Source organism: Variovorax sp. V213 (assembly GCF_041154455.1).
In the GTDB taxonomy this organism is placed as follows: Bacteria; Pseudomonadota; Gammaproteobacteria; order Burkholderiales; family Burkholderiaceae_C; genus Variovorax.
This window is the reverse complement of sequence record NZ_AP028664.1, coordinates 4,081,607-4,137,651: the sequence shown is the minus strand read 5'-3', so window position 1 is coordinate 4,137,651 and position 56,045 is coordinate 4,081,607. Positions and strand designations below refer to the sequence as shown.

Genomic DNA, 56,045 nt, shown 5'->3' with positions numbered 1-56,045 from the left:
TGCACCGGCGCATCGACCACGAGTTTCACGGCAGGGAAGGTCTGGGTCAGCATGGTTTTGACAGCCTGGCGCTTGGCCTCGAGTGCGTTGCGCTCTTTCCAGGCCCAGGCGTTGAGGCCGATCAGCTGCGTGAGCAACAGGGCGACGACGCCCCAGCGTGCGGCGCGCCACTCGGGTGCGTAGCGCAGCGTCTGGAACACGTATGCGAATTTCTTGCCGGCGCGAGCGCGGCCCGTCACGGCAAGGTCGAACTGCGCGAGCTCCCAGGGCGAGCGCGCAGCCTGGAGCCAGCGCTGCGGCGCCTGCACGATGGGCAGGCGGCGTTCGAGTAGATGCTCGGCGGCTTCGGCGACGGCGGGCTCGGCGGAAATGACGGCGGTGTCGAGCGGCAGGCTGCCGGCGAGCGCCAGACCGGCTCCGGCGAGTGGCAGCGAGACCACGCCGTCGGCATCGCACACGGTGAGCTGCGGCGCCTCTGCGACGCCTGTGATCTGCAGCAGCGGCGGGCCGTCGGCGGGCTGCGGCGCAAATTCGGGAACGATGCGCACGACACGCCGCCCCGTCGATTCGAGGCCCTGCACGAGGCTGCGCAGCCAGATGCGGTTACAGGCCGCCACCCAGACCGGCACGCCGGCCTTGGCCTCGGGTTCGAGTGCGAAGTGCAAGGCTTCGGGCTCGTCGAGCAGTTGCTCTTCGAGCAGGCCGTCGAGCACGGCGCGCAATTTCGAGGTGCTGCCCATGCTGCCCTTGGGCAGGGTGACCCGGTGCCAGGAAAGCGCCGCGGTTGGAATGCCAAGCATGACTTCCGTGCTGGCCGGCAGCAGCGTGAGCAGCGCGCGGCCGTGGCTGCGCAATGCGATGCCGTCGTCGCCTGCCTGGGCCCAGTCGTACTCGCCGGCGGTGTCGGCCGGGGGGAGGGGGGCAATGAGCAGCAGCGGTGTCATTTCTATTTGGGAAAGGGCGGGTGATTGTAGGGTTGCGCCTGCTGGATAAATGCTACTTTATTTGTAGCGTGTGACGTAGATGCGACGCGGGTCGGAGGATTTTTTGGCGCAAAAAATTGGTAAGGCTGTCGCGACTCAGGGTTTAGCCTGAGGGCCAGTCATTCCGGCCCCGCGATTGCGCCAGATCGTCTTCACGGTAGTGCCATCGCGCTGCAGCAGCGAGCGTTCTTCGACCCAGGTGCGGTCAAGCCGTAGCTTGCCGTAGACCTCGAAGAATTGGGTGCTCACGCTGTGCTGGTTGGCGTTGAACTGGGCGCCGCCGTTGGGAAGGGCGGTGTTGGCGTCGGCAATCTGCTTGAAGAACGAACGTGTGCGTTTTTCCACCACCTGGCGCGCATCGCTGATGCTCAGCGACGGCAGGCTGGCGCTGATGGCTTCGGCGCTCGCGGTGTTGATGTTGAGCGGCGTGCGCACCGGAAGAATCGTGACGTAGGGTTCGAGAGCGGCCGCGGTCGATGGCGAAAGGCCGAGCCACACCAGTTGCGAAACCTCCTGAGGCATCAGTGGCGCCGCGCCGGCATCGCCGCCGCCCGCGGCATCGGTTCCGGTGGCGAGCGCGCGCACGAGGGAAGCGGTCATCACGCTGAGCTCCGAAGCGGGGAGGCCAAGGATGTTGAACAGCTTGGTGAAGGTGGCGACGCTCGCCGGCACCGGCTTGTTGCCGTCGACCAGCGACAGCACGTTGAGCTTGGATTGCGCATCGACGATGCGGCCCGAGAGGAATGCGTCGGGCAGCCCTTCGAGGTTGTCGCTGGCCACGTTCTTTTCGGCCGACAAAAAGCTGGCGAGCCTCGCTTCGGCAAGCGGCACGGCCCAGGGTTCAGCCAAGTGATCGGGCCCGCCGGTGAGGGCGTCTTCGCGCAGGATCAGGCGGGACCAGTCGAGCGCGCCGACCAGCACCCACGCCGCCTGCACGCGTCCGCGCTCGGCGGCCTCGACCTCGGACGAGCGCCATTGCTGCCACAGCGCCGCGGCCGAAAAAGTGGCGACCAGCATGACGGTCAGCATGGCCGCGAGCAGCGCGGCGCCCGACTGGCGGCCGGTACTTGCGCGCGGGGGGCTCGCAGAGAAAGGGAGGGGTGTCGTCACGATCGCGGCGCTCCCACCGTGGGCTTGACCCAGTCGCGCGTGATGGCGCCCGCCAGCCCGTCGCCGGGAGACAGGCTCAGCACCAGGCGAACCCCGTCGGGCATGTTCACGATGGCGCCGGTGGGGTTGGCCGGGTTCGCAGGGTTGGACGTGCCGCTCGGCAATTCGCCCGCAGGAGTCCAGATGTTTTCGCGGAAATAGAAGAGCTGCCAGCCATCGACCGGCATCAGGGCGGTTTCTCCGCTGCCGCCTTCCTGCGCCCAAGAGGCGGCCATGTTCCAGGCCTGCTGCCATTCGCCGCGCGTGGTGAAGGGCTGCGACTGCCAGCGCCGCCAACGGGTGCCGTCGACGCCCGAGCGCAGCGTCCACGCCACCACCAGCATGGCCGGTGCGGCCGCATCGCTGCTGCGGCGCGTGAGCCGCAGCACGCGGCCGTTCCAGTCGATGGGGCGGGTTTGCGCGAGCGAAGTCACGGCGTCGAGGTCGGCGCTCCATTGCGCGAGCGTGGTCTGCAGCGTCAGCACCGCGTCGGCGCGCTGCTGGTTTTGCATGGTGGCGCGCGACATGCTGTCGAGCCCGCGCCAGCTCACGATGGCAAGCAGCGCCATGACGGCAATGGCCACCAGCAGCTCGATCAAGGTGAAGCCCCCGCGGGCTTGCCGGCTTGCGACGCGGGGCATCAGAAGCGGCCCACCACGGTCGAGATGCGCAGCACCGGCGCGTTGGCCTCGTCGCGCACCTGCACGTCGACGCGCCGGAAGTTCGGATTGAGCGTGGCGATGGTGGAGGTCGTGACGTTGAAAGAAACGCCGGCCTGCACGCAGATGGAGCCCGAATCGCCCACGGCCGGCATTTGCCGCGCGAGCCGCGCCTTGGCGAGTTCGTTTTCTGCGCACAGGTCGGCCAGCAGCAGGTCGGACTGGCGCTGCGCATTGCGGGTCAGCGACATGGTGGCCTGCGACCCCGCCGCGAGCGCCAGCGCGACGATGCCGAGCGCAATCAGCACTTCGATCAGCGTGAATCCGCCGCATGCCGACCGGCGTCCGGCTGTCATGGCGTGCTCACGGTGAACGGCCGCAGGCCGTCGGTGGCAACGCGCAGCGAACGTGCGGGCGGGCCTTCGGAATAAAGGACGATCTGCTGCGCGGCAATGATCGGATCGGGCCCGAGCAGCACGGCGGGAACCGGCGCACCGTTGGCCAGTGCGGCCTGGGCGCTGATGCCGCTGGTGGCCCAGCCGTTGGGGAGGGCGTCGGGCGGCAGGCCCTCGAACACGAAGCTGCCGCCTTCCACCAGGCGCCATCGCACCGCGACGCCGCTTGCGCGCGACTGGGCGCGCGCCGATTCGAGCAGCGCCGCCAGCCGGTCGGCCTCGCGGTCGAGCCGGGCCGCGCTGCTGTCGCGCATCGCGAAGGTGACGCTGGCGGTGGCCATCGCGATGATCGCGATCACCACGATCAGCTCGAGCAGCGTGAAGCCGCCGGTGCGCCTACTGCCAGCTGCCGATGTCGGCATTCTTGCCCTCGCCACCGGCCTGGCCGTCGGCGCCGAGCGAGAGCACGTCGATTTCGCCCTTGATGCCCGGGTTCATGTATTGGTACGGATGGCCCCACGGATCATTGGGCAGCTTTTCGACGTACGGCTTCCAGTTGGGCGCGGCCGGGCCGGCGGTGGGGCGCACGAGCAGCGCCTGCAGGCCTTGCTCGGCGGTGGGATAGCGCTGGTTGTCCAGGCGATAGAGCTTGAGCGCCTGCATCAGGTTGTTGATGTCGGTCCTTGCGGCAGTCACGCGGGCGTCGTCCGCGCGCTCGATCACGTTCGGCACGATCAGCGCGGCAAGCACGCCGATGATGACCAGAACCACCATCAATTCGATCAGCGTGAAGCCGCGCTGGGCGGTGCGGGTGGCGGCGCGAAGGATTTTTTTCATAGCTTGGATGACATGGTTCGGAAGGCGCGCTGCATGATAATCCGCGCCCATGACAAGTCCCTATTCCGCCGCGCGCTGGCACGCCCCCGTTGCAACCACGGGACTCTGGGCGCTGGCCGCCGGTGCGGCGGTGTTCTGGGGTCTGCGGCTCGCCAGCCCGACCGAGCCTGTGGCCCCGGCGGCCACGATGCCCCGGGCGTCGGTTTCGGCCGATGCGGATGCGGTGGCACGCCTCCTCGGCGCGGTTTCGGCGTCGGAAGCGGCACCCGCTGCGCCGGAGGCTGCGAGCCGCTTTGCGTTGTCGGGCGTGGTGGCGGATCCGTTCAACCAGGGAGCCGCCCTGATCTCCATCGACGGCAAGCCTCCGCGACCGTTTCGCGTCGGTTCGCGTGTCGGCGACAACTATGTGCTGCAGTCGGTCGGGGTGCGTACGGCGACGCTCGGCGCCAGCGCAGCGGGGCCGGCGGCTTTCACGCTGCAGTTGCCCGTGCGGGCGCCGATCAGCGTCGGGAGCGCGGCTCCCCCGGGGATGACGCCTTCGCCACGGCCCAGCGGGCTGTTCCCCGCCACGGTTCCCCCCGTGGTGGCGCCGCCTGCCGATGCGGCTGCACCGCAGCAGATGTCTCCACCGGCGCCCGCGCCGCAGCCCCCTGCCCAACTCGCGCAGTAGGAAGAGGGGGCGCAGGCCGGCGCTCGGTCAGGCCTGCAGGAACAGGCGATACGCAGGGTTCGCCGTTTCCTCGACGTAGGGGTAGCCCAGCGTTTCGAGGAACGCGTCGAAGGCCGCGGCATCGCTGGCGGGAACCTGCAGCCCCACCAGGATCCGGCCGTAGTCGGCGCCCTGGTTGCGGTAGTGGAAGAGGCTGATGTTCCAGTTCGGCCGCATCAGGCTCAGGAACTTGAGCAGGGCGCCCGGGCGCTCCGGAAACACGAAGCGCAGCAGCCGCTCGTCATGCGCGAGGCTCGTGCGTCCGCCCACCAGATGCCGCAGATGCTCCTTGGCGAGCTCGTCGTGCGTGAGATCGAGCGCATCGAAGCCGTGGGCAATGAAGGTTTGCGCGATGGTGGTCGATTCACCGCGTGTGGACGTGGTCAAGCCCACGAACACATGGGCCTTGGCCGCATCGCTGATACGGTAGTTGAACTCCGTCACGTTGCGCAGCGCGCCGCCGGAGGAGCCGGTTTCCTTCGATTCGATGGCCGGCATCTCGCCGACCAGTTCGCAAAAGCGGCGAAAGCTGCCGCGCTCTTCAGGAATGGTCACCGCGAACAGCGCCTCGCGCTCCTCGCCGACCTCCGCGCGTTCGGCCACGAAGCGCAGCCGATCGAAATTCATGTTGGCCCCGCACAGGATGGCTGCGTAGGTCTCGCCATGGCGGCCGTGCCCGGCCACGTACTGCTTGATGGCGGCCACCGCGAGCGCGCCGGCCGGCTCGACGATGCTGCGTGTGTCGACGAAGACGTCCTTGATGGCCGCGCAGACGGCATCGGTGTCGACCGCGATGTATTCGTCGACCAGGTTGCTGGCAATGCGGAATGTCTCTTCGCCCACGAGCTTGACGGCTGTGCCGTCTGAAAACAGCCCGACGTCGGGCAGGCTCACGCGCTGGCGCGCCGCCACCGATTGCATCATCGCGTCGGAGTCGTTCATCTGGACGCCGATCACCTTGATCTCCGGACGCACCGCCTTGATGTAGTTGGCCACGCCCGAGATGAGCCCGCCGCCTCCGATCGCTACGAAGACCGCGTCGAGCCGACCCTGGTGCTGGCGCAGTATTTCCATTGCGATGGTGCCCTGGCCGGCGATCACGTCGGGATCGTCGAACGGGTGCACGAATGTCAGGCCTTGCTGGGCCTGCAGTTCCAGCGCATGCAGATAAGCATCCGAATAGCTGTCGCCATGCAGCACCACCTCGCCGCCGAAACCGCGCACCGCATCGATCTTGAGGCGCGGCGTGGTCACGGGCATGACCACCACGGCGCGCGTACCCAGCTTGCGTGCGCCCAGCGCCACGCCTTGGGCATGGTTGCCGGCCGATGCGCAGATGACCCCACTCGCGAGCTGCTCGGGCGTGAGATGCGCCATCTTGTTGTAGGCGCCGCGCAGCTTGAAGCTGAACACCGGCTGCTGGTCTTCGCGCTTGAGCAGCACGGTACTTCCAAGCCTCTCGCTGAGCGCGTTGGCTTTCTCCAGCGCGGATTCGACCGCCACGTCGTAAACGCGGGCGTTCAGAATTTTTCTGAGATAGTCGGCGGGCGTTAGTGCCGGAACAGGGACATCGCGCACGGTTTTTTCCAAGGGGAGTTTCAATTGATAAATGACGATGATAAGAGGCATCGGGATTGCATACGGGCTATGACATGGACACAAATGTCATAAACCTCATCCTGAGAGCCCCAGCGGCGAACGATTCCGGTTTTTTTGAGCGCGCCTATCCCGCGATCCATCCGTCCGCCAGTCAGTTAACAAATGAGCAAAATTTGTTATCAGTTTCTGTCAGCGACCTTTCCAAAGGATTGATGCAGGCAGAAGCGGCGCGTGTACAGCGCGGCGAAATCGGACGACCCACCTGGCAGGTGATGGGCAACAGATTGCAGGCCCATATCGTCCCTTTGCTGGGGGCTGTCCCAGCGCAAGCATTCGCCACCGCCGATGCGCAACGCCTGATCGACCATCTTGGAGAGCAGGGCTTCACCAGCACGACGATTGCGCAATACCTTGTATTGCTGCGAAAGGTGGTGATGCATGGCGTGAACATCGGTGTGCTTCGCGATGCGCCGGCCTTTCCGAAGGTCAAGGTGCGCAGCCAACCGCGCGGCAGCTTCAGCGTTGCGGAGTACCGGGCGCTCGTGGCGGCTGCACGCAGATTGCGCGGGCAGCCGCACCCGGTGCTTGACGAGCTGATTTCCGGCGAGCGCTTCTGGATTGCGCGCGAGTTGCTCGTCATGCCGGAAGAGCTGCCCTGGTTGATTCGCTGGATGGTGAACACCTTCGTTCGTCCGAGCGATATCAAGCTCATGAAGCACAAGCACATAGAAATCGTGCGCGGCAAGCACGTCTATTTGCGAATGAACTTGCCCGAAACCAAGCGACACAGCCAGCCCATCGTAAGCTTGCGTCCGGCTGTTCGGGTTTATGAATGCTTGCTCGAGCACCGCCGCGAGCAAGGCTCCGGCGGCGCGGAAGACTACATCTTCATGCCGCAATTGAAGAACCGGGAACACGCCCTTGCAGTGCTCAATTTTCTTTTCCATTGGGCACTCGAAGTGACTGCGCTCGAGAAGGGGCCGCTCGGTCAATCGAGGACGCTCTATTGCCTGCGCCACACCGCGATCACATTGCGGTTGTTGTACGGGCAGGGCATCGACATGCTGACCTTGGCGCGCAATGCGCGCACGAGCGTGAACATGGTCGAACGCTTCTACGCGTCGGTTCTGAACGGTGAAATGAATGTGGGCCTGCTGCAAAGCAGGCGTGGCCGTGCAAGCTGAACAAAGCCAAAAAGCCGCCCGGCTTGCGCTGGGCGGCTTGACACTGAATCGACTCGAACTGGCTGGAGCCAGCATCGGATCAGACCCGTGATCGATCAGAAGGCGTGGCGGATACCGAAGTCGTAGCCGGCCGAGTTCTTCGGGGTGAAGACGTTTGCGGCGTTGTTGTAGAAGGGTTGACCGCCCACCGACAGCGCTGCACCGTTCTTGTTGCTCACGCGAGCGATCGTTGCGTACAGAGCCGTGCGCTTCGACAGGTTGTGAACATAGCCAAGAGCCAGCTTGTTGGCCTTCGGGTTGTTGTTCTGGTCGTTGAAGAACAGGTCGTTGGTGGCGTTGCCCGTCTTGTACTTCACGGCCGAATAGGACGCGCGGATCAAGCCGGCACCCACGGGGACCGTCACGCCCAGCAACCAGCCGTTGAGCTTCGTGGATGGCACGGAAGCCGGTTGGACGACAAAGTTGCCATCGACGTCGGTCTTCAGCTTGGCCTGCGACAGTTCGCTGAAGAGTTTGACGGGACCGAAGTCATATGAAACGCCAAAATTCAGCGTGTTGACCTTGCCGGTCGTGCCAGCGTAGAAGTCGTCGGCAACGGTGCTTCGACCGTAGGCGAGTGCAATGTCGAGCGGTCCGTTGGCGTAGCCGAAGCGGCCACCGACGTAGCGGCCGGCGCGCGAGTTGTTGTCGACATCAGGCGTAGCCAGGCCGGGGCTGTACTTGGTCTTCTCATGGAACGCGTACATCAGCTGGCCGTAGAAACCGCCGAGGTTCGGCGGCAGGAAGTAGCCAATCGAATTGCTGGAGCGCGTGGAGTTGAGGTTGCCACCGAAACCGCCCGCGCCGCCCGTGGGGTTGAAGCCATTGGCCGTGGAGATCAGGTTGGTGCCCACGCCATTGGTGCCGAACGGATCGAACACGGTGTCGTTCCAGAAGCTGGGGGTGTAGTCGCGGCCAAGGCGGACTTCACCGAAACCACCCGACAGGCTCACGGTCGAACGGCGAGCGAAGGTCGCAACACCGGTGGCACCGTCGTCATTGGTGATCGGCGCTTCGAGCCAGAAGCTGGCTGCCAGGCCGCCGCCGAGGTCTTCGGTGCCACGGAAGCCGAGACGGCTGGAGTTGTAGCCCGAATTGGCCAGAACGGTCTTGCTGGTCTTGACGCTGCCTTTGTTGACGTACAGCGGGTTATAGACGGGGAAACCGAAAGCGTTGTACGACACGCCGTTGTACAGGTCACGCGAAGTTGCCGAATAGTGGCTGATCGAAGCGTCGACCACACCGAAGAGCGTGACGGACGACTGAGCCGAGGCAACACCGGCAACAGCCAGGGCAGCCAGAGCAACTGCCCTTCGGGCGCGAAAACCTAGAGTGGGCCTGGCCCCGCGCCGGGAGCGGCGACGCCGACCAAGAAAAAAGCCCCGAGCCTTGCAGCTCGGGGCTAAATCCACCAATTGGAAGGGTGGAGGAGACAACCGGTGCGCACATGTTCGTGCGCGATGAAATAAAGTATATCGACTGTTTGTTGCGTTGCAACAAGCAAGTGACACTTTTCCCACACACAAGTTGATTTCAGCGGCTTTTTTTGCTGAACATCGTGATTGGACCTGACGAAAATGGAATGCACAGTTACTTGGACCGGCGACGCCGGGACCCGATCAGCCATGGGCTTTGTGGCCGAAACAGGCAGCGGCCATGTCTTGACGATGGACGGCGCTGCCGATGCGGCAAAACCCGAGAATGGGGGGCAGAACCTGGCTGCCCGTCCCATGGAGACCGTGCTTGCCGGAACCGGTGGCTGTACGGCCTACGACGTGGTCCTGATACTGAAGCGCGGCCGCCACCGCGTAGAGCGCTGCAGCGTCAAGCTGACCAGCGAACGCGCCGAGAAGGACCCCAAGGTCTTCACGAAGATCCACATGCACTTCACCGTGGCCGGCAAGGGCATTCCGTCCTCTGCCGTCGAGCGTGCCATCGCGCTGAGCCACGAAACCTATTGTTCAGCGAGCATCATGCTCGCGAAGACGGCCGAGATCACCACCAGCTTCGATCTGATCGAAACCTGAGCCGCGAAAGCTTCAGATCCGGTGCGCCAGCGTAGTCATCACGCGGGAGGCGAACCGCATCAGGGCCTTCGCGGGCGCCGGCAACTCCGCAGCACCGGCGTCGATAGCCTGCGCGGCATGCCGTGCTTCATCGACCTTCATCTGTTCGACCACCGCCTTCGATGCGCTGTCGGCAGGCGGCAGACGGCCCAGATGGCTGTCCAGGTGGGCCTCCACCTGACGCTCGGTTTCGGCGACAAAGCCCAGGCTGAGCGGATCTCCCAGGCGTCCAGCCACTAGGCCCAGCCCGAAAGCGCCCGCATACCAGAGCGGATTCAAGACCGAGGGACGGGCGCCGAGATCGTCCAGCCGCTGGCGCGTCCAGGCCAGATGGTCTGTTTCTTCATGTGAGGCTTGGAGCAGGCGGTCCCGGAGGACGGGATCGCGCGCCACCGCCGCCTGCGCGGTGTAAAGCGCCTGGGCGCAGACCTCGCCCACATGGTTCACCCGCATCAGTGCGCCGGCCTCGCGCCGCTCCGAGTCGGTCATCTCACCGGGCGCCTGGAGCGGAGTAGGCATGGCCCGCGTGGCATGCGGCCGGGCAAAAAGGGTACGCAATGCCGCATCCGCCGCGGTCAAGACGGGATCGAGCGAAGAAGTCATGCCTCTATTTGAACGTATGAGGAAAAGACCAGGCGAAACACTTGCTTCATTTCACATCGTGGTTTGTGGAGACGCCCAAGTCCTTTGTTGCAGGAGTGCAACGAAACGCGCGGGCCACCGGAGATTTCGGGCGATTTGTTTTGCCCTGCCGCAGCGGCTCTGGTGCAATAGCATCAACTTCCCAAAAGGAGGTTGGCCCGGGGTCCGGTGGGAGCACTAAGTGCCAGTCACAGTGAGCCCTTCGCACCGGAGCCCTATGTTTAACCTTGGAGAAACTTGCAATGAAAAAATCTCTAGTTGCTCTGGCTGCCCTGGCTGTTGCCGGTGTTGCCTCGGCTCAGTCGTCCGTCACGCTCTTCGGTGTGGTCGACGCGTCGATCAGCGGCTACTCGAACACCTCGCGTGACCTGAACGGTGCCACGTTCCTGAACCCGTTCTACCTGAACCAGGGCAGCGTCAAGACGAGCCGTCGTGAACTGGCGAACTCGGGCTACAACTCCAGCCGTATCGGCTTCCGTGGTACGGAAGACCTCGGTGGTGGCCTGGCAGCCAGCTTCTGGCTCGAAGCTCCGATCTCCAACGACGACGGCCAGCAAGGTATCGCGACGTTCGCTCGTCGTTCGACCGTGAGCCTGTCGGGTGGTTTCGGTGAAGTCCGCCTCGGCCGTGACTACACCCCGACCTTCTGGAACGACACCGTGTTCGATCCGTTCGGCACCAACGGCGTGGGCACCAACCTGGTTTCGACGGCCAACACCGCCTTCGGCAACTTCCTGACCCCCGCTGCTTCGACCGCTCCGTTCACGAACGTTGGCAACAGCAACTACGTGCGCTCCAGCAACAGCATCGGCTACTTCCTGCCGCCGAACCTGGGTGGTTTCTACGGCCAACTCCAGTACGCCTTCAGCGAGAAGACCAAGTACGATCCGGGCACCGCTACGCCTAACGTCGCGAACAACTCGCGCGCTGGCCGTTACGTTGGTGGCCGCTTCGGCTATGCAAACGGTCCTCTGGACGTTGCAGTCGCTTACGGCAGCAGCACGATTGGCGACCAGTACTACGTCGGCACGACCACCAAGGTCAACACGCTGAACCTCGGCGCTTCGTATGACTTCGGTCCCGTGAAGCTCTTCGGTGAACTGTCGAAGGCCAAGAACAAGATCGACTACGAAGTCGAACCGTTCCTGGGCGGCCGTCCTGACGTCGACCTGACCGGCTACCTCCTCGGTGTGACCGTGCCCGTCGGTGCTGGCCTGATCCGCGCTTCGTACTCGCACGTCAAGTACGACGCCAACGCGCCTGTCGTGTTGTTCGCTCCTGCAGTTGCTGACCCGAAGGCTAACAAGCTGGCTCTCGGCTACGTGCACAACCTGTCGAAGCGCACGGCTCTGTACGCAACGATCGCTCGCGTGAGCAACAAGAACGGTGCAGCCCTGACCGTTGGCGGCCCGGCTTTCATCAGCACCGGCGTCTTCACCCCGAAGACCTCGACCGGCTACGACTTCGGTATCCGTCACGCTTTCTAATTTGAGGCTGGTGTAAGCCAGCTTTGAATCGAAAGACTAAAAAGCCACTCGACGAAAGTCGAGTGGCTTTTTTATTTGGTGCGCCGCTGGTGCATCGACCCTGGTAATACGCACCATCGGCGTGCACCCCCGGGGAACCCCCGTGCGGGCACGCACCTTGCACTGCTAGCATGCCGGTTCACTCTGCTTGTTGAATGATTGCCTTCGTCCTGCGCCGCTTGATCCAAGCCGTGATCGTCATGATCGCGGTCGCGTTCATCGCCTTTCTCCTTTTTCAATATGTAGGCGATCCCGTCGTCTTTCTGCTCGGCCAAGACGCCAAGCCCGAGCAGATTCGTGATCTGCGCGCCGCATTGGGGCTCGACCAGCCCTTCTTCGTGCAGTTCTGGCACTTTCTCGTCAACGCCGCACAAGGCGAATTCGGGCTGAGCCTGCGCCAGGGCGCGAAAGTGTCGCGCCTCATTGGCGAGCGCTTTCCGGCCACGCTCGAACTCGCACTCGTAGCCGCCGTGCTGGCCCTGTTCATCGGCATTCCGATGGGCGTCTACACCGCATTGCGCCGCGGCACCTTCCTGAGCCAGGTGTTCATGACCGTGTCGCTGCTCGGCGTGTCTCTTCCCACGTTTTTGATCGGCATCCTGCTGATCCTCGTCTTTGCCGTGCTGCTGGGCTGGTTCCCGAGTTTCGGGCGCGGAGAAACCGTGCAGTTCGGCTGGTGGAGCAGCGGTCTTTTCCGGGCTGACGGGTGGCATCACATCATCCTGCCGGCCGTGACGCTCGCGATCTTCCAGCTGACCTTGATCATGCGGCTGGTGCGCGCCGAGATGCTCGAGGTCTTGCGCACCGACTACATCAAGTTTGCGCGTGCCCGCGGCCTGACGAACCGTGCCATTCATTTCGGCCATGCACTCAAGAACACGCTGGTGCCCGTGATGACCATCACCGGCCTGCAGCTTGGCGGCCTCATCGCCTTTGCCATCATCACCGAATCGGTGTTCCAGTGGCCCGGCATGGGGCTGCTGTTCATCCAGGCCGTGACCTTTGCCGACGTTCCCGTGATGGCGGCCTACCTGTGCCTCATCGCCTTGATCTTCGTGGTGATCAATCTCGTGGTCGATCTGCTGTATTTCGTGGTCGATCCGCGGCTGCGCGTCGGCAAGGCGGGAGGACATTGAGATGACGGTTGCCGCAGCAGCGCCCCGGCTGCAAGCCTCCGGGCGGGCATTTGCGCACATCGCGAGCTTCTACCCGGAGATCACGGCGTTTCGCCGCGATCTGCACGCCCACCCGGAGCTCGGTTTCGAAGAGGTCTACACGGCCGGCCGGGTGCGCGAAGCGCTGCGTGCCTGCGGCGTGGACGAGATCCACGACGGCATCGGCAAGACCGGCGTGGTGGGCGTCATCCGCGGCAGGTCGATGGCAAGCGGGCGGATGATCGGCCTGCGCGCCGACATGGACGCGCTGCCCATGCGCGAGGACAACGACTTCGGCTGGCGCTCCGCCAACGACGGCCTGATGCACGGCTGCGGGCACGACGGGCACACGGCCATGCTGGTCGGTGCCGCACGCTATCTTGCCGAAACGCGCAACTTCGACGGCACCGCGGTGCTGATCTTCCAACCCGGCGAAGAAGGCTTTGCCGGCGCGCGCGTGATGATCGAAGACGGCCTGTTCGACCGCTTTCCGGTGCAGTCGGTCTATGCGATGCACAACTGGCCCGGCATGCCGGCCGGCACCGTAGGCATCAACCGCGGCGCCATGATGGCCGCGGCCGACCGCGTCACCATCGAGATCAAGGGCAAGGGCGGGCATGGCGCCCATGCTTACCAGACCATCGATCCCGTGGTGGTGGCCGCGCACATCATCACGGCCGCGCAAACCATCGTGTCGCGCAGCGTGCGGCCCATCGACGCGGCGGTCGTCAGCATCTGCGCCGTGCAGGCCGGCGACCTGGGCGCGATGAGCGTGATTCCGGGCGAGGCCACGCTCGTCGGTACCGTACGCACCTTCAGCGCCCGCGTGCAGGCGCAGGTCGAACAGCGCCTGACCGAACTTTGCACGGCCATCGCCGCGGGCTTCGGCGCCACCGCCACCATCAAGTACGAGCGCATCTATCCGGCCACCATCAACACCGCCCCCGAGGCGATGTTCGCGGCCGACGTGGCCGAGTCTCTGGTGGGCGCTTCCAACGTCGACCGCAGCATGGAGCCCAGCATGGGCGCGGAAGACTTTTCATTCATGCTGCAGAAAAAGGCCGGTGCCTACCTGCGCATCGGCCAGGATGCGAGGAACGGTGCCTTCCTGCACAACAGCCGCTACGACTTCAACGACGAGATTCTGCCGCTTGGCGCCGCATTGCATGCGGGGTTGATCGAGCAGGGCATGCCGCTGGCTGCTACCCGCAGCGAGCAGCCAAGGAAAGACGCCGCTACCGCGGCGCCTTGATGTATTTCCGATTCCAACCCGAGGAGTGTTCCCAATGAGTTTCCAGAAGAAGGCGGCCGCGGTCGCAGTTTTGTGCGTGCTGGGCGCCACCAGCCTCTTGGCCGGTGCGCAGACCATCCGCATCGCGAACCAGGGAGATGCGCTGTCGCTCGACCCGCATTCGCTCAATGAATCGTTGCAGCTAAGCACCACCGCCAACGTCTATGAAACGCTGGTCGGCCGCAACAAGGACCTGAGCGTTGCGCCGCTGCTGGCTACCAGCTGGAAGCAGACCTCGCCCACCGTGTGGCGCTTCGAACTGCGCAAGAACGTCCAGTTCCACGACGGCACGCCATTCACCGCCGACGACGTGCTCTTCAGCTTTGCCCGCGCCGCCGGCGAAGGCTCCGACATGAAGTCCAACACCACGGACATCAAGGAAGTCCGCAAGGTCGATGCCCACACCATCGAGATCGAGACCAAGGGTCCGTTCCCCATTCTTCCCGACGTCATCACCCAGCTCATGATCATGAGCAAGAAGTGGTGCGAGGAGAACAAGGCCGTCACGCCGGTCGACCGCCGCAAGGGCATCGAGAACACCGCCTCGTTCAAGGCCAACGGCACGGGCCCGTTCCGCGTGCGCGAACGCCAGCCCAACGTGCGCACGGTGTTCGTGCGCAATCCCACCTACTGGGGCAAGATCGAAGGCAACGCGCAAGAGATCATCTTCACGCCCATTGCCAACCCGGCCACCCGTGTCGCGGCCCTCGTGTCCGGCGAGATCGACGTGATGGAGCCGGTGCCGGTGCAGGACGTGGCGCGCATCAACGCCAGCCCCAATGCACGCGTCATCTCCGGCCCCGAGCTGCGCACCATCTTCCTGGGCATGGACCAGAAACGCGACGAGCTGCTGTACTCGAGCGTCAAGGGCAAGAACCCGTTCAAGGACAAGCGCGTGCGACAGGCCTTCTACCAGGCCATCGACATCGTCGGCATCCAGCGCACCGTGATGCGCGGCGCTTCGCGCCCCACCGCCCTGATGGTCGGCCCCGGCATCAATGGCTGGACCGAAGCGCAGGACAAGCGCCTGCCCTACGACGTCGAGGCGGCCAAGAAGCTGCTGACCGAAGCCGGTTATCCCAACGGCTTTGAAGTGACGATGAACTGCCCGAACGACCGCTACGTGAACGACGGGCAGATCTGCCAGAGCGTGGCCTCCAACCTCGCGAAGATCGGCGTCAAGATCAACCTCGCCGCGGAAACCAAGGGCACCTACTTCCCCAAGATCCTGCGCCGCGACACCAGCTTCTACCTGCTGGGCTGGACCCCGACCACCTATGACTCGCACAACGCGCTGACCGCATTGACGGCGTGCCCCGACGACAAGACCGGTGCCGGCCAGTTCAACCTGGGTGCCTACTGCAATCCCAAGGTGGACGAGCTGACCAAGAAGATCCAGTCGGAAACCGACAAGCCCAAGCGCGACGCAATGATCAAGGAAGCCTTCGACCTGCACGCCGCCGACGTCGGCCACCTGCCGCTGCATCAGCAGGCGCTTGCCTGGGGTGTGAGCAAGAAGGTGGCGCTCACGCAGATGGCCGACAACTACATGCCCTTCAAGTGGATGAGCATCAAGCCGTGATCCCGCTGGCCGCTCGCCAATGGGCGGCCTGAGTGGCTCGATCCTGGGCCCGCTTCTTGCGGGCCCATCCTTTTTTCTCACGATGAAAAAAACACTTGCCCGCTGGCTCGACAGCGATGTCGGCTACAGCTTCCGCACTTCGCCCGTGGCGATGGCGGCGGCGCTCATCGCGCTGGTCTGCCTGTTCTGTGCGGTCTTTGCAGGATGGGTCTCGCCGCACAATCCATTCGACCTCGCGACGCTCGAACTGGGCGACGCGCGCCTGCCACCTGCGTGGAGCGCCGAAGGCTCTTCCAAATACCTGCTCGGCACCGACGACCAGGGCCGCGACATTCTCTCGGCCGTGATCTATGGCGCGCGCATCTCGCTGATCGTCGGCATCGTGTCGGTGATGCTCTCGATCACGGTGGGCGTGGTGCTCGGCCTTCTCGCCGGTTTTCTTGGTGGCTGGCTCGACTCGTTCCTCATGCGCCTGTGCGACGTGATGTTGTCGTTTCCGCCCATCCTGGTGGCGCTGCTGATCGCTGGTGTCGGCCGTGCGCTGTTCCCCAACGCGCACGAGTCGCTGGCCTTCGGCGTGCTCATCATCTCCATCTCGCTGACCGGCTGGGTGCAGTACGCGCGCACGGTGCGCGGCTCCACGCTGGTGGAGCGCAACAAGGAATACGTGCAGGCCGCCCGTGTGACCGGCGTGGCGCCGCTGCGCATCATGCTGCGCCACGTGCTGCCCAACGTGATGGGGCCGGTGATGGTGCTCGCCACCATCCAGGTGGCCACCGCCATCATCACCGAGGCGACCTTGTCGTTCCTCGGCGTCGGCGTGCCGCCGACCTCGCCTTCGCTGGGCACGCTGATCAGCATCGGCAACCAGTACCTGTTCTCGGGCGAATGGTGGATCACCGTGTTCCCGGGCCTGATGCTGGTGCTGATTGCGCTCAGCGTGAACCTGCTCGGCGACTGGCTGCGTGACGCGCTGAACCCGCGCCTGCGCTGAAACAAAAAGGACAACGCCACCATGACGCTGCTCCAGGTCAACAACCTCGTCGTCGAGTTTCCGCACCGCCGCGGCACGCTGCGCGCGCTCGACGGGATTTCCTTCGACATCGCACCGGGCGAAATCCTGGGCGTGGTCGGCGAGTCGGGTGCCGGCAAGTCGCTCACGGGCGCGGCCATCATCGGCTTGCTCGAGCCGCCGGGCCGCGTGGCCAGCGGCGAAATCGTGCTCGAAGGCCAGCGCATCGACAACCTCGGTTTCGATGCGATGCGGCCCATCCGGGGCCGCAAGATCGGCGCGATCTTTCAAGACCCGCTGACTTCGCTGAACCCGCTCTACACCGTCGGCCGCCAGCTGGTGGAGACCATCCGCGCCCACCTGCCGGTGACGGAAGCGGAGGCACGGCGCCGCGCCATCAGCCTGCTGCAGGACACTGGCATTCCCGCCGCCGAGCAGCGCATCGACCATTTTCCGCACCAATTCTCGGGTGGCATGCGCCAGCGCGTGGTGATTGCGCTGGCGCTTGCGGCCGAGCCCAAGCTCATCGTGGCCGACGAGCCGACCACCGCGCTCGACGTCTCGATACAGGCGCAGATCATCCAGCTGCTCAAGCGCATCTGCAAGGAGCGCGGCGCGGCGGTGATGCTGATCACGCACGACATGGGCGTGATTGCCGAAACCTGCGACCGCGTGGCCGTGATGTACGCGGGCCGCATCGCCGAGATCGGCCCGGTGCACGAAGTGATCCACCAGCCGGCGCATCCCTACACCTCCGGCCTGATGGCGTCGATTCCCGACATGACGAGCGACCGCGAACGGCTCAACCAGATCGACGGTGCGATGCCGCGGCTCAATGCCATTCCGAAGGGCTGCGCCTACAACCCGCGCTGCCCGCGCACCTTTGCACGCTGCTTGGAGGAACGGCCCGAGCTCATGCACGCGGGCGCCACGCGCGCCGCCTGCTGGCTGCACGATGCCGCCGATCCGCACCGGGGCCAGGCCGAACTCGCCGCCCGGCACCACGAGGCGCAGCGTGCCGGCGAACGCGCTACGCCCGACGCCACCGCACCGCTCGCCGAGGTGACACGATGAGCACAGTGATCGAACCCCGCAAGGCCCCGGAGGGCGAGCCGCTCGTGGTGGCGCACGACCTGGCCCGGACCTTCGACGTGTCGCCGCCCTGGCTCAACCGCGTGCTCGAACGCAAGCCGCGCGTGCTGCTGCATGCGGTGGATGGCGTGAGCTTTTCCATCGAGCGCGGCAAGACACTGGCGCTGGTCGGCGAATCGGGCTGCGGCAAGAGCACGGTGGCCCGCCTGCTGGTCGGTCTCTATGCGCCGACCCGCGGCGGCCTGCAGTTCGACGGACAGGACGCGCATGCTGCGTTCAAGACCCCCGAAGGCCGCAAGCTGCGCCGCCGCATCCAGATGATCTTCCAGGACCCTTACGCGAGCCTCAACCCGCGCTGGATCGTCGAGGACATCGTCGGCGAACCGCTGCGCGAGCACGGCATCCTCAGCGGCAAGGCCGAGCTGCGCGAGCGCGTGGGCGAGCTGCTCAAGTCCGTCGGCCTTTCGCCGCTGGACATGAGCAAGTACCCGCACCAGTTCTCCGGCGGCCAGCGCCAGCGCATTTCGATTGCGCGTGCGCTCGCCACGCAGCCCGAGTTCCTGGTGTGCGACGAACCCACCTCCGCGCTCGACGTCAGCGTGCAGGCGCAGGTGCTCAACATCATGAAGGACCTGCAGCGCCAGCAGGGACTGACCTATCTCTTCATCTCGCACAACCTCGCGGTGGTGCGGCACGTGGCCGACCAGGTCGGCGTGATGTACCTCGGCCGGCTGGTCGAGGTGGCCGACAAGCAGAAGCTCTTCGCCGAGCCGCAGCATCCGTACACGCGCATGCTGCTCGACGCGATTCCGCAGATGAAGCACACCGGCCGCTCGCGCACGCCGGTGCAGGGCGAAGTGCCGAACCCGCTGAACCCGCCCGCGGGCTGCGCATTTCATCCGCGCTGCCCGCATGCGAATGCGCGGTGCTCGGCCGAGCGGCCGAATCTGTTGAGCATCAAGGGTGTGCAGGTCGCCTGCCATGCGGTGGAAGAAGGGCGCATCGGCTGAAAAGCGTGCGTAAACGCACTGAGGCGCCCGGGAGACCCGTGCAGAGTGCGGTGATGACGATGAAGAAGCCCCCACCCGCAGATAGTGCAGACAGCAGCCACACGATTCGGCCGGCGTTCGGCCGCCGCGGCTTTCTCATGGGTTCCGCGCTCGGGGCGACCGCAACGCTGGCCTCGCTGTGTTCGTTGTCGCACGCCGCCGCCGGTGCCTCCTCGCAGCGGATGCCGGTCATCTTCATCGGCCACGGCTCGCCCATGAACGCGCTGGCCGACAACGCCTTCACGCGCCGGCTGTCCACCTGGGGCAGGGAGCTCCCAAGGCCCTCGGCCATCCTGAGCGTTTCAGCCCACTGGCTGAGCCGCGGCGCCACCGGCGTTGGAATGCAGGAGCGGCCGAAGACGATCCATGATTTCGGTGGTTTCCCGCAGGCGCTTTTCGACATCGAGTACCCGGCGCCGGGCCATCCAGCGCTCGCACGCGAAACCGTTGGCGCGGTGAAGCAGGCTTCGGTGGTGGGCACCCAGCAGTGGGGCCTGGACCACGGAACGTGGACGGTGCTCAAGCACCTCTACCCGAAGGCCGACATCCCCGTTTTCCAGCTCAGCATCGACTACGACAAGCCGGCAGCTTTTCACTATGCCGTCGGCCGCGATCTCGCGGCACTGCGCGACAAGGGTGTGCTCGTGATGGGTAGCGGCAACGTGGTGCACAACCTGCGCGCCACCGACCGCGGCACGGCCGATGGGCTCACGGCAAGCCGGCCGTGGGCGCAATCGTTCGACGATGCGGTGAAGGCCGCGCTCGCGGCCCGGGACGACCGTGCGCTGGTCGGCTACGAAAAACTCGAGGGTGCCGCCACCGCGGTCGCGATGCCGGACCACTACTTTCCGTTTCTCTACGCGCTCGGTGCCGCGGGGACGGGCGAACGCGCGAAAACGGTCTATGAAGGGTTCCAGTCGGGCACGCTCAGCATGCGCTGCGTCCAGTTCGGCTGAGCGCGCCGGCCTACTGCTCCTCGCCCCAGGAGAAGCCGTCGCGCGCAATCATTGCGCTCGATGCGCTCGGGCCCCAGGTGCCGGCGGCGTACGGCCGCGGTCCGCCGTCCGATGCCCAGCTGTCGATCAGCGGCTCGACCCAGCGCCAGGCTTCTTCCTGCTCGTCGCTGCGCACGAACAGGTTCAGGCGGCCATCGATCACATCGAGCAGCAGCCGCTCGTAGGCGCCCACGCGTTCGGCGCCGAAGCGCTTGTCGAAATCAAGGTCGAGCTGCACCGGCGCGAGCTGCGCGGCGCTGTGGTGGCCATTGCTGCGCTGGCGGTTGTCCTGCGCCTGCGCGAGCATGTGAAGCTCCAGGCCGTCCTTGGGCTGGAGATTGATCACCAGCTTGTTGACCGCCCCGGAAGGCGCGCGGTAGATCGCGTGCGGCGTGGGCCTGAAGTTGACCTCGATGCGCGCATCGCGCGACGCGAGCCGCTTGCCGGTTCGAATGTAGAGCGGCACGCCGGCCCACCGCCAGTTGGCGATTTCGGTGCGCAGCGCCACGAAGGTCTCGGTGCGGCTCTCGGGGTCGACGCCCGGCTCATCCCTGTAGCCCTGCACGCGTTCGCCGTAGGCCGTGCCGGTCGTGTACTGGCCGCGAATGGCATGCAGGCCCAGCGTTTCGGGCGTCCAGGGCTTGAGCGCGCGCAGCACCTTCAGCTTCTCGTCGCGGATGGCATCGGCATGCGAGTTGATCGGCGGCTCCATGCCGATGGCGCAGACCAGTTGCAGCGCATGGTTCTGCACCATGTCGCGCAGCGCGCCGGTCTGGTCGTAGAAGGCGCCGCGCTTCTCGACGCCCAGGTCTTCCGCAATGGTGATCTGGATGTTGGCAATGTGCTCCCGGCGCCAGATCGGCTCGAACAGCGCATTGCCGAAGCGCATGGCAAACAGGTTCTGCACCGAAGGCTTGCCCAGGTAGTGGTCGATGCGGAAGACCTGCTTCTCCTCGAGCACCTTGCACACTGCGGCATTGATGGCGCGGTTGGACGCCAGGTCATGGCCCAGCGGCTTCTCGAGCACCACCCGCGTCGACGGGCCGTTGAGCCCCGCCGCGGCAATCTGCTCCACCACCTGCGTGAAAAGCGCCGGCGCCGTGGCCACGTACATCACCACCGTGTCGGCGTTGCGCTGCTTCAGCAGGTCGGCAAGCCGCGTGTAGTCGGCCGGCTTGGACAAGTCCATGCGCAGGTAGTACAGCAGCGAGGCGAACTTCTCGAACTCTTCTGCCGAAGGGCGCTTGGCGCCTTCGACGGCATTGAAGCGCGACTGGATCAGTTCGCGGTACTGGTCGTCCGAGAGGTCGTCCCGCGCCACGCCGACGATGCGTCCGTCTTTCGGCAGGCTGCCGTGCCTGAAGGCCTGGAACAGCGCGGGCATCAGCTTGCGCCATGCAAGATCGCCCGTACCGCCGAACAGAACGAGATCGAAGCTCATGTGTCGAATTTCCTTTTGTCTAGGTGCCGAAGAGGGCTCTGTTTCAACCGAATGGTACTTGTACCGATTCATGAAACCTGTACGAAAGCTACGCTGCACCCCGGCCGGGAGGCCTATTTTTGTTTTGGAGGCGAGGTTTTCACATGAAGAAGCTATTTACCGCAGCGGCCTTGCTGGGTTTGTCGGCCGCCGCGTCGGCCCAGGGCACCGTCAATGTCATCTGCTCGGTCCAGGCCGAATGGTGCAACGTGATCGCCACCGTGTATGCGCGCACCACCGGCACCCGCATCAACATGTCGCTCAAGGGCTCGGGCGAGGCGCTGGCCCAGCTTATCGCCGAGAAGGACAACCCCAAGACCGACGTCTGGTTCGGCGGCACCGGCGATCCGCACCTTCAGGCGGCCGAACAGGGCCTCACGCTCGAATACAAGTCGCCCACGCTGGCGCAGCTCCACCCCTGGGCCCAGCAGCAGGCCAAGCAGTCCGGCTACAAGACCGTGGGCATCTACTCCGGGCCGCTGGGTTTCGGCTACAACCCGGAGCTGCTCGCCAAGAAGAAGCTGCCCGTGCCCAAGAGTTGGGCCGATCTGCTCAAGCCCGAATACAAGGGCGACATCCAGGTGGCCAACCCCGCTTCGAGCGGCACTGCCTACACCATGATCGCCACGCTGGTGCAGCTCATGGGCGAGGACAAGGCCTTCGACTACCTGAAGGCGCTGCACAAGAACGTGGGCCAGTACACCCGTTCGGGCACAGGCCCCATCAAGGCGGTGGCGCGCGGCGAAACGGCCGTGTCGATCAGCTTCGTGCATGACGGCCCGGGCGAGAGGATGCAGGGCTTTCCGGTCGAAACCATCACGCCCAGCGACGGCACCGGCGCGGAAATCGGCTCCATGAGCATCATCAAGGGCGCCCGCAACCTCGAAGCCGCGAAGAAGTTCTACGAATGGGCACTGACGCCCAGTGCGCAGGAGCTCGGCGCCGCCAACAAGCAGTTCCAGCTGCCGAGCAACACGACCGCCAAGCTCGATCCGCGCATTCCGGACTTCAAGAAGATCAAGTTCATCAACTACGACTACGCCAAGTACGGCGCCAGCGCCGAGCGCCGGCGCCTGATTGCGCGCTGGGAAAAAGACGTCAACTCGCTGCCGCGCTAAGTGGGCACCGTCGCTGCCGGCGCCGCGCCGGCCAATCCGGCCGCCGTGGCCTCGGCCCGGCGGTCGCAGCGCTGGATCTGGGCCTGGGTGGCGCTCGGCTTTGCGGCCTATGTGGTGCTGCCCTGGTATGCCATCCAGGATTCGACCTGGTACGAGGCCGTTCCACAGGTGTTCGGCCAGGCGGAGGGCGCCAACGGACTGATGCAGGCGGCCACGCAAGGACGCAGCTGGCTCTTCATCGGGCTTCTCGGTCTGGCGATGTGCGCCATCGGTGCCTGGCTGCCGGCCGGCCGGGCTCAAGGGCGCTGGCTGCTTGCGGGCGGCGCCATCGGCGCCATTGGCCTTGCCGTGGCAGGCTTCACCATCGGCGCACGCGGCTGGAGCTTCACGGCGCTCAACACGCAGTTCGGCGAGCTGGCCGTCAACCAGTTCGGCATCGGTGCGGGGGGCTTCGTGGCGCTCACCGCGCTCACGCTGCTGGCCGCCTTCGGCATCGCGCGGCTCGGGCTGTTCAAGGGCGACCTGTTCGTGGCTGCGGCGGTCATCGGCTGCGGCGTGCTGATGGCGCTGTTCATCGCCTATCCGGTGAGCAAGGCGCTGGCCGGTGCGTTCTTTGACGAAGACGGGCGGTGGTCGGTCACCGCGTTCATCGCGCGCGTGTTCACCGAGCGCATCTGGGGGCTGGGCTGCGTGGCGGGCGGGGTGCGCTGCGGCGTTGCCTGGAACACGCTCGTGCTGGCCTTGCTCACCGCCGCCGGCACCACCTTCCTGGGTACGCTGATGGCGTTGATGGCCGAGCGCGGCAGCAAGCGCGGGCAGGGCGCGCTGCGGGTGCTGGCGCTGCTGCCGATCATCACGCCGCCTTTCGTGGTGGGCCTGGGGCTCATCCTGCTGTTCGGCCGCGCGGGCATCGTCAACCAGCTGCTTGAGAACGTGTTCGGCATCGAGCCGACGCGCTGGTTCTACGGCATGCCGGGCGTGCTGGTGGCACAGCTCTTTGCGTTCACGCCTATTGCCTTCATGATCATGCGCGGGGTGGTGCAGGGCATTGCGCCCAGCCTCGAAGAGGCCGCGCAGATGTTGCGCGCCGACCGGCGCCGCACCTTCTTCACCATCACGCTGCCGCTGCTGAAGCCCGGGCTGGCCAATGCCTTCCTGGTGGGCTTCATCGAGAGCATTGCGGACTTCGGCAACCCAGTGGTGGTGGGGGGCCAGTTCTCTGTGCTGTCGACCGATATCTTCTTTGCCATTGTCGGCGCGCAGTACGACCAGGGCCGCGCCGCTTCGCTGGCGTGGGTGCTGACGATCTTCGCGCTCGGCGTGTTCGCGCTGCAGCGCGGCGTGCTCGGCAGGCAGAACTACACCACCGTGAGCGGCAAGGGCGACGCGGGTATTGCGATGGCGCTGCCCGACGGCGTACGCCGCACCATCCAGTGCATCGCATTGCCGTGGATCGCGTTCACCGCCGTGGTCTACATGTTCGCCTTCGCGGGCGGCTTCGTGCAGACCTGGGGCCGCGACTACAGCTTCACGCTCAACCACTTCAAGAACGCCTTTGCGCTCGAATGGGGGCAGTTCGGCCTGGTCTGGGCAGGCACGGCGTGGAACTCGCTGATCACCACGCTCAAGCTCGCGGGCATCTCGGCGCCGATCACCGCGGCGCTGGGGTTGCTCATTGCCTGGCTGCTGGCGCGCAACGAATTCAAGGGGCAGGGCGTTTTCGAATTTGGCGCATTGCTGGCCTTTGCCATTCCGGGCACGGTGCTCGGCGTGAGCTACATCCTGGCCTTCAATGTGCCACCGTTCGAGCTTACGGGCACCGGGCTCATCATCGTGCTGTGCTTCATGTTCCGGAACCTGCCGGTGGGCGTGCGGGCCGGCACGGCGGCTTTCAAGCAGCTCGACCGCTCGCTGGACGAAGCCTCGCTGATGCTGCGGGCCTCCACCTCGCAGACGCTTTTCAAGGTGGTGCTGCCGCTGCTCAAGCCGGCGCTGGTGGCTGCGCTGGTCTACAGCTTCGTGCGGGCCATGACGACGGTGAGCGCGGTGATCTTCCTGGTCACGGCCGAGAACGAACTGGCCACCACCTACATCATCGGCCGCGTGGGCAACGGCGACTACGGCATTGCGCTGGCCTACTGCACGGTGCTCATGATCCTGATGTCGCTGGCAATCGCGCTGGTGCAGTGGGTGGTCGGGGAGCGCAAGCTGGGGCGGCGCAAGGCGGGTGTGCCGATGGTGGCCGCGCCTGTGGTGCATTGATCGGGAAAAGAACACATGAGCAACGGCATCGAGTTTCGCAACGTCACCAAGCGCTACGGCACCGACAAGAACGGGCCGATGGCCGTCAAGGGCATCAGCTTCGAGGTGCCGGTCGGCACGCTCACCACCATCCTCGGCCCCTCGGGATGCGGCAAGACGACCACGCTGCGCATGATCGCGGGGCTCGAATCGCCCACTTCGGGTTCGATCCTCATGGGGGAGCGCGATGTCACCACGCTGGGCCCGGCCGAGCGCAACGTGAGCATGATGTTCCAGAGCTATGCGCTGTTCCCGCATATGAACGTGATCGAGAACGTGGGCTACGGCCTGCGCATGAGCGGCGTGAAGAAGGACCAGGCCACCTCGCGGGCGCGCGATGCGCTCAAGGGCGTGGGGCTGGTCGGCTTCGACGATCGCCTGCCCAGCGAACTCTCGGGCGGCCAGCAGCAGCGCGTGGCACTGGCGCGCGCGCTGGTGCTGGAGCCGGCGGTGCTGCTGTTCGACGAACCGCTGTCCAACCTCGACGCCCGCCTGCGGCGCGAAATGCGCGAGGAGATCCGCGCGCTTCAGCAGCGCCTGAAGCTCACGGTGGCCTACGTCACGCACGACCAGAGCGAGGCCCTCGCCGTGAGCGACCAGATCATCGTCATGGACCACGGTGTGATCGCCCAGCGCGGCACGCCCGAGCAACTCTACGGCCGGCCCGAGAGTGAATTCGTTGCCGGCTTCATGGGCGAGGCGATGGTTTTTCCGGCCGTGGCGCAGGCCGATGGCAGCGTGGTGCTGGGCCCGCTGCGCCTGCAGCCGCGCTATGCGGTGGCACCAGGCACGGTGAAGGTGGCGGTGCGGCCCGAGGCCTGGGAAATCGGCGCCGCAGAGGCCTCAGGCGGGCTATCCGCCACGCTGCGCAAGGCGGCCTACCTCGGCAGCTTCTACGAATACGGCTTCGACACGTCGCTCGGGCCGGTCTTCGTGGTGTCGACCGATCTTTCGCGGCCCCTTGCGGCGGGCGCGCAGGTCACGCTGTCGCTGGCGGCGCATGGCGTCAGCGTGGTGCCCGGCGCATGAAACAATGGCGCCATGAACGTGGTTTTCGATCTTGGCGCCGTGCTGCTGGCATGGGAGCCCACCCGTCTGGTGCAGACCCATCTTCCCGAGCACGCCCCGACTGAGCTTGCTGCGGCGGCGCTGGGCCGGGCGCTTTTCCACCATGACGACTGGATGTGCTTCGACTGCGGCACGCGCTCGCTCGAAGACGCCATTGCGCGCATGGCCCAGCGCCTGTCGCTTCCGGCGGCGCGGCTCGACGCCATGCTCGGCACGCTGGGCGAGCGCCTGGAGCCGATTCCCGTCACTGTCGAGCTGCTCGAAGGGCTGTTCGCGCGGCGCGATGCCGGCGAGGCGCTGCGGCTCTACTACCTCTCGAACATGCCTGCACCCTATGCACGCGCCCTCGAACGCCGGCACGGCTTCATGCAGCGTTTCGATGGCGGCGTTTTCTCGGGCGACGTGAAGTTCATCAAGCCGGAGCGCGAAATCTACGAACTGCTGGCGGTGCGCCATGCGTTGGACCCGCAGCAAACGGTGTTCATCGACGATTCGGCGGCCAACGTGGAGGCCGCGCGCGCTTTCGGCTGGCATGCCATCCATTGCACCCACCCTGCCGCGCTGGCGGCGCAGCTGGCGCGCTACTTGCCGGCTGCTTCGTCTATCGGCCGGTGAGCACGACCTTGGCGGTGTCGAACCCCAGGCTGGCGGCGTAATCCAGCTCGGCCTGCAGCGCGGCGTCTTCCAGCCGGGGCGCACGCGAAAGAACCCACAGGTATTCGCGATCGGGCGTGCCGACCAGCGCCACCTGGTAATCGCGGTCGAGCTTCAGGATCCAGTAGTCGCCCCACACCAGCGGCAGCCAGCCGAGCCATGACGGCGCAAAGCGCACTTCGAGCCGGCCCGCCCCGGGCTGACCCGCGACCGGCACCACGCGGGCCGTGCCCACGGCCTCGTCGAAGTTCCCATCGGGCCGCACGCAGCGGTTCCGCACCTGCACCGTGCCGTCGGGCTGGGGTATGTACTCGGCGGTGACCGGGCCGGCGCACTGCTTCTGGAAGCGGTTTGGCAAGCGGGCCTGTTCGTGCCAGATGCCGGCATAGCGCTGGATATCGACCGGCGCCACCACCTGCAGCGGCGCGCGCATCAGGGGAGCGCCGTCGGCGGGGCCGGCCAGCTGCGCACGCGCGGTGCGCCCCGCACCCAGGGCGATCCAGGTGGCCACGCCGCCGACGACGAAGGCGGTGGCCAGCGTACCGATGGCGGCGCTGGTGTGGCGGTCGTTGAAAGGAGCGCGGTTTGCAGCGGCGGGCACTGCGGTGCGATGTCGGCAAGGCATGAAAGGCACTCCTGTGGTCGAAAGCATCAAGGCGGGAAGCCGCAGGCTAGCCCGCCGACCGGAACGCTGTCGTCAGCGGCGGACCACAGCATTTGTAGGGCAGGGCGGCCGGCGTACGACACTGTCGGTTACAGGCCGATGCAGCGCGGTGAAAACCCGTGCTACGGTGTGCATGAAAACATCGGCCCGAGCGCAACAGCGTGCAGGACTTGTCATCACCCGCGCAGGATAATCTTCGACATGAATCAACTCGATGCTCTCCGCCAATGGACCACCGTGGTCGCCGATACCGGTGACTTCAAGCAACTCAGCATTTCCAAGCCGCAGGACGCGACCACCAATCCGTCGCTCATCCTGAAGGCAGTGCAGAAGCCCGAGTACCGGCCGCTGCTCGACGAAGCCGTCAAGAACCATGCGGGCAAGCCGCTGGACGAGGTCATCGACCGCCTGCTGGTGCGTTTCGGCGCCGAAATCCTCTCGATCATTCCAGGCCGCGTGTCGACCGAGGTCGATGCCCGCCTCTCGTTCGACACCGCCGCCACCATTGCGCGCGGCGAGCGCATCGTGGCGCTCTACAAGGCCGAAGGCATCGACACCGAGAGGCGCCTGCTGATCAAGGTGGCCTCGACCTGGGAAGGCATCCAGGCGGCGCGTGCACTCGAGCAAAAGGGCATCCGCACCAATTTGACGCTGCTGTTCTCGTTCGCGCAGGCGGTTGCCTGCGCAGACGCCGGCGTGCAGCTCATTTCGCCTTTCGTGGGGCGCATCTACGACTGGTACAAGAAGTCGGCCGGCGCCAAATGGGACGAGGCCGCCAGCGCGGGCGCAAACGATCCGGGCGTCAAGTCGGTGCGAGAAATCTTCAACTACTACAAGCAGCACGGCATCAAGACCGAGGTGATGGGCGCGAGCTTCCGCAATGTGGGACAGATCCAGGCCCTGGCTGGCTGCGACCTGCTGACCATCAGCCCCGAATTGCTGGCCGAACTGGCCGCGAACAGCGACCCGCTCGAACACGCGCTCGACGCCGCCAAGGCCGCCGCCGCGGCGGATGTGCAGAAGCTGAGCTACGACGAGGCAAGCTTCCGCTTTGCGCTGAACGAAGACGCCATGGCCACCGAGAAGCTCGCCGAAGGCATCCGCGCCTTCGCGGCCGACGCCGTGAAGCTCGAAAGAATCATGCAGGAAAGCGGCAAGTAAACATGGCCATGACTCTTCGCTGCGACCGCGCGCCCGCCTGGGCGCAACTGCAGAGTTACTTCGAAACGGCGGGCCGGCAGTTCGACGTGCGCCACGCCTTCGTCGACGACGCCGGGCGCTTCGAGCGCTTCAGCCAGGAGGCGCCGCATGTCTTTGCCGACCTGTCGAAGAACCTGATCGACGCGCGCGCCGAAGAACTGCTGCTCGCGCTGGCGACCGAGTGCGGGCTCGAAGCGCACCGCGACGCCATGTTTGCCGGCGAGCACATCAACAACACCGAAGACCGCGCCGTGCTGCACACGCTGCTTCGCGCACCGGCCGGCGCCGCAGTGGGCAGCACCGCGGCCGAACTGCGCGAAGTGCACGCCACGCTCGACGCGATGCTGGCGTACGCAGAGGCGGTGCGCAGCGACCACACCATCACCGACGTGGTCAATATCGGCATCGGCGGCTCCGACCTCGGTCCGCAGATGGCAGTGCTCGCGCTGGCCGAGTTCGCGGCGCCGGGCAAGCGCTTTCACTTCGTCTCGAACGTCGACGGCCATGAACTGGCCGGCGTGCTGCGCGACCTGGCGCCCGAGCACACGCTGTTCCTGATCGCGTCCAAGACCTTCACCACGGCCGAGACCATGGCCAATGCGCTCTCGGCCAGGCGCTGGTACGGGCAGTCGGGCGGTACCGACATCGCCGGCCACTTCGCCGCGCTTACCACCAACGTCGAGGCCGCGAAGCAGTTCGGCATCGACACCACCTTCGGTTTCTGGGACTGGGTGGGCGGCCGTTATTCGCTCTGGTCGGCCATCGGCCTGCCGATTGCGCTGGCCATCGGCGCCGAGGGCTTTCGCCGGTTGCTGGCGGGCGCGCACGCCATGGACGAACACTTCCGCACCGCGCCGCTGTCGCAGAACCTTCCGGTGCGGCTCGGCCTGCTCGACGTCTGGTACCGCAATTTCCACGGCTTCACGAGCCGCGGCATCGCGCCGTACCACAGCGCCTTGAAGCGCCTGCCGGCCTATATGCAGCAGCTCGAAATGGAGAGCAACGGCAAGCAGGTCGATGCAAGCGGCGCGCCGCTGCCCGCCAGCCTGGGCACCTCGCCCGTGCTCTGGGGCGAACCCGGCACCAACGGCCAGCACGCCTACTTCCAGATGCTGCACCAGGGCACCGACGTGATCCCGCTCGAATTCGTGGCGGTGCGCGATGCGGCCCACGACCTGGACGGCCACCACCCCAAGCTGCTGGCCAATGCGCTCGCGCAGGCGCAGGCGCTGATGGTCGGCAAGCTCGACGCCGGCGGCCACAAGAATTTTCCTGGCAACCGGCCGAGCACTTTCTTCGTGTTCGAGAAGCTCACGCCCGAATCGCTCGGCGCCTTTCTCGCGCTGTACGAGCACCGCGTGTTCACCAGCGGCGCGCTGTGGGGCATCAACAGCTTCGACCAGTGGGGCGTGGAACTGGGCAAGGTGCTCGCGAAAGACATCGAACCGCGCCTGGCGTCCGGCGACATCACGGGACTCGACGCCTCCACGGCAGGCCTGTTGAAACGGCTGGGTACCCGGGCCTGATTCGCTGAAGGGCGAGGCAATAGGCCGTTGGTTTGAGAACCAATGGCCGAATTTGCAGTTGAAAGACCCGCCGATATGATCGGCCCGGGGAAGTTTCCCTGGGAACAATCAAGAGGAGTCGATCAATGGACTTTCAAACAGCGGTCAAGACCTGTTTCAGCAAATACGCCGATTTCAATGGGCGTGCGTCGCGTTCGGAGTACTGGTGGTTCGTGCTGGCCGAGCTCATCGTTCTGATTGTGGCGAGCCTGATCCACCAGTACGTGTACGTCATCGCGGCACTGGGCTTTTTGCTGCCCGCACTGGCCGTGGGCGCGCGCCGCCTGCACGACATCGGCAAGAGCGGCTGGCTCCAGCTGCTGATGATCGTTCCGCTCGTCAACCTGGTGCTGATCTATTTCTACGTGCAGCCATCGCAGCCCGAGACCAACCCGCACGGGGTGCCCGCGACCTGAAGCTGAAAGCTTGGCGGCAGCGCCTGCTACGCGCGAGAGAACAACCATCAAGGGCCGCGCAAGCGGCCCTTTCGCATGGCTTCTTCCATGCTGTATTGCGTTAACTAGGGAATATCCTAGCCAATCGGTGCATGAAAGTACTATCGTGGCCCGGCGCAGTACCAAAACCGCAAGCGTGTTTCTCCAGAATTCAGGCCACGGCGACCCGACAAGAGGGCGTCGCTCACCTCTAGGAGACAACATGAAGCGTTTTCTGAAAGCGGGCCTCGTCCTCGCACTCGCCGGCACGGGGCTCGTGTCCCAGGCTGCCACCGAACTCGTGATCGCGACCGTCAACAACGGCCACATGATCGAGATGCAGAAGCTCACCCCCTTCTTCGAAAAAGCCAACCCCGACATCAAGCTCAAGTGGGTGACGCTCGAAGAAGGCACGCTGCGCCAGCGCGTCACGACCGACATCGCCACCAAGGGCGGCCAGTTCGACGTGATGACCATCGGCCTGTACGAGACGCCGATCTGGTCGAAGAAGGGCTGGCTCCAGCCCATTGCCACCGATGCCGCCTATGACGCCGACGACCTGCTGCCCGCCATCCGCGCCGGCCTGTCGTACGAGGGCAAGCTCTACGCCGCGCCGTTCTACGGCGAGAGCTCGATGCTCATGTACCGCAAGGACCTGGCCGACAAGGTCGGCTTCCAGATGCCCGAGCAGCCCACCTGGGCGCAGGTGAAGGAACTGGCCGGCAAGATCCACGATCCGAAGGCCGGCGTGTACGGCATGTGCCTGCGCGGCAAGCCGGGCTGGGGCGACAACATGGCCTTCCTGACCACGCTGGTCAACACCAACGGCGGCCAGTGGTTCGACATGCAGTGGAAGCCGCAGATCGACACCAAGCCCTGGAAGGACGCGATCAACTTCTACGTCGACCTGATGAAGGCCTACGGTCCACCCGGCGCGTCGGCCAACAGCTTCAACGAGAACCTCGCACTCTTCAACGAGGGCAAGTGCGGTATGTGGGTGGACGCGACCATCGCCGCCTCGTTCATCAGCGATCCGAAGCAGTCGAAGGTGGCCGACAAGGTGGCCTTCGCACAAGCCCCCGTGGCGGTCACGCCGAAGGGCGCCAACTGGCTGTGGACCTGGAACCTGGCCATTCCCGCCAGTTCGACCAAGGGCGCGGCCGCGCAGACCTTCGTGAAGTGGGCGACCTCCAGGGAGTACGTCAACCTGGTCGCCAAGGAGCATGGCTGGGCCACGGTGCCTACCGGCACGCGCAAGTCGACCTATGCGAACCCCGAGTTCCAGAAGGTCGCCAAGTTCGCCGCGGCCGAGAAGAAGGCCATCGACACCGCCAACCTCAGCGACAGCACGCTGCCCAAGTCGCCGTACGTGGGCGTGCAGTACGCGGCCATTCCCGAGTTCCAGGCCATCGGCGTGGCGGTGGGCCAGCAGATGAGCGCTGCGCTGTCGGGCAAGGTCACCGTCGACCAGGCATTGAAGACTTCGCAGACGGCGGCCGAGCGCGAGATGAAGAAGGCCGGGTACTACAAGTAAGCCGATAAGCCGTCTTTCCCTCTCCCTGCGGGGAGAGGGCAGGGTGAGGGGGCGGCGTGCCCACGACCGCCGCCGCGTGCCCTCACCCCAACCCTCTCCCGCTGCGGGAGAGGGGGCCACAGCCAGAGAGGAACACAAGATGAATCGACTCCTGCCCCGGGCCCTGATGGCGCCCGCCGTGCTCACGCTCTTCCTCTGGATGATCGTGCCGCTTGCGATGACGTTGTACTTCTCGTTCGTGAACTACAACCTCATGCAACCCGGCGAACGCACGTTCGCGGGCATCGAGAATTTTCACTACTTCGTCACCGATCCGGACTTCTGGCCCGCAACCTGGAACACGCTGATGCTGATCGGCAGCGTGATCGTCATCACGGTGGTGTTCGGCGTGCTGCTCGCACTGATGGTGAATGAGCCCTTTCCGGGCCGCGGCATCGTGCGCGTGCTGCTCATCTCGCCCTTCTTCGTCATGCCCGCGGTCAACGCGCTGCTGTGGAAGCACATGATGATGAACCCCATCTACGGCGTCCTGGCCGACGTGTGGCGCTTCTTCGGCGCGCAGCCCGTCGACTGGCTCACTGACGTGCCGCTGTTCTCCGTGATCGTCATGGTGGCCTGGCAGTGGCTGCCCTTCGCCTGCCTGATCTTCATCACCTCGCTGCAGTCGCTCGACCGCGAGCAGATGGAGGCCGCGCGCATGGACGGCGCGAGCGCATTCCAGCGCTTCTTCTACCTGACCATTCCGCACCTCGGCCGGCCGATGGCGGTGGTGATCATGATCGAGATGATCTTCCTGCTCAGCGTGTTCGCCGAGATCGCCATCACCACCAACGGCGGTCCGGGCAACGAGAGCACCAACATGACCTACCTGATCTTCAAGCAGTCGCTGATGAATTTCGACGTGGGCGTGGCTTCGGCCGGTGCGCTGTTCGCGGTGGTGCTGGCCAACATCGTGGCCGTGTTCCTGATCCGCATCATCGGCAAGAACCTCGATTGAAGGAACGACCATGCAACCCAGCAATTTCCTCCCGCAACTGCTGCGCACCGCGGGCGCGTGGGCCGCGGCGCTGCTGCTGTTCTTTCCGCTCGGCTGGCTGTTCCTCACGGCCTTCAAGACCGAGCTGCAGGCGATCCATGTGCCGCCGCTCTTCATCTTCGAGCCCACGCTCGACAACTTCAGCGAAGTGCAGCGCCGCAGCGACTACCTGCTGTATGCGCGCAATTCGCTCGTCACCAGCCTGGGCTCGACGATCATCGGGCTGTTGATCGCGGCGCCCGCCGCGTACTCGATGGCCTTCTTCCGCACGAAGAAGACGCGCGACATCCTGATGTGGATGCTCTCCACCAAGATGATGCCGGCCGTCGGCGCGCTGGTGCCCATCTACGTGCTCGCGCAGACCGCGGGCCTGCTGGACTCGCTCACCGCACTCACGGTCGTGTTCACGCTGTCGAACCTGCCGATCATGGTGTGGATGCTCTACAGCGCCTACAAGGACATTCCGAACGAGATCCTCGAAGCCGCGCGCATGGACGGCGCGAACCTGTGGACCGAGTTCCGCCACGTCGTGCTGCCGCTCTCGGTGGGCGGCCTCGCATCGACCGGCTTGCTGTGCCTGGTGCTGAGCTGGAACGAGGCCTTCTGGGCGCTCAACCTCAGCTCGGCCAAGGCCGGCACGCTGGCCACGCTGATCGCCTCGTACTCCAGCCCCGAGGGCCTGTTCTGGGCCAAGCTGTCGGCCGCCTCGCTGATGGCCATTGCGCCCATCGTGGTGTTCGGCTGGTTCAGCCAGAAACAACTCGTCCAGGGCCTGACCTTCGGCGCCGTCAAGTAAAGAAAGGGAGACACCTCATGGCCTACCTGCAACTCAAAGACATCAAGAAGAGCTTCGGCGACGTCAACATCATCAAGGGTGTGGACCTCGAGATTCAAAAGGGCGAGTTCATCGTCTTCGTCGGGCCTTCGGGCTGCGGCAAGTCGACGCTGCTGCGCCTCATTGCCGGGCTCGAGCCCATCACCAGCGGCAACCTGCTGCTCGACGGCAAGGACATCACCTGGGCGCCTTCGGGCAAGCGCGACCTGGCGATGGTGTTCCAGAGCTACGCGCTCTATCCGCACATGAGCGTGTACGACAACATGTCCTTCGCGCTCAAGCTCGCGGGCGTGCCCAAGAGCGAGATCAAGACCAAGGTCGAGTACGCGGCCAAGACTCTCAATCTCACGCAGTACCTCGACCGCACGCCCAAGGACCTGTCGGGCGGACAGCGCCAGCGCGTGGCCATCGGCCGCGCCATCGTGCGCGCGCCCAAGGTGTTCCTGTTCGACGAGCCGCTGTCCAACCTCGATGCAGCGCTGCGCGGCAACACGCGCGTCGAGATCCACAAGCTGCACCGCTCGCTCGGCGCCACCACCATCTACGTGACGCACGACCAGGTCGAGGCCATGACGCTGGCCGATCGCGTGGTGGTGCTCAGGGACGGTCTCATCGAACAGGTCGGCACGCCGCTTGAACTCTATGACCATCCGGCCAACCAGTTCGTCGCGCAGTTCATCGGCATGCCGTCGATGAACATGGTGGCGGCGAGCGCGATTCCGAGTTTTTCCGCCGCCACCGGCGGACGCCTGCCGAACGACGGTTTCCTGGGCGTTCGGCCCGAAGGCCTGCGCGTGCATCCGAACCAGGCCGCTGTTGCGGGCGTACCCGGGCGCGTCGAGCTGATCGAGGCGCTCGGCGCCGACACGCTGATCCACGTCGACGTGGGCGGCGTGCCGCTGATCGCGCGCCAGAACGAGCGCACGCCGCTGCATGCGGGCGATGACGTGGCGGTGGAGCTCGATCCCTCGGTGCTGCATCTGTTCAACCGCGAAGGCCGCGCGGTCTCCGCCTGATTTCTCTTTTCTCTTCCGGACATTTACCGTGACCCTTGCAGCAGCGCCTCTTGCGCCCACTCCACCGGTTCTTTCGGAGTTCACGGTGCTTCACCTTGGACTCGGCTCGTTCCACCGGGCCCACCAGGCCGTCTACCTTCAGCGGCTGATCGACGCGGGCGACACCCGCTGGTCGCTCTCGGGCGCCAACATCCGGCCCGACATGGCGGAGGTAGTTGCGGCTCTTCAGGCGCAGGGCGGACGCTACACCCTCGAAACCGTGTCGCCCGCGGGCGAGTACCGCTACGAGCAGATCGAAGCCATTCGCGAAGTGCTGCCTTGGGAGCGCTCGCTGGCCGCGGTGATCGCGCGCGGCGCGGCGCCGTCCACGCGCATCGTGTCTTTCACCGTGACCGAGGCGGGCTACTACCTCGACACCAAGGGCAAGCTGGACCTGTCTTTCGGCGATCTTGCGGCCGACATCGAGCGTGCGCGCCGCGGCGAGGCCGGCGGCGAAGGCGTGACCATCTACGGCGCCGTCTGCGCGATCCTGCGTGCACGCAAGTCCGCGCGGGCCGGCGCCGTGACGCTGCTGAACTGCGACAACCTGCGCCACAACGGCGACCGCTTCAGTGCCGGGCTGCTCGAGTTCATCGAGCGCGCCGACGATGCCGAGCTGCTCGCCTGGGTGCAGGCGAACACCGCCTGCCCGAATGCGATGGTCGACCGCATCACGCCGCGACCGCCACCGGAGCTGCGTGCTCGGGTACAGGCTGCCACCGGGCGCGACGATGCGGCCGCGATCACGGGCGAGAGCTTCATCCAATGGGTGATCGAGGACAACTTCGCGGCCGGGCGCCCCGACTGGGGCCGCGTGGGCGTGGAACTGGTCGATTCGGTGCAGCCCTATGAGGAAGCCAAGATCCGCATCCTCAACGCCACGCACAGCTGCATTGCCTGGGCCGGCACGCTGGCCGGGCTGGGCTTCATCCACGAAGGCACGCACCACGCGGCGATCCGCAAGATGGCCTACGACTACGTGACCGACGACGTGATCCCGTGCCTCAGCCCAAGCCCGATCGACCTTGCGGCCTATCGGGACGTGGTGCTCGACCGCTTCGGCAACCCCGCGATCCGCGACACCAACCAGCGCGTGGCGGCGGATGGCTTTTCGAAGATTCCGGGTTTCATTGCGCCCACGGTGCGCGAGCGGCTCGCCGCGGGGCAGCCGATCGACAGCGTCGCGATGCTGCCAGCGCTTTTCCTGGCCTTCCTGCAACTCTGGCATCGCGGGGCATTGCCCTATGCCTACCAGGACCAGGGTGTGGACGAGGCCGTGGCGCACGCCATCTGCGACGCCGCCGATCCGGTGCTCGCGCTGTGTTCGGACGCCGGACTGTGGGGGCCCATCGCGGGCGATGCGCGACTGATCGACGCCGTGCGCGGCGCGAGCGGGCGTGTGGCAAATTTTGTGAATCCAGGAGCAACGATATGAGCGAACGTCTGAAGAACCGCCACGTGCTGCTGACCGGCGCCGGTGGCGGCATCGGTCTGGCCGTGGCCGAGGCCTGTATTGCGGAGGGTGCGCGCTGCAGCGTGGTCGACCGCGCGGTGGCGGCACCCGAGGCGGTGCGGGCGCTGCAGCAGCAACACCCCGACAAGCTCGCCTACATCGCGGCCGACGTGACCGACACGCAGGCCATTGCGCACATGCTGGCCGAGGCGCAGGTCGCTTTCGGCCCCATCCATACGCTGTTCAACAACGCCGCCGTGTTCGACCTCGCGCCGCTGCTCGACAGCGACGAGGCCTCGTTCGACAGGCTCTTTGCCGTCAACGTGAAGGGCATGTTCTTCGTGATGCAGGCCGTGCTGCGCCACATGGTCGAGGCCGGCACGCAGGGCGCGTCGGTCATCAACATGGCTTCGCAGGCGGGCCGGCGCGGCGAGGCGCTGGTGTCGCACTACTGCGCGACCAAGGCCGCGGTCATCAGCTATACCCAGAGTGCGGCGCTGGCCATGGCGCCGCACGGCATTCGCGTCAACGGCATTGCACCTGGTGTGGTCGACACGCCGATGTGGGACCATGTCGACAGCCTGTTCGCCAAGGCCGAAGGGCTGGCGCCCGGAGAGAAGAAGCGCCGCGTGGGCCTGGAGGTACCGCTCGGCCGAATGGGCGTGCCGGCGGATGTCGCAGGCGCGGCGGTCTTTCTTGCCAGCGACGAGGCGCGCTACATCACGGCGCAGACCTTGAATGTCGATGGCGGCAATGTCATGAGTTGAAATGAAGGCCTGCTTCTTTCCGGCGCGCAATCCATGAACGAAGATTTCCATCTGTACCTCGACAGCGCCGATCTGGCTGAATTGCAGGCCTGCCTGCCGCATCCGGTGGTGCACGGCGTGACAACCAACCCGACGTTGCTGCAGCGCGCGGGCATCGGCCGCGGTGAAGTGCCCGGCTTGCTGAAACGCTGCATCGATCTGGGCGCACGGCAGGTGCAGGCGCAGGTGTATTCGAGCGAGGTCGGCGGCATGCTCGAAGACGCGCAGGCTTTGCTGTCGCACTTCGACCCGGGCCAGCTGGTCGTGAAGATTCCCGCCACGCGCCAGGGCCTCGATGCCGGCGCGCGGCTCATTGCGCAGGGCGTACCCGTCACGTGGACTGCCGTCTATGCCCCCGAGCAGGCGCACTTTGCAGCACAGCTGGGCGCGGCGTATGCGGCGCCTTACCTGGGACGGCTCGAAGATGCCGGCATCGACGGGCTGGCGCTGATCGCGCAGATGCAGGGCCTGGTGGCGCAGCGGCCTTCGTCCGGCACGCGCCTCCTGGTGGCGAGCATCCGCTCGCGCGAGGCCTATCTTTCGTTGCTGGGGTTGGGCGTGGGGGCAATCACGATTCCGCCGCGCCTGTTTGCCGAACTGCTCGATCATCCCGCCACGCTGGCCGCCGAGCGCGGTTTCCTGGCCGACGCGCGCGCCTTGTCCTGAAAGAAGAGAATCCGAGAACCATGCGCATTGCACTCACGGGCGAAGCCCTGATCGATTTCACCGCCAGCGAGGCTGGCACGCTGGCCTTCCTGGGCCACGAGGGCGGCTCGCCGCTCAATACCGCCGTTGCCTGCGCGCGCCTCGGCCAGCCCACCGGTTTTCTCACCCAGCTGTCGACCGACCTGTTCGGCGAGCGGCTGATGCGTTTTCTCGAGCGCAACGGCGTGGACACCAGCTTCATCCTGCGCAGCAACGCGCCCTCGACCCTGGCCTTTGTCGAGCGGACGCCGCAGACCAACCGCTATGCGTTCTACACGCGCGGCAGCGCCGACGCGACCTGGGCGCCCGAGCCGCTGCCCCAGTTGCCGGCGGACTGCCGCTTCCTTCATTTCGGTTCCATCTCGCTGCTGCAGGAGCCGGCGGCCACGCGCATCGCCGAACTGGTCACGGCCAACGCGGGGCGGCGCGTGATCGTGTTCGACCCCAACGTGCGGCCGAGCCTGATTTCCTACATGGCGGAGTACCGCGTGCGCATCATGGACTGGTTTGCAATGGCCGACCTGGTCAAGCTCAGCGACGAGGATGCCGAACTGCTGGCACCGGGCCAGCCGGTCGACGAACTGGCGGCGCAGTGCCTGCGAGCCGGCGCGCATGCGGTGATCGTCACGCGCGGCGGCGCGGGCGCCACGCTCTGGAGGACGGGGCACGACCCGCTCACCGTGGCGGCGCCGCGCGTCGAGGTGGTCGACACCATCGGTGCGGGCGACACCTTCACGGCGGGCCTTTCGGTGGCGCTGCTCGCGCACGGTGTCGAGCACCCGGCCCAGCTCGGCCAGCTGGCGGATGAAGCCTGGCGCCAGGTGATGCGCTTCGCCGCCACGGCGGCCGCCCTGAACTGCACCCGCGAAGGGGCCGATCCACCCACGCTCGAAGCGGTTCGCGCCGCGCTGGCGCAGGAAGACAATGGAGCCGTCGCTTCCCGGTCCTGACCCCGTGCTGCCATGACCACGTCCACACGCAAACGCTCGATTCCACGTCAGCGCCAACCTGAGCTCGAACGCGACATTGCGCGCTCGCCGTCGCTGGGCTACGAGGCCCCTGAAACCGGCCTGGTGCGCTGTCTGGCGCACGGCTTCCCGAGCCCGCTGGTGCGCTGGCACTTTCATGAAGACTACGAGCTGCACCTGATCACCGAGACCTCGGGCAAGGCCTTCATCGGCGACTGGATCGGGCCGTTCCAGCCCGGGCACCTGGTGCTCTGCGGGCCACGGCTGCCGCACAACTGGATCTCGCTCGATGTGCCCGAAGGCGGCGCCGCGGGGCGCGACCGGGTGATCCAGTTTCGCCACGAGCCCATCGAACGCGCGGCGGCCGAGATTCCTGAGTTGCGCGAGGTGATGCAGCTGTTCGAACGGGCGCGGCACGGCATCGAGTTCTTCGGCATGTCGCAGCAGGCGCAAACGCACTGGGACAACATCAAGGCCGCGCGCGGCACGCGCCGGCTCGGCCTGTTCCTCGAGTTCATGGCCGACCTGGCGCAATGCACCGACTACCGGCTGCTGTCGAGTGTGCAGATGCAGGGGGCACACGGCGCCGATGGCGATGCGCAGGTCGACCAGATCAACGGCATCGTCAACCGCATCACCGCCAACCTGGCAGAGTCCATCTCGATGTCCGACGTGGCGGCCGAGCTCGGCATGAGCGAGAGCCGCTTCAGCCGCTTCTTCCGGCGCTCCACGGGCAACAGCTTTACCGACTTCGTCAACCGCGTGCGCATCAACAGCGCCTGTCATCTGCTGATGCAGACCGACCACTACGTGACCGACATCTGCTATCAGGTCGGCTTCAACAACGTCGCCAACTTCAATCGGCGTTTCCTCGAAATCAAGGGCATGACCCCGAGCGAGTTCCGGCGCCAGGCCGACACGCGCTTCGGCTGAGGTCGAGACGCCCCGCTTTCAAGGCGCAATCAGGGAGCACCATCTTGTACCTGGGACTCGACCTCGGCACGTCCGAGCTCAAGGCGCTGCTGCTCGCCGACGACCACCGCATCGTCGGCGTGGCACGCGCACCGCTCACGGTCGATCGGCCGCAACCGCTCTGGTCGGAGCAGGCGCCGAGCCAGTGGTGGCAGGCTTTGGAGCAGGTCATGGCGCAGCTGCGGGAGACGCACTCCCACGCGCTGTCGGCCGTGCGTGCCATCGGCCTGTCGGGCCAGATGCACGGCGCCACGCTGCTCGATGCGGCGGGCGAGGTGCTGCGGCCCGCCATCCTCTGGAACGACGGGCGCAGCGGCGCGCAGTGCGAGGCGCTCACGCGCGCCGTGCCACGCCTGGGCGAGATCGCGGGCAACATCGCGATGCCTGGCTTCACCGCGCCCAAGCTGCTGTGGGTGCGCGAGCACGAGCCTGAAATCTTCAACCGCACGGCGCGCGTGCTGCTGCCGAAAGACTGGCTGCGCTTCATGCTCAGCGGTGAGGCCGTCAGCGAGATGTCCGATGCGGCCGGCACGCTGTGGCTCGACGTCGGCGCGCGCGACTGGTCCGACGAGCTGCTCGCGGCCACGGGGCTCACGCGCGACCACATGCCGCGGCTGGTGGAGGGCAGCGAGGTGTCGGCGCAGCTCAAACCCGAGTTGGCTGCGCGCTGGGGCGTCGGAAGCGGGACTGTGCTGATTGCGGGCGGCGCGGGCGACAACGCCGCCAGCGCCGTCGGCATGGGCTTGGTGGAACCCGGGCAGGGCTTCGTCTCGCTCGGCACCTCGGGCGTGGTGTTCGTCTCGACCGACCGCTTTCTGCCGAACCCCGCGCAGGCGATGCATGCGTTTTGCCACGCGCTGCCGAAGCGCTGGCACCAGATGTCGGTGATGCTCTCGGCCGCAAGCGCGGTGAGCTGGGCCGCCAAGGCGTTCAAGTTCACCGACGAGGCCGCGCTGCTCGAAGCGGCGGCGTCGGTCGAGCCCGCGCAACGCGAGCTGTGCCCGTTGTTCCTGCCGTACCTGTCGGGTGAGCGCTCGCCGCACAACAACCCCAATGCGCAGGGCGTGCTGTTCGGATTGACGCATGCGCAGGGACCGGCGGAAATCGCCTATGCCGTGGTCGAAGGCGTGAGCTTCGGACTGCGCGACGGCTTCGACACCTTGCGCCTGCCCGCTGACATGCCGCTGCGCGAAGTCGCGCTGGTTGGCGGCGGTGCGCGCAGTGTGTGGTGGGGCCAATTGCTGGCCGACATCTTCCAGGTGCCGCTCACGCTGTACGCGGGCAGCGAGATGGGTGGGGCACTCGGCGCAGCGCGCCTTGCGTGGCTGGCCGACGGTGGCACCGTGGCCGAGGTATGTACGCTGCCACCGGTCAAGCAGCAGTTGACGCCTTCGTCCGAAGGAGGCGAGGGTCACAAGGCGCGCCATGCGCGGTTCCAGGTGCTCTACATGGCGCTGCGCGACCAGTTTCGATCAACGTAGCGCGCAATGAAAAAGGGCCGCTTGCGCGGCCCCTTTCGTTTTGGTGAGCAGTAGAGCTCAGCCGGGCATTACATGCCCATGCCGCCCATGCCGCCCATGCCACCCATGTCGGGCATGCCGCCGCCGGCACCGGCTTCATCCTTCGGTGCGTCTGCGACCATGGCTTCGGTCGTCAGCAGCAGCGAGGACACCGATGCTGCGTTCTGCAGCGCGGTACGGGTGACCTTCGTCGGGTCCAGGATGCCCAGTTCGAGCATGTCGCCGTACGTGTCGTTGGCAGCGTTGAAGCCGTAGTTGCCCTTGCCGGCCAGCACAGCGTTCACGACCACCGAGGCTTCGCCGCCGGCGTTGTTCACGATTTCGCGCAGGGGGGCTTCGATCGCCTTGAGCACCAGCTTGATGCCGGCGTCCTGGTCGGCGTTTTCGCCCTTGATCGAGTCGCCCACGGCTTGCTTGGCACGCAGCAGAGCCACGCCGCCACCAGCAACCACGCCTTCTTCCACTGCAGCGCGGGTGGCGTGCAGGGCGTCTTCGACGCGAGCCTTCTTTTCCTTCATTTCGACTTCGGTGGCAGCGCCGACCTTGATCACTGCAACGCCGCCGGCCAGCTTGGCCACGCGCTCTTGCAGCTTTTCACGGTCGTAGTCGCTCGTGGCTTCTTCGATCTGCACGCGCACTTGCTTCACGCGGGCTTCGATGTCGGCCGCAGCGCCCGAACCGTCGATGATGATGGTGTTTTCCTTGCCCACTTCGATGCGCTTGGCTTGGCCGAGGTCGGCCAGCGTCACCTTTTCGAGCGTCAGGCCCACTTCTTCAGCGATGACCTTGCCGCCCGTCAGGATGGCGATGTCTTCGAGCATGGCCTTGCGGCGGTCGCCGAAGCCAGGTGCCTTGACAGCCACGACCTTCAGGATGCCGCGGATCGTGTTCACGACCAGGGTAGCCAGGGCTTCGCCTTCGACTTCTTCGGCAATGATCAGGAGCGGACGGCCAGCCTTGGCGACTTGTTCCAGCGTGGGGAGCAGGTCGCGGATGTTGCTGATCTTCTTGTCGAACAGCAGCACGAAGGGGTTGTCGAGCAACGCCGATTGCTTCTCGGGGTTGTTGATGAAGTAGGGCGACAGGTAGCCGCGGTCGAACTGCATGCCTTCGACGACGTCGAGTTCGCTGTCCAGCGACTTGCCGTCTTCGACGGTGATCACGCCTTCCTTGCCGACCTTGTCCATTGCGTCAGCGATGAGCTGGCCGATGGTTTCGTCGCTGTTGGCCGAGATCGAGCCGACTTGAGCGATTTCCTTCGACGTGGTGGTGGGCTTCGAAGCCTTCTTCAGCTCGGCGACCAGGGCCGTGACAGCCTTGTCGATGCCGCGCTTCAGGTCCATCGGGTTCATGCCGGCCGCGACCAGCTTGAAACCTTCGCGAACGATGGCTTGTGCCAGCACGGTCGCGGTGGTGGTGCCGTCACCGGCGTTGTCCGAAGTCTTGGAGGCCACTTCCTTCACGAGCTGGGCGCCCATGTTCTGGAGCTTGTCCTTGAGTTCGATTTCCTTGGCGACCGACACACCGTCCTTGGTGACGGTGGGGGCGCCGAACGAGCGCTCGAGCACCACGTTGCGGCCCTTGGGGCCCAGGGTTACCTTGACCGCGTTGGCCAGGATGTTGACACCCTCGACCATGCGTGCGCGGGCTTCTCCGCCGAAGACGACGTCTTTTGCTGCCATGTTGATTTACTCCGAATGGGATGGATTGATTACTTCTCGACGACCGCGAACAGGTCGTCTTCCTTCATGACGAGCAATTCGTCACCGTCGACCTTGACGGTCTGGCCGCTGTACTTGCCGAACAGGACACGGTCGCCGACCTTGACGGTCAGTGCGGTCAGGTCGCCCTTGTCGGTGCGCTTGCCCGGGCCCACGGCCAGGACTTCACCCTGATCGGGCTTTTCGGCGGCTGCGTCGGGAATGACGATGCCGGAGGCAGTCTTGGTTTCGCTGTCAATACGCTTGACGATCACGCGATCGGCCAAAGGACGAAGTTTCATTGCATCTCCTGGATAAGAAACGGGGTTGTTGTCGGGCGCCGGACCTGAGGCCGGCGGCCCATCGACTGGAAGCGAGGCCTTGTTAGCACTCATCAGCAGCGAGTGCTAATCATAAGGGCAATCGGCGGACTTTCAAGGTCCGGGGGGCGGGTGCTGTCGGTTCTTCTCAGCTGACTCGGAACTGCACGCGCCATTGGGCTTTCCTCGTCAGAATGATTTTACCCGGATAAAAATAAGAAATCCTCGTCGCCACGGACCGAGTTCGTGGCCGCCTGGCGGGACGCACAGCGGGCTGATTGCTTGCCACCCTGGCGATCTCACGGTGCTCGATCGCAGCGGCCTGGAAGCGGCAACCAGGCAAGCGCATTCCCGGTTTGTTCGATAGCGAACAGACTGGGATGCGCTGCCTTGGTAACTTGATATCAAGCAAGCACCTAGGAGTGAATCATGAGCATTGGCACCATTCTTCTGATCATCCTGATCCTCGTTCTGATCGGGGCATTTCCGTCATGGCCGCACAGCCGCAGCTGGGGATACGGCCCGAGCGGAGTTCTCGGCGTCGTCGTGCTCGTACTGATCGTCTTGTTGTTGACGGGACGCCTCTAGGCACTGCGGTGCAAGCGAGTTCATCAACCGGCGATGTCCGCCTGTATCGACGCGAGGATCTGCAATGCCCATGCAATTGCTCGAGCGGCTTTGCACCGCAGAGATGCCCATGACGGTTGACGCGCATGAGGACATCGAGAAGTGTGACTTGCTGCGCGCTGCAAGGCTGATAGAGGCAGATCTTCCGCCGTTCATGCACTACCTGGGGCGAACAACCTACTCCGGTCACGCCACGGTGATGCGGGTGACGGCCAGGGGTGAAGCGGCCTTGAAGATGCGTGCTTGTTCCCTGTTGAACTCGATGCCATGCTCTGCGGATCTGGCGGCGTCGGACGCACGATACGGGACGGGCTTGGCTGCTGCGCCAACAAGCTGACGCGCTGTCCACCTACAACAGGGCTGTCTCCAAAGCACGACCTTCTACAAAGCGTTGGCAATGCGCCCCGCATTCGATGCCGATATCCGCAGGAGGCTCCCCAGAATGACGCTTGCCGTTTTTATTGTGGAAGACGAGCCACTGATCCAAGACAGCCTCAAGGTTGTGCTCGAGGGCTACTTGCAGGCAGAGGTCGTAGGGACTGCGCTCTCCGAGGCCGAAGCTGTGGCCTGGCTCCAGGCGAATGAAGAGGCATGGCAGCTCCTCGTCGTGGATCTGTTGCTGAAACAGGGAACAGGACTCGGCGTGTTGGCCGCCCTTTCAGCGCTCGGCAGGAAGAGAGGGATCGTGGTGGCGCTGACCAATGCGGCTTCTCCAGACAACCGTGCGGAGTGCATTCGTCTGGGTGCCGATGCGGTCTTCGACAAGGCAGCAGAGGTCAACGAGTTCCTCGCCTATTGTGCTGCCCAGCATTGACTGGCGCGTGGACGCCACCCGGATCCCGCGCGACAACTTTTGCTGGAGGACGATAGACCCCCACATGCCATCCCAAGGTGAGAGGGGCATTCCCATGGGCGTAGTGCCCCAGGCGCGGATGGTTATTTGTATCCCTTCGTACAAGGTCGCACTCCGTCCGCCTACAGCCAGCTGCCGTAGGCAATGAAAAATCCCCTCCATCATGGAACTGGAAGACTCAGATCAACATGGATTGGCGGCCCAGGCTGCCGAATGGCGCCGACGAGCACTCCGTGGCGATCGAGATGCCCGAGGCATCGCCCACGCGCTCGAAGTGGAAGTCCGGCGGCTTCGCGGCAGTACTCCTGCCATGAGTCACGAACTGGACACTCGCCCTCTCGCTATTTGGGACTCTGCTCGGCCCTGGTGGAAGCGTTGGTAAGGCAGTCCGATCAGCCATTGCACTCCCTTGTTTTTGAAAGAAGGCATCACGCTGCGTAGCCGCAGGTGTTCGGCGGGTCGACCGCCAAGCGCTTGCCGGGAAGCCGCATCGGGACATGAATTGCGCGCATGGTGGCGGGGGCCGGCCTCCGTCGGCGGGTCCGCTTTGAACACCCCCCGGACGGACGCTCACGCTGAGGGAAGCGTCCCCGTGGTTCCCGATAGCGAGCGGAGCATTCTCAGGCGTTCCTGAGTGGCTCTCAGGACGGATTCGGAAGACCAGGGCGGCGGTGCAGTGGCATGGTCTTCCATCTCGGTGCAGAGAGTTTCGTCCAGTACCGGCATCAGGCCGTTCATCAGCCTTGTCTCGGCTGCAAGCACGACAGCGCGGTGCAGTGCGCTTGGCAGGACGCGTCCATTCAGATAGTCAAGGACGAGAGCCTCGGCAGCAAACAAGGAAAGTGACATGGTTCGGACCTATCGGACATGACGCCACAGTAGCGGTGGCCGCCGTCGATGTCTGTACGATACCGCGCCTATTCAGCGAAAAGCTTTCGGTCGCCACGCGAGAAAGCCAAGCACACCCGCCGTCATTCGCCCGAACGACGGCAGGCCCTGCACGAGGAAGGCGCCAGTGTCGCGCGCGAGGCGCCAGCCGGGAAAGCCTGAGTTCAAGTCGCAGCGGCACAGCGCCCACCAGCAGCGCAGCACGTCGAGCGAGAGAAAGGTCGCAGCCAAGGCGAGTGCGAGTACGGTGCGCGCGCGTCCGATCCCATGGTGCGCCGCCACGTCGGCCGCGACGTGGCCGTGCGCGATTTCCTCGCGCGCGTGCCAACGCCACATGCGGGAGTGAGCGGAGTCATCGTCCGGCAGCAGGTCGGGATGCGCCAGGATTTCGCGCGACAGCACGATCGTCAGGTGCTCGAAGGCCACGACCAGCGCCAATCGCATCGTCAAGCTGCACTTTGCAATCTCGTCGGTGACGCGCCTCGCGCGCTCGGCTGCGGGCGCCGCACCAGGCGTGGCTTTGATCAGCGCAGCGTTGTAGCGATCATGCGCGCGCTGATGCGCACGCTCTTCCCGGATCAACCGGCTGACCTCGGCACGTAACGCGCTGCTGGCGGAGCTGCCAGCGACGCGCTGCCATTCCTCGATCGTCGCGATGACGAAGGATTCACCGGTTGGCAAGATCAGCGACAGCGCATCGAACAGGCGACTGCGCGGGATCGTGCGGTTCCAGACGACTGCCTCGCCGGAGAGGGGCGCGGTCATGAGTCGGCCTTTTCGCCGCTGGGGGGCAACCACAGGCGTGGCCCTTCGCGCAGCCAGCGCCGGGCGAAATCTGCATAGGCGACTGGCACGGCGGATGGGTCTTCACGCAGGCGGTCCGGGGCGGCGATCCACGCCGCGCTCGGCTGGCGATGATGCATGCGGTGCAGCGACCGATGCAGCATGATCCATCCCAGTCCGAACGGGAGCGTGACGTCATGAGCCAGTTCGCCCGCAGCGCGCCGCGTGCCGGCCGGCGCCACTGCGGTGCCGTAATGCTCGGCCTGGGTCAGCGGAAAGTCGATCCATCCCGAGATGCACAGCGGGACCGCATAGGCCCAGAAGAACGCGTGCGGCGCGAGCCAGCAGGCCAGCGCGAGCGCGGTCGCGCACAGCAGCCACGAGACCGTCGACAGGCGATGCGCCGCTCGACGGTCCGCCGGCACAAGGCCGCCGCCCACGCGGTTGAGATGGAACGCGACCCAGAATACCTCCAGCGGAGCCAGCGCCCAGATCCAGCGCGTGCGCCAGCTCAGCGCGTACAAGCTGCCTTCCGGGTCGTCGTCGTTGCAGGTCGCGAGGTGGTGCTTGAAGTGGAAGTAGCGGAATGCGGTGAAGTTCTCGCCGATCAAGGACGCACAGGCATGGCCGGCCAGGTCGTTCAAGCCCCGGTGGCTCAGGAAGCTTCGATGCGCTGCAAGGTGCTTGACCTCCTGGCAGCCAAGCAGAAGCAAGGCCTGCATGATGGCCAGTGGCACGTCGATCCACACCGATCGGATCGTCGCCAGCAAGGTGGTGTTGACGACGACGGCGAGCAGGAACAGCCCGCCAGCCAGGTCGCAGGCGAGTCGCAGGCCCGTCGCCGGGGCCATCACTGTCGTGCGGCTCGAGCTCACAGCATCGTCACCAGATGGCGGGTGACGCGCTGCGCAGACGTCAGCGGCATCATCTTCCAGACGGGCTTGAACAGCGACAGCGGCACGGTGCCGCGCAGGATCACGCCGTGGTCGAGCGAGCGTGCGTGAGGGAAGTAATCGCGCTTCACGCAGACGATGTCCTTGAAGCCGCGGCCATGGTAGTAACGCAGTTGCGGATCAACCGGTATGCCGGCGCGTTGCAGCGCGATGTAGTCTTGCACCGACCGATCGCGATGGCGTTGGAGCCAGCCTTCGAAGCCGGGGATCGGCGAGCCGAGGTAGATGTGGCGCCAGCCGCTCTTGAGCGCGTGGGGCCAGAAGAACTCGAGCAGTGCCTCGACGCCGCTTGGGTGGCTGCTGCTGAGGCTGATGCCGAACAGCGAATGGCTGCGCCCGGGCCGGGGCGAGTCGACACAGTCGACCCACGACGCGGCATGACACCAGAAATCCGCGTGGACAGGACGCATGAACAGCGATGCGAGCAGCGTGCCCGAGTTCGTGCAGAACGCGCCTACCGAAAGGTTCGGATAGTCCTCGAGGCGCTGCAAGAGATCCTCCGACGATGCTGCCTGGATGGCGTCCCACTTTTCGCCTTCGAGCGCGAGCAGGGCCGGCAGGTCGCGGCAGGTCAGGAACCGGGCATGTGTGAGAAGAGGGAACGGCGAGTGCGACAGGGAGACGGAAGAGGACGTTGACACTGTGGCGTGAAAGAGCAGGTTCCGGATCGGGATGCTGATTACGCTTGTGTCAGGTTACGTCGCGGTGACCGCCTTGTGACAATCGACAGTCACAACTGGTCCGTCGGCACGAACCAGGAGAACAGCAGCAGCTGCAGCCGCGTGAGCAGGCTGGAGTCGGGTTCGCTGTCCAGCACCTCGTTGTCCACGTCGCCGGTGCCGATCCATTGCACGTTCTTGCCGTCGGGCATGAGCACCACGCGGTAGACGCCCTCGATGTTGTCCAGTTGGTAGGCGTACAGCAGCGCCTGGGCCAGCTCGAAGCTGCGCACGCGAACCCCGAACTCGGTGTTCAGCCGGGCAGAGCGGGGATCCAGGTTCATGGAGCCGAGCAGCACCCATTCGCGGTCGACCAGCGCCAGCTTGGCATGCAGGCGGCCGCGGGCTTTCTTGAGCAGGGTTCGGATCTGGCGATTGCGCTTGAGCTGCTCGGTGCTGACCTCGTACAGGTTCACGCCCAGCTTCAGCATGTCGACGCGATAGCGGTTGTAGTTGATGTTGACCAGCGGCTCGTCGCTGTCGGCCAGCGAATTGGTGATGACGCTGATGCGCACGCCGCGCGCGCGGCCCTCCCGGATGCGCGCCATGCCCTCTTCGCCCGGAATGAAATAGGGCGAGACCACCACCACGTCCGAGCGCGCGGTGGCCGTCATTTCATGAAAGCGCGCCGCAAGGGATTCGGCCGGGGACGCGAGGGTGCCCAGTGCCTTGTAGGGGCTGTCGGCCGCGGCATGGGCGTCGGCACGCATCCATTTCACCCGGCCGAAGTCGGCCAGCTGCGCGCCGAGTGGCGGGTCACCCATCAGGTCGGTGCTGGAGGGAGGGGCGGGCGGCGGGGCGTGGGCCGGCGAGGTGGCGGCTTCGAATTCGGACTTCAGCGCTTCCGCACCGCCGCTGGCGCCGGCGATCCGCTGCAGCGGGTAGACCACGTCGCTGTTCCAGTAGGTGTCGAAGATGCGAGCCGCTTCCGGCACCACGGGCCCGGCCATGAGCAGTTCGAAATCGATGAAGTTCGCGCCCTCGCTGCGCAAGAAATACTCGTCGGCCAGGTTGCGGCCGCCGGCAATCGCCATGGCACCGTCGGCCACGAAGAGCTTGTTGTGCATGCGATGGTTGAGGCGGCGGAAATCGCCGAAGAACTCCAGCCACCGCGTGACCGAGTGGTCGCGGGCGTTCACGAAAGGGTTGAACAGCCGGACCTCGGCATTGGGCTCCGCGGCAAGGCCGAGCAGCAGGCGGTCCATGCCGGCGGTATAGAAATCGTCGAGCAGCAGCCGCACCCGCACGCCGCGCCGGGCGGCGTCGCGCAGTTCGCGCAGCAGCAGCCGGCCGGTCTTGTCGTTGCCGAGCTGGTAGGTCTGAACGTCGAGCGAGGTCTGTGCCCGCCGCATCAGCTCGATGCGGGCATCGAGCGCAAAAGATGCCTCGACCAGTGGCCGGATGCTGGACAACCCGTCGCTCGCGGCATCAAGGCTGGCCGCCGCGCGGCCAAGCATGGTGGTGGGCGAGGCTGCAATCGATAGCGTCGGCGGCTCGGCCGCGCGCGGAGGAAGGCCGGCACAACCTGCGAGAACCAGCGCAAGTCCAGGAACCACCAGCCGAAGCGCCAGGCCGCGCAACGCGGGAAACGAAGAGGCAATGAGCTTGAGCATGGGGCCTGCCGACGCACAAAACGTGCGGCCGGATCGTAGCCGCTTTGGGTTGTACTCCGGCGCCCGCCAAGGCCCGAACGCCCCTCGCCGATCCGGGGAAATCGAAACAAATGAGACTTTATAACTATTAGAATGCGAATCGTTCTTAATAATATTTCGGAGTGGAGAAGGAATGAAGGGATTCGTGGCGGGGCGCAGGGTCGCAACGGTGCTGGCAGGTTGCATGGCAATCCATGTGCATCACCAGGTTCTGGCCCAGACCACGGCGCCCGGCGCCTTGCCGGAAGTGAAGGTCGATGCGAATGCCGAGGCCGAAACCGCGACGTCGCCGGTGATCGGCTACCGCGCCCGGAATGCCGCGACCGCGACCAAGACGGACACGCCGCTGGCTGAAACCCCCCAATCGGTCACCGTGGTCACGCGTGACCAGATGGTCGACCAGGGCGCCTACAACCTGCAGGACGCGCTCAACTACGCCGCTGGCGTGCGCTCCGATGCCTATGGCCTCGATTCGCGGACCGACTCCGTGCGCGTGCGGGGCGCCTCGCCCGACGTCTACCTCGACGGACTGCGCCAAGCTTACGGCTACTACACCAGCACCACGCGCACCGAGCCCTACACGCTGGAGCGGCTCGAAGTGCTGCGCGGCCCCTCGGGCATGCTCTTCGGGGCGGGCACGGCCGCGGGCGTGGTCAACATGGTGAGCAAGCGGCCGCTGCAGGAAACGCAGCGCGAAGTGGGCGTGCAGTTCGGCAGCTTCGGGCGCAAGCAGATCCAGGCTGACCTGACGGGTCCGCTGAACGCCGACGGCTCCCTGTCGTACCGGCTGATCGCCTTGCAACGCAAGTCGGACACCCAGGTCGACCACGTGCCCGACGACCGCAGCGTCATCGCGCCGTCGCTGACGTGGCGGCCGAATGCGGCCACCTCGCTCACCTTGCAGGGTCTGTGGCAAAAGGACAGGAGCGGCAGCAGTTCGCAGTTCCTGCCGTGGGAGGGCACGTTGTTGCCGAACCCGAACGGTCGCGTGCCCACCAGCCGCTTCATCGGCGAGCCGGGCTTCGACTACTACGACAGCGAGCGCAAGACCTTCGGCTGGCAGTTCGAGCACAAGTTCAACGACAGCTGGACCCTGCGCCAGAACTTCCGCTATGCGCAGAACGAAAACGACAACCGCTACCACTATGGCGCGGCGTTCAGCGGGGCCGAGAGCTGGGATGCAACCGATCCGATCTTCAAGCGCGTGCTCGGCCGCTACTACGACAGCTACCTGACGCGCAACCGCACGCAGACGCTCGACAACCACGTCGAAGGGCATTTCCAGACCGGTGCGCTCAAGCACACGCTGCTCGTGGGCGCAGACTTTGCGCGCCAGCGCGAGAACGTCTGGGGCGGAACGACGTTCGACACCATCGATGTGTACGCGCCTGTCTACGGCCACGTCGATGTGCCCGAGCGCACGGCCATGCCGCGCACCCGCCAGCGCCAGAACGGCTTCTACCTGCAGGACCAGATCAAGCTCGACAACTGGATCTTCGTGGCGGGCCTGCGCCACGACAAGGCCGTGTCGAGTGCCGCGGGCAGCGACGCCGAGGAAAGCAGCGCAACGACCAAGCGCTTCGGCGTGATGTACGCATCGCCCTCGGGCTGGTCGCCGTACCTGAGCTACAGCGAATCGTTCACGCCGCAGTCGCCGATCAACGGACGGATCTTCACGCCCCTGCGCGGCGAGCAATGGGAAGCCGGCATCAAGTACGAGCCGAAGGAACGTGCACTGGCGTTCAGCGCGGCCGTGTACGACCTGCGCGAGAAGAACCAGATCACCTCGCCGTCGCCGAACGTGTACGCGCAGGCCGGCAAGACCAGGACGCAGGGCGTCGAACTCGAAGCCAAGGGCTCGATCGGACCGAACCTCGATCTGGTCGCGCACTACAACTACACGGACGCCGACGAACAGATCGAAGGCCTGCCCAAGCACCAGGCCAGCGTCTGGGCCAAGTACCGCTTCTCGATCGGCGGCGTCAGCGGCTTCTCGGCGGGCGCCGGTGTGCGCCTGATGAGTTCGTTCCGCGACCTGCAATTTGGTGTCGGCCCGCGCGTGCCGGGCGTTGCACTGGCCGACCTCGTGTTTGCCTATGAAACCGAGCGCTGGCGCTATGCGCTCAACATCAACAACGTGACGGACAAGGTGTACGTGAGCACCTGTCTTTCGCGCGGTGACTGCTGGTACGGCGCGCGCCGCAACGTTGTGGCCAGCGCAACCTATCGCTTTTAATTTTTCACTTTCGACGGGGGCAGCGACGACATGAACAGCCGAAAGATCAAGACCTGGGCCTGGGTGCACAAGTGGAGCAGCCTCGTGTGCACCGTGTTCATGCTGCTGCTGTGCATCACGGGTTTGCCGCTGATCTTTCATCACGAGATCGGGCACCTGCTGGGCACCGAGGTCGAGGCGCCCAAGATGCCCGCGAGCACGCCGCGCGTGAGCCTGGACCGCGTGCTCGAAACCGCGCGCTCCAAGCACCCCGACCGCGTGGTGCAGTTCGTCTCCCAGCCTGAGGACGACGACGGCCTATGGCTCGTCACGCTCACGCCCACGCCTGAGCCCACCGAAGACTTCAAGACGGTGGCCGTCGACGCGCGCACCGGCGCCGTGCTTGCGCAGCCGAAATTCGACGAGGGCTTCATGTATGTGATGTTCAAGCTGCACATCGACCTGTTCGCCGGGCTCGCAGGCAAGCTCTTCCTGGGCTTCATGGGCTTGCTGCTGCTGGTGGCCATCGTCTCCGGCGTCGTGCTCTATACGCCGTTCATGCGCAAGCTGGACTTCGGCACCGTGCGGCGCGAGAAGCGGCCGCGCCTCAAGTGGCTCGACCTGCACAACCTGCTGGGCATCGTCACGCTGGTGTGGCTGTTCGTGGTGGGCTCCACCGGCATGATCAACACCTGGGCCGACCTGATCATCAAGTACTGGCAGTACGACCAGCTCAGCACGCTGCTGGCTCCCTACAAGAACGAACCGACCGTGCCCGTGGTCCAGCGCGCATCGGTGCAGCGCTCCATGGAAGTCGCCCTCCAGCAGGCGCCCGACATGAAGCTGTCCTTCATCGCGTTCCCAGGCACTTCGTTCTCGAGCCCGCACCACACCACCTTCTTCATGCGCGGCAATGAGCCCTTCACTTCGAAGCTGCTGCAACCGGTGCTGGTCGATGCCAAGACTGCGCAGGTGACCGCTTCGCCGAAGATGCCCTGGTACCTGACGGCGCTGCTCGTGTCGCAGCCGTTGCACTTCGGCGACTACGGCGGCATGCCGATGCAGATCATCTGGGCGCTGCTCGACATCGCGACCATCATCGTGCTGGGCAGCGGGCTGTACCTGTGGCTCAAGCGCGGCAACACCGTGCCGGCGCCGACGGCCGCCGGGCGCGCGCCGCAACAGCATGGCGGGCAGCAGCCCGATCCGGCCCCTGCCATGAAGGTGCAGGCATGAAGCAACGGCACGCGTTCCGGCGCATGTGGGGCTGGCCGATCGTGCTGGGCGTGCTGACCGCCGTCGGCCTGGTTTCCGCGCTGTTCAGCGACGGCGGGTTGGGCGACGTGCTGGCCTGGTTCGCGCTGGGCATACCCGTCGTCGTGTGCGCCTGGTACGGCTGGCGCAGGAACTGAGCCGCGCCCAGAAGCAAAAATGCCGGCTCGAGGCCGGCATTTGCTTTGGAGAAAGGCGGAGAGCCCCGGGCTTTACAGGCCTGCCGCAGCGCGCAGCGCGGCCGCTTGCGTGGTCGCTTCCCAGGTGAACTCGGGCTCTTCGCGGCCGAAATGGCCGTAGGCTGCGGTCTTCTGGTAGATGGGGCGCAGCAAATCGAGCATCTGGATGATGCCCTTCGGACGCAGGTCGAAGAACTCGCGCACGAGCTCTGCGATCTTGCTGTCGGGGATGACGCCGGTGCCTTCGGTGTAGACCGTGATGTTCATCGGCTGGGCCACGCCGATCGCGTAGGCGACCTGGATCTGGCACTGCCGCGCCAGGCCGGCGGCCACGATGTTCTTGGCCACGTAGCGCGCGGCGTAGGCAGCCGAGCGGTCGACCTTCGACGGGTCCTTGCCCGAGAACGCGCCGCCGCCATGCGGGCAGGCGCCGCCGTAGGTGTCGACGATGATCTTGCGGCCCGTGAGGCCGCAATCGCCCTGCGGACCGCCGATGACGAAGCGGCCGGTCGGGTTGATCAGGTAGCGCGTGTCCTTGAGCCATTCCTTGGGCAGCACGGGCTTGATGATCTCCTCGATGATGGCTTCGTTGAACGAGGCCTTCATCTTGGTGGGCGTTTCGCTCTGATCGGGGCTGTGCTGGGTGGAGAGCACCACCGTGTCGATGCTGTGCGGCTTGCCGTCGACATAGCGCATCGTGACCTGGCTCTTGGCGTCCGGCCGCAGGAAGGGCAGGCGGCCGTCCTTGCGCAGCTGGGCCTGGCGCTCGACGAGGCGGTGCGCGTAGTAGATGGGCGCGGGCATCAGCTCGGGCGTCTCGTCGCAGGCGTAGCCGAACATCAGGCCCTGGTCGCCGGCGCCCGTGTTCAGGTGGTCGTCGCTCGCGTGGTCCACACCCTGCGCGATGTCGTTGGACTGCTTGTCGTAGCAGACCATCACCGCGCAGCCCTTGTAGTCGATGCCGTACTCGGTGTTGTCGTAGCCGATGCGCTTGATGGTGTCGCGCGCCACCTGGATGTAGTCGACGTGCGCATTGGTGGTGATCTCGCCGGCGAGCACCACCAGGCCGGTGTTGGTGAGCGTCTCGGCAGCCACGCGGCTGCGCGGGTCCTGCTCGAAGATCGCGTCCAGGATGGCGTCCGAGATCTGGTCGGCGACCTTGTCGGGGTGGCCTTCGGAAACGGATTCGGAAGTGAAGAGGAAGTCGTTCGCCATTTTGTTCAAAGCTCCTTGAAGTGACTTGGCGCGTTGCCAACTCTGCGGAGCCCTGGCGAACGCTTTAGCAGATGCCGATGAATCGACGGGGCACAATCGCTTTTGCGCTTGTGTTTGTCGCCCTGCAAGTTGTTCCGTAACTCGGCGACAATTTGCATTCTATTCGAGCCGCGCCAAACCCGTGCGCGCGCGTCCTGGTATTCACACTCCCTGTCAGCCCATGGTCACCTTGTTCCGCCTGCTTGCCCGCGTACCGATGCCGTTGATGCATCGGCTCGGCGCGTTGCTGGGGTGGATCGTCTGGTGGTGCGCACCGCACTACCGCCGCCGCTTCAAGGCCAATGCCGAGAGCGCGGGCGTCACTGCCGAACAGTACCGCCCCGCCATCGCCGCCGCCGGCCAGATGGCCGCCGAGCTGCCCTGGCTCTGGCTGCGTCCACAAGGCGAAAGCGTGCTGCGCCGCGTCGTGCGGTGGGAGGGCGTGGAGGCCTTCGAGGCCGCCATGCAGGCGAAGAAAGGCGTGATCCTGGTGGCGCCGCACCTGGGCAGCTGGGAGATGTGCGGCCAGGCCATCGGCGAGCGCTTTCTCGAAACCTATGGCCCGATCACGGCGCTGTTCCGTCCCGCCCGCAAGAAATGGATGGCCGAGCTGATCGCCGCGGGCTCGCGCGACCGGCCCGGCCTGCAAACCCTGCCGACCAACAACACCGGCGTGCGCGGCCTGATCCGCACGCTGCGGGGCGGCGGCTACACCGGCATCCTGCCCGACCAGGTGCCGCCGCTGGGGCAGGGCGTCTGGGCCCCTTTCCTCGGCCGGCCGGCCTACACCATGACGTTGCTGCCGCGCCTCGCCCAGCAGACCGGCGCCGCCTGTTTTCTGAGCGTGTGCGAAAGACTGCCGCGCGGTGCGGGCTATGTGATTCGATTCGAGCCCATCGCGGGCACGCCGCTCACCGATCCGGCCGCGCCCATCGAAGCCGCAGCTGCCGCCATGAACGACGCCATCGGGCGCCTGATTCGCAGCCTGCCGGGACAGTACGTGTGGGACTACGCGCGCTACAAGGAGCCGCGCGGCGAAACCGCGGTTGCCGCCCCGAGCGGGGAGCAGGCACGATGAGTTTGGGTTCCCGCCTTGGCATCGGCTTCATGCGCGCGATCGCCCCGTTGCCCCTGCCATTGATCCGCGGTTTCGGTGCGCTGCTGGGGCGCGTGCTCCACACCATCGCCGTACCACGGCGCCGCGTGGTCGACACCAACCTCGCGGTGTGCTTTCCCGGCAAATCCGAAGCCGAGCGCCGACGCATCGCGCGCGAGACCTTTGTCTATGTGGCGCAGTCG

54 protein-coding genes (2 of these 54 running past the window's edge) are annotated in these 56,045 nt (G+C 65.6%); 36 read left to right on the top strand and 18 right to left on the bottom strand.

Annotation, left to right across the window (positions count from 1 at the left end; genetic code table 11):
* The 6 genes from gspL to gspG all read right to left on the bottom strand — a co-directional run.
* On the bottom strand, positions 1 to 944 hold the 5' portion of the coding sequence (gspL, locus tag ACAM55_RS19690; RefSeq protein WP_369653153.1) for a type II secretion system protein GspL. 268 nt of this gene lie to the left of the window's left edge; the window shows 944 of its 1,212 coding nt (coding positions 1–944); the start codon lies at positions 942 to 944; its stop codon lies off the left edge, out of view.
* Between the two features lie 135 nt (positions 945 to 1,079).
* Positions 1,080 to 2,012 carry a type II secretion system minor pseudopilin GspK gene (gspK, locus tag ACAM55_RS19685; protein WP_369656429.1) on the bottom strand — a complete coding sequence of 311 codons (933 nt, stop codon included), beginning with the start codon at positions 2,010 to 2,012 and terminating at the stop codon, positions 1,080 to 1,082.
* Positions 2,013 to 2,089: 77 nt separating this feature from the next.
* Entirely contained in the window at positions 2,090 to 2,773 is a 684-nt protein-coding gene (locus ACAM55_RS19680) for a type II secretion system protein J (RefSeq protein ID WP_369653152.1), read from the bottom strand.
* On the bottom strand, positions 2,773 to 3,147 hold the full coding sequence (gspI, locus tag ACAM55_RS19675; RefSeq protein WP_369653151.1) for a type II secretion system minor pseudopilin GspI: 375 nt from the start codon (positions 3,145 to 3,147) through the stop codon (positions 2,773 to 2,775). The genes ACAM55_RS19680 and gspI overlap by 1 nt, the downstream gene beginning before the upstream one ends.
* Positions 3,144 to 3,608: a GspH/FimT family pseudopilin gene (locus ACAM55_RS19670; protein ID WP_369653150.1), complete on the bottom strand. Its 465-nt coding sequence runs from the start codon at positions 3,606 to 3,608 to the stop codon at positions 3,144 to 3,146. Before ACAM55_RS19670 ends, gspI begins: the two co-directional genes overlap by 4 nt.
* Positions 3,583 to 4,023: a type II secretion system major pseudopilin GspG gene (gspG, locus tag ACAM55_RS19665; protein ID WP_307580078.1), complete on the bottom strand. Its 441-nt coding sequence runs from the start codon at positions 4,021 to 4,023 to the stop codon at positions 3,583 to 3,585. Before gspG ends, ACAM55_RS19670 begins: the two co-directional genes overlap by 26 nt.
* Positions 4,024 to 4,072: 49 nt before the next feature.
* Between gspG and ACAM55_RS19660 the strand changes: the two genes are divergently transcribed.
* On the top strand, positions 4,073 to 4,693 hold the full coding sequence (locus ACAM55_RS19660; protein ID WP_369653149.1) for a hypothetical protein: 621 nt from the start codon (positions 4,073 to 4,075) through the stop codon (positions 4,691 to 4,693).
* Positions 4,694 to 4,720: 27 nt separating this feature from the next.
* Here ACAM55_RS19660 and ilvA read toward each other — a convergent pair whose 3' ends face one another.
* Positions 4,721 to 6,361 carry a threonine ammonia-lyase, biosynthetic gene (gene ilvA, locus ACAM55_RS19655; RefSeq protein ID WP_369653148.1) on the bottom strand — a complete coding sequence of 547 codons (1,641 nt, stop codon included), beginning with the start codon at positions 6,359 to 6,361 and terminating at the stop codon, positions 4,721 to 4,723.
* 23 nt (positions 6,362 to 6,384) lie between these two features.
* Here ilvA and ACAM55_RS19650 point away from each other — a divergent pair, with 23 nt between their 5' ends.
* Complete coding sequence (locus ACAM55_RS19650) at positions 6,385 to 7,515, top strand: hypothetical protein (RefSeq protein WP_369653147.1); 1,131 nt, start codon at positions 6,385 to 6,387, stop codon at positions 7,513 to 7,515.
* A 95-nt stretch (positions 7,516 to 7,610) separates the two neighbouring features.
* Here ACAM55_RS19650 and ACAM55_RS19645 read toward each other — a convergent pair whose 3' ends face one another.
* Complete coding sequence (locus tag ACAM55_RS19645; RefSeq protein ID WP_369656428.1) at positions 7,611 to 8,855, bottom strand: porin; 1,245 nt, start codon at positions 8,853 to 8,855, stop codon at positions 7,611 to 7,613.
* Positions 8,856 to 9,131: 276 nt separating this feature from the next.
* Between ACAM55_RS19645 and ACAM55_RS19640 the strand changes: the two genes are divergently transcribed.
* Complete coding sequence (locus ACAM55_RS19640) at positions 9,132 to 9,581, top strand: OsmC family protein (protein ID WP_369653146.1); 450 nt, start codon at positions 9,132 to 9,134, stop codon at positions 9,579 to 9,581.
* Positions 9,582 to 9,593: 12 nt separating this feature from the next.
* Here the strand turns inward: ACAM55_RS19640 and coq7 are convergent, their stop codons facing one another.
* Positions 9,594 to 10,223 carry a 2-polyprenyl-3-methyl-6-methoxy-1,4-benzoquinone monooxygenase gene (coq7, locus tag ACAM55_RS19635; protein ID WP_369653145.1) on the bottom strand — a complete coding sequence of 210 codons (630 nt, stop codon included), beginning with the start codon at positions 10,221 to 10,223 and terminating at the stop codon, positions 9,594 to 9,596.
* 281 nt (positions 10,224 to 10,504) lie between these two features.
* On the opposite strand from coq7, the gene ACAM55_RS19630 reads away from it, so the two are divergent.
* The 8 genes from ACAM55_RS19630 (at position 10,505) to ygiD (ending at position 19,924) form a co-directional block, all read left to right on the top strand.
* Positions 10,505 to 11,749, top strand: a complete 1,245-nt coding sequence (locus ACAM55_RS19630) for a porin (RefSeq protein ID WP_369653144.1) — start codon at positions 10,505 to 10,507, stop codon at positions 11,747 to 11,749.
* A gap of 194 nt (positions 11,750 to 11,943) precedes the next feature.
* Positions 11,944 to 12,924, top strand: coding sequence for an ABC transporter permease (locus tag ACAM55_RS19625; RefSeq protein ID WP_028259794.1), 981 nt, complete (start codon positions 11,944 to 11,946; stop codon positions 12,922 to 12,924).
* Between the two features lies 1 nt (position 12,925).
* A complete protein-coding gene (locus ACAM55_RS19620) occupies positions 12,926 to 14,194 on the top strand; it encodes a M20 aminoacylase family protein (protein ID WP_369653143.1) in 1,269 nt (422 codons plus the stop codon).
* Between the two features lie 34 nt (positions 14,195 to 14,228).
* Complete coding sequence (locus ACAM55_RS19615) at positions 14,229 to 15,815, top strand: ABC transporter substrate-binding protein (protein WP_369653142.1); 1,587 nt, start codon at positions 14,229 to 14,231, stop codon at positions 15,813 to 15,815.
* A gap of 82 nt (positions 15,816 to 15,897) precedes the next feature.
* Positions 15,898 to 16,809, top strand: coding sequence for an ABC transporter permease (locus ACAM55_RS19610; RefSeq protein WP_369653141.1), 912 nt, complete (start codon positions 15,898 to 15,900; stop codon positions 16,807 to 16,809).
* 21 nt (positions 16,810 to 16,830) lie between these two features.
* The gene (locus ACAM55_RS19605) at positions 16,831 to 17,901 is read left to right on the top strand and encodes an ABC transporter ATP-binding protein (RefSeq protein WP_369653140.1); all 1,071 of its coding nucleotides are present in this window, start codon (positions 16,831 to 16,833) and stop codon (positions 17,899 to 17,901) included.
* Complete coding sequence (locus ACAM55_RS19600) at positions 17,898 to 18,929, top strand: ABC transporter ATP-binding protein (protein WP_369653139.1); 1,032 nt, start codon at positions 17,898 to 17,900, stop codon at positions 18,927 to 18,929. Before ACAM55_RS19605 ends, ACAM55_RS19600 begins: the two co-directional genes overlap by 4 nt.
* Before the next feature lie 59 nt (positions 18,930 to 18,988).
* Entirely contained in the window at positions 18,989 to 19,924 is a 936-nt protein-coding gene (gene ygiD / locus ACAM55_RS19595) for a 4,5-DOPA dioxygenase extradiol (protein WP_369653138.1), read from the top strand.
* A 10-nt stretch (positions 19,925 to 19,934) separates the two neighbouring features.
* On the opposite strand, the gene zwf is transcribed toward ygiD, so the two are convergent.
* Entirely contained in the window at positions 19,935 to 21,404 is a 1,470-nt protein-coding gene (zwf, locus tag ACAM55_RS19590) for a glucose-6-phosphate dehydrogenase (RefSeq protein ID WP_369653137.1), read from the bottom strand.
* Between the two features lie 143 nt (positions 21,405 to 21,547).
* On the opposite strand from zwf, the gene ACAM55_RS19585 reads away from it, so the two are divergent.
* The 4 genes from ACAM55_RS19585 to ACAM55_RS19570 are packed head-to-tail and all read left to right on the top strand — an operon-like array spanning position 21,548 to position 26,545.
* Positions 21,548 to 22,561: an ABC transporter substrate-binding protein gene (locus tag ACAM55_RS19585; protein WP_369653136.1), complete on the top strand. Its 1,014-nt coding sequence runs from the start codon at positions 21,548 to 21,550 to the stop codon at positions 22,559 to 22,561.
* On the top strand, positions 22,562 to 24,823 hold the full coding sequence (locus ACAM55_RS19580) for an ABC transporter permease (RefSeq protein WP_369653135.1): 2,262 nt from the start codon (positions 22,562 to 22,564) through the stop codon (positions 24,821 to 24,823).
* A gap of 15 nt (positions 24,824 to 24,838) precedes the next feature.
* Positions 24,839 to 25,891, top strand: coding sequence for an ABC transporter ATP-binding protein (locus ACAM55_RS19575; protein WP_369653134.1), 1,053 nt, complete (start codon positions 24,839 to 24,841; stop codon positions 25,889 to 25,891).
* Positions 25,892 to 25,903: 12 nt separating this feature from the next.
* Positions 25,904 to 26,545 carry an HAD family hydrolase gene (locus tag ACAM55_RS19570; RefSeq protein ID WP_369653133.1) on the top strand — a complete coding sequence of 214 codons (642 nt, stop codon included), beginning with the start codon at positions 25,904 to 25,906 and terminating at the stop codon, positions 26,543 to 26,545.
* Here ACAM55_RS19570 and ACAM55_RS19565 read toward each other — a convergent pair.
* Complete coding sequence (locus tag ACAM55_RS19565) at positions 26,532 to 27,209, bottom strand: lipocalin family protein (RefSeq protein WP_369653132.1); 678 nt, start codon at positions 27,207 to 27,209, stop codon at positions 26,532 to 26,534. The genes ACAM55_RS19570 and ACAM55_RS19565 overlap by 14 nt on opposite strands.
* 240 nt (positions 27,210 to 27,449) lie before the next feature.
* Here ACAM55_RS19565 and tal point away from each other — a divergent pair, with 240 nt between their 5' ends.
* From tal to xylB, 13 genes are all read left to right on the top strand, one after another.
* Positions 27,450 to 28,409, top strand: coding sequence for a transaldolase (gene tal / locus ACAM55_RS19560; RefSeq protein ID WP_369653131.1), 960 nt, complete (start codon positions 27,450 to 27,452; stop codon positions 28,407 to 28,409).
* Positions 28,410 to 28,411: 2 nt separating this feature from the next.
* Positions 28,412 to 29,974 (top strand): glucose-6-phosphate isomerase, encoded by a 1,563-nt coding sequence (gene pgi / locus ACAM55_RS19555; RefSeq protein ID WP_369653130.1) that lies wholly within the window; start codon positions 28,412 to 28,414, stop codon positions 29,972 to 29,974.
* Positions 29,975 to 30,099: 125 nt separating this feature from the next.
* Positions 30,100 to 30,429, top strand: coding sequence for a DUF805 domain-containing protein (locus tag ACAM55_RS19550; protein ID WP_369653129.1), 330 nt, complete (start codon positions 30,100 to 30,102; stop codon positions 30,427 to 30,429).
* Positions 30,430 to 30,670: 241 nt separating this feature from the next.
* Entirely contained in the window at positions 30,671 to 31,981 is a 1,311-nt protein-coding gene (locus tag ACAM55_RS19545; protein ID WP_369653128.1) for a sugar ABC transporter substrate-binding protein, read from the top strand.
* A gap of 139 nt (positions 31,982 to 32,120) precedes the next feature.
* Positions 32,121 to 32,978, top strand: a complete 858-nt coding sequence (locus ACAM55_RS19540) for a carbohydrate ABC transporter permease (RefSeq protein WP_369653127.1) — start codon at positions 32,121 to 32,123, stop codon at positions 32,976 to 32,978.
* A gap of 10 nt (positions 32,979 to 32,988) precedes the next feature.
* Positions 32,989 to 33,813, top strand: coding sequence for a carbohydrate ABC transporter permease (locus tag ACAM55_RS19535; RefSeq protein WP_369653126.1), 825 nt, complete (start codon positions 32,989 to 32,991; stop codon positions 33,811 to 33,813).
* Between the two features lie 17 nt (positions 33,814 to 33,830).
* Positions 33,831 to 34,868, top strand: a complete 1,038-nt coding sequence (locus tag ACAM55_RS19530; RefSeq protein ID WP_369653125.1) for an ABC transporter ATP-binding protein — start codon at positions 33,831 to 33,833, stop codon at positions 34,866 to 34,868.
* A gap of 85 nt (positions 34,869 to 34,953) precedes the next feature.
* Positions 34,954 to 36,342, top strand: a complete 1,389-nt coding sequence (dalD, locus tag ACAM55_RS19525; RefSeq protein WP_369656427.1) for a D-arabinitol 4-dehydrogenase — start codon at positions 34,954 to 34,956, stop codon at positions 36,340 to 36,342.
* Positions 36,339 to 37,127 carry an L-iditol 2-dehydrogenase gene (locus ACAM55_RS19520; RefSeq protein WP_369653124.1) on the top strand — a complete coding sequence of 263 codons (789 nt, stop codon included), beginning with the start codon at positions 36,339 to 36,341 and terminating at the stop codon, positions 37,125 to 37,127. The genes dalD and ACAM55_RS19520 overlap by 4 nt, the downstream gene beginning before the upstream one ends.
* A gap of 33 nt (positions 37,128 to 37,160) precedes the next feature.
* Complete coding sequence (locus ACAM55_RS19515; protein ID WP_369653123.1) at positions 37,161 to 37,832, top strand: transaldolase family protein; 672 nt, start codon at positions 37,161 to 37,163, stop codon at positions 37,830 to 37,832.
* A gap of 20 nt (positions 37,833 to 37,852) precedes the next feature.
* On the top strand, positions 37,853 to 38,821 hold the full coding sequence (locus ACAM55_RS19510) for a carbohydrate kinase (RefSeq protein WP_369653122.1): 969 nt from the start codon (positions 37,853 to 37,855) through the stop codon (positions 38,819 to 38,821).
* 12 nt (positions 38,822 to 38,833) lie between these two features.
* Positions 38,834 to 39,772, top strand: coding sequence for an AraC family transcriptional regulator (locus ACAM55_RS19505; protein ID WP_369653121.1), 939 nt, complete (start codon positions 38,834 to 38,836; stop codon positions 39,770 to 39,772).
* Between the two features lie 44 nt (positions 39,773 to 39,816).
* The gene (xylB, locus tag ACAM55_RS19500; protein WP_369653120.1) at positions 39,817 to 41,292 is read left to right on the top strand and encodes a xylulokinase; all 1,476 of its coding nucleotides are present in this window, start codon (positions 39,817 to 39,819) and stop codon (positions 41,290 to 41,292) included.
* A 68-nt stretch (positions 41,293 to 41,360) separates the two neighbouring features.
* On the opposite strand, the gene groL is transcribed toward xylB, so the two are convergent.
* Both groL and ACAM55_RS19490 read right to left on the bottom strand, forming a co-directional pair.
* On the bottom strand, positions 41,361 to 43,013 hold the full coding sequence (groL, locus tag ACAM55_RS19495) for a chaperonin GroEL (RefSeq protein ID WP_369653119.1): 1,653 nt from the start codon (positions 43,011 to 43,013) through the stop codon (positions 41,361 to 41,363).
* Positions 43,014 to 43,042: 29 nt separating this feature from the next.
* Positions 43,043 to 43,333, bottom strand: a complete 291-nt coding sequence (locus ACAM55_RS19490; protein ID WP_021005834.1) for a co-chaperone GroES — start codon at positions 43,331 to 43,333, stop codon at positions 43,043 to 43,045.
* A 447-nt stretch (positions 43,334 to 43,780) separates the two neighbouring features.
* On the opposite strand from ACAM55_RS19490, the gene ACAM55_RS19485 reads away from it, so the two are divergent.
* From ACAM55_RS19485 to ACAM55_RS19475, 3 genes are all read left to right on the top strand, one after another.
* On the top strand, positions 43,781 to 43,939 hold the full coding sequence (locus ACAM55_RS19485; protein ID WP_369653118.1) for a DUF3309 family protein: 159 nt from the start codon (positions 43,781 to 43,783) through the stop codon (positions 43,937 to 43,939).
* A gap of 70 nt (positions 43,940 to 44,009) precedes the next feature.
* Positions 44,010 to 44,315: a hypothetical protein gene (locus ACAM55_RS19480; RefSeq protein ID WP_369653117.1), complete on the top strand. Its 306-nt coding sequence runs from the start codon at positions 44,010 to 44,012 to the stop codon at positions 44,313 to 44,315.
* 105 nt (positions 44,316 to 44,420) lie between these two features.
* Positions 44,421 to 44,792, top strand: coding sequence for a response regulator (locus tag ACAM55_RS19475; RefSeq protein WP_369653116.1), 372 nt, complete (start codon positions 44,421 to 44,423; stop codon positions 44,790 to 44,792).
* A gap of 960 nt (positions 44,793 to 45,752) precedes the next feature.
* Here ACAM55_RS19475 and ACAM55_RS19470 read toward each other — a convergent pair.
* From ACAM55_RS19470 to ACAM55_RS19455, 4 genes are all read right to left on the bottom strand, one after another.
* Positions 45,753 to 46,484 (bottom strand): metal-dependent hydrolase, encoded by a 732-nt coding sequence (locus tag ACAM55_RS19470; RefSeq protein WP_369653115.1) that lies wholly within the window; start codon positions 46,482 to 46,484, stop codon positions 45,753 to 45,755.
* Complete coding sequence (locus tag ACAM55_RS19465) at positions 46,481 to 47,353, bottom strand: fatty acid desaturase (RefSeq protein WP_369653114.1); 873 nt, start codon at positions 47,351 to 47,353, stop codon at positions 46,481 to 46,483. The genes ACAM55_RS19470 and ACAM55_RS19465 overlap by 4 nt, the downstream gene beginning before the upstream one ends.
* 20 nt (positions 47,354 to 47,373) lie before the next feature.
* Positions 47,374 to 48,096: a hypothetical protein gene (locus ACAM55_RS19460; RefSeq protein WP_369653113.1), complete on the bottom strand. Its 723-nt coding sequence runs from the start codon at positions 48,094 to 48,096 to the stop codon at positions 47,374 to 47,376.
* Positions 48,097 to 48,185: 89 nt separating this feature from the next.
* Positions 48,186 to 49,787 carry a phospholipase D family protein gene (locus ACAM55_RS19455; protein WP_369653112.1) on the bottom strand — a complete coding sequence of 534 codons (1,602 nt, stop codon included), beginning with the start codon at positions 49,785 to 49,787 and terminating at the stop codon, positions 48,186 to 48,188.
* A 172-nt stretch (positions 49,788 to 49,959) separates the two neighbouring features.
* On the opposite strand from ACAM55_RS19455, the gene ACAM55_RS19450 reads away from it, so the two are divergent.
* The 3 genes from ACAM55_RS19450 to ACAM55_RS19440 are packed head-to-tail and all read left to right on the top strand — an operon-like array spanning position 49,960 to position 53,453.
* On the top strand, positions 49,960 to 52,062 hold the full coding sequence (locus ACAM55_RS19450) for a TonB-dependent siderophore receptor (protein ID WP_369653111.1): 2,103 nt from the start codon (positions 49,960 to 49,962) through the stop codon (positions 52,060 to 52,062).
* Positions 52,063 to 52,092: 30 nt separating this feature from the next.
* Positions 52,093 to 53,277, top strand: a complete 1,185-nt coding sequence (locus ACAM55_RS19445; protein ID WP_369653110.1) for a PepSY-associated TM helix domain-containing protein — start codon at positions 52,093 to 52,095, stop codon at positions 53,275 to 53,277.
* The gene (locus tag ACAM55_RS19440) at positions 53,274 to 53,453 is read left to right on the top strand and encodes a hypothetical protein (protein WP_369653109.1); all 180 of its coding nucleotides are present in this window, start codon (positions 53,274 to 53,276) and stop codon (positions 53,451 to 53,453) included. The genes ACAM55_RS19445 and ACAM55_RS19440 overlap by 4 nt, the downstream gene beginning before the upstream one ends.
* Positions 53,454 to 53,525: 72 nt before the next feature.
* On the opposite strand, the gene metK is transcribed toward ACAM55_RS19440, so the two are convergent.
* A complete protein-coding gene (metK, locus tag ACAM55_RS19435; RefSeq protein WP_055803515.1) occupies positions 53,526 to 54,707 on the bottom strand; it encodes a methionine adenosyltransferase in 1,182 nt (393 codons plus the stop codon).
* 220 nt (positions 54,708 to 54,927) lie between these two features.
* On the opposite strand from metK, the gene ACAM55_RS19430 reads away from it, so the two are divergent.
* Entirely contained in the window at positions 54,928 to 55,824 is an 897-nt protein-coding gene (locus tag ACAM55_RS19430; protein WP_369653108.1) for a lysophospholipid acyltransferase family protein, read from the top strand.
* On the top strand, positions 55,821 to 56,045 hold the 5' end (the start) of the coding sequence (locus ACAM55_RS19425) for a lipid A biosynthesis acyltransferase (protein WP_369653107.1). It continues 660 nt past the right edge of the window; only the first 225 of its 885 coding nucleotides appear in the window; its start codon is at positions 55,821 to 55,823; the stop codon falls past the right edge of the window. The genes ACAM55_RS19430 and ACAM55_RS19425 overlap by 4 nt, the downstream gene beginning before the upstream one ends.

Coding starts and splice junctions, on each gene's coding strand:
- ACAM55_RS19490 (WP_021005834.1), bottom strand. CDS start 43,333: ATGAAACTTCGTCCTTTGGCCGATCGCGTGATCGTCAAGCGTATTGAC.
- ACAM55_RS19480 (WP_369653117.1), top strand. CDS start 44,010: ATGCAATTGCTCGAGCGGCTTTGCACCGCAGAGATGCCCATGACGGTT.
- ygiD (WP_369653138.1), top strand. CDS start 18,989: ATGAAGAAGCCCCCACCCGCAGATAGTGCAGACAGCAGCCACACGATT.
- ACAM55_RS19680 (WP_369653152.1), bottom strand. CDS start 2,773: ATGCCCCGCGTCGCAAGCCGGCAAGCCCGCGGGGGCTTCACCTTGATC.
- ACAM55_RS19510 (WP_369653122.1), top strand. CDS start 37,853: ATGCGCATTGCACTCACGGGCGAAGCCCTGATCGATTTCACCGCCAGC.
- ACAM55_RS19515 (WP_369653123.1), top strand. CDS start 37,161: ATGAACGAAGATTTCCATCTGTACCTCGACAGCGCCGATCTGGCTGAA.
- groL (WP_369653119.1), bottom strand. CDS start 43,013: ATGGCAGCAAAAGACGTCGTCTTCGGCGGAGAAGCCCGCGCACGCATG.
- ACAM55_RS19670 (WP_369653150.1), bottom strand. CDS start 3,608: ATGCCGACATCGGCAGCTGGCAGTAGGCGCACCGGCGGCTTCACGCTG.
- ACAM55_RS19575 (WP_369653134.1), top strand. CDS start 24,839: ATGAGCAACGGCATCGAGTTTCGCAACGTCACCAAGCGCTACGGCACC.
- ACAM55_RS19550 (WP_369653129.1), top strand. CDS start 30,100: ATGGACTTTCAAACAGCGGTCAAGACCTGTTTCAGCAAATACGCCGAT.
- ACAM55_RS19505 (WP_369653121.1), top strand. CDS start 38,834: ATGACCACGTCCACACGCAAACGCTCGATTCCACGTCAGCGCCAACCT.
- zwf (WP_369653137.1), bottom strand. CDS start 21,404: ATGAGCTTCGATCTCGTTCTGTTCGGCGGTACGGGCGATCTTGCATGG.
- ACAM55_RS19465 (WP_369653114.1), bottom strand. CDS start 47,353: ATGGCCCCGGCGACGGGCCTGCGACTCGCCTGCGACCTGGCTGGCGGG.
- ACAM55_RS19545 (WP_369653128.1), top strand. CDS start 30,671: ATGAAGCGTTTTCTGAAAGCGGGCCTCGTCCTCGCACTCGCCGGCACG.
- ACAM55_RS19530 (WP_369653125.1), top strand. CDS start 33,831: ATGGCCTACCTGCAACTCAAAGACATCAAGAAGAGCTTCGGCGACGTC.
- ACAM55_RS19475 (WP_369653116.1), top strand. CDS start 44,421: ATGACGCTTGCCGTTTTTATTGTGGAAGACGAGCCACTGATCCAAGAC.
- ACAM55_RS19610 (WP_369653141.1), top strand. CDS start 15,898: ATGAAAAAAACACTTGCCCGCTGGCTCGACAGCGATGTCGGCTACAGC.
- ACAM55_RS19430 (WP_369653108.1), top strand. CDS start 54,928: ATGGTCACCTTGTTCCGCCTGCTTGCCCGCGTACCGATGCCGTTGATG.
- tal (WP_369653131.1), top strand. CDS start 27,450: ATGAATCAACTCGATGCTCTCCGCCAATGGACCACCGTGGTCGCCGAT.
- ACAM55_RS19535 (WP_369653126.1), top strand. CDS start 32,989: ATGCAACCCAGCAATTTCCTCCCGCAACTGCTGCGCACCGCGGGCGCG.
- ACAM55_RS19625 (WP_028259794.1), top strand. CDS start 11,944: ATGATTGCCTTCGTCCTGCGCCGCTTGATCCAAGCCGTGATCGTCATG.
- ACAM55_RS19630 (WP_369653144.1), top strand. CDS start 10,505: ATGAAAAAATCTCTAGTTGCTCTGGCTGCCCTGGCTGTTGCCGGTGTT.
- gspK (WP_369656429.1), bottom strand. CDS start 2,012: ATGCTGACCGTCATGCTGGTCGCCACTTTTTCGGCCGCGGCGCTGTGG.
- ACAM55_RS19620 (WP_369653143.1), top strand. CDS start 12,926: ATGACGGTTGCCGCAGCAGCGCCCCGGCTGCAAGCCTCCGGGCGGGCA.
- ACAM55_RS19520 (WP_369653124.1), top strand. CDS start 36,339: ATGAGCGAACGTCTGAAGAACCGCCACGTGCTGCTGACCGGCGCCGGT.
- ACAM55_RS19660 (WP_369653149.1), top strand. CDS start 4,073: ATGACAAGTCCCTATTCCGCCGCGCGCTGGCACGCCCCCGTTGCAACC.
- gspI (WP_369653151.1), bottom strand. CDS start 3,147: ATGACAGCCGGACGCCGGTCGGCATGCGGCGGATTCACGCTGATCGAA.
- metK (WP_055803515.1), bottom strand. CDS start 54,707: ATGGCGAACGACTTCCTCTTCACTTCCGAATCCGTTTCCGAAGGCCAC.
- ACAM55_RS19540 (WP_369653127.1), top strand. CDS start 32,121: ATGAATCGACTCCTGCCCCGGGCCCTGATGGCGCCCGCCGTGCTCACG.
- ACAM55_RS19440 (WP_369653109.1), top strand. CDS start 53,274: ATGAAGCAACGGCACGCGTTCCGGCGCATGTGGGGCTGGCCGATCGTG.
- ilvA (WP_369653148.1), bottom strand. CDS start 6,361: ATGCCTCTTATCATCGTCATTTATCAATTGAAACTCCCCTTGGAAAAA.
- ACAM55_RS19615 (WP_369653142.1), top strand. CDS start 14,229: ATGAGTTTCCAGAAGAAGGCGGCCGCGGTCGCAGTTTTGTGCGTGCTG.
- ACAM55_RS19485 (WP_369653118.1), top strand. CDS start 43,781: ATGAGCATTGGCACCATTCTTCTGATCATCCTGATCCTCGTTCTGATC.
- ACAM55_RS19470 (WP_369653115.1), bottom strand. CDS start 46,484: ATGACCGCGCCCCTCTCCGGCGAGGCAGTCGTCTGGAACCGCACGATC.
- pgi (WP_369653130.1), top strand. CDS start 28,412: ATGGCCATGACTCTTCGCTGCGACCGCGCGCCCGCCTGGGCGCAACTG.
- ACAM55_RS19450 (WP_369653111.1), top strand. CDS start 49,960: ATGAAGGGATTCGTGGCGGGGCGCAGGGTCGCAACGGTGCTGGCAGGT.
- coq7 (WP_369653145.1), bottom strand. CDS start 10,223: ATGACTTCTTCGCTCGATCCCGTCTTGACCGCGGCGGATGCGGCATTG.
- ACAM55_RS19640 (WP_369653146.1), top strand. CDS start 9,132: ATGGAATGCACAGTTACTTGGACCGGCGACGCCGGGACCCGATCAGCC.
- ACAM55_RS19455 (WP_369653112.1), bottom strand. CDS start 49,787: ATGCTCAAGCTCATTGCCTCTTCGTTTCCCGCGTTGCGCGGCCTGGCG.
- ACAM55_RS19570 (WP_369653133.1), top strand. CDS start 25,904: ATGAACGTGGTTTTCGATCTTGGCGCCGTGCTGCTGGCATGGGAGCCC.
- gspG (WP_307580078.1), bottom strand. CDS start 4,023: ATGAAAAAAATCCTTCGCGCCGCCACCCGCACCGCCCAGCGCGGCTTC.
- ACAM55_RS19565 (WP_369653132.1), bottom strand. CDS start 27,209: ATGCCTTGCCGACATCGCACCGCAGTGCCCGCCGCTGCAAACCGCGCT.
- ACAM55_RS19600 (WP_369653139.1), top strand. CDS start 17,898: ATGAGCACAGTGATCGAACCCCGCAAGGCCCCGGAGGGCGAGCCGCTC.
- ACAM55_RS19585 (WP_369653136.1), top strand. CDS start 21,548: ATGAAGAAGCTATTTACCGCAGCGGCCTTGCTGGGTTTGTCGGCCGCC.
- ACAM55_RS19605 (WP_369653140.1), top strand. CDS start 16,831: ATGACGCTGCTCCAGGTCAACAACCTCGTCGTCGAGTTTCCGCACCGC.
- ACAM55_RS19650 (WP_369653147.1), top strand. CDS start 6,385: ATGGACACAAATGTCATAAACCTCATCCTGAGAGCCCCAGCGGCGAAC.
- ACAM55_RS19445 (WP_369653110.1), top strand. CDS start 52,093: ATGAACAGCCGAAAGATCAAGACCTGGGCCTGGGTGCACAAGTGGAGC.